Consider the following 57671-nt stretch of genomic DNA (forward strand, 5'->3'; position numbering starts at 1 on the left):
GAAAATTTGCCATTAAATAGCTAACTCTATCGCTTCTAAAATATGGCTTACGCCAAGAAGCTCTAGGTTTGAATTGGTTATATCTTTTATTGAGCTTTTAGGCAAAATAACTCTTTTTATACCAAAACGTTCTACTTCTTTAAGCCTTGATTCTACGTGATGCACAGTCCTTATCTCACCGCCTAAGCCTATTTCACCAAAGATGGCTACGTCTTTCAAAATAGGTTTTTCTTTTTTGGAAGAGGCAATGGCAATTGCTATAGCTAAATCGCAAGCTGGTTCTTTTATTTCAATACCCCCCACCACGTTTACATAAACATCAGAATCTCTGGTAAAAATCCTAGCTTCTTTTTCAAGAACACCAAGGATAATAGCAAGCCTGTTTACGTCAAAACCTTGAGTTTTTCGCTGAGGAGTGGTGTATAGAGCTTTTAAGACAAGAGCTTGGATTTCCACAAGTATTGGTTTTGTACCTTCGGTATGTGGGAATATTACAGAGCCTATAGCGTCCTCTTTTTTCTCACTTAAAAAAAACAAAGATGGCTCCAAAACCTCCACAAGCCCCCTATCTTCCATTTTAAATACGGCCATCTCACCAGTGGCTCCATATCTATTTTTTAAAATCATCAAAACTCTGTAAAGATGGAAGCGCTCCCCTTCAAACTGACATACACTATCTACCATATGCTCCAACACCTTTGGACCTGCAATCATACCTTCTTTGTTTATATGTCCTACTATAAAACAAGGTATACCAGTATTTTTGCAAAAATCCACAAGCTTAAAAGTAGATTCCCTTACTTGTGCCACAGACCCAGGCGATGATTCTATAGTATCCGTATACATAGTTTGTATGGAGTCTATTATAAGAGTTGTAGCGCCGTATTCTTTTGCACAAGATATTATATGCTCTATATTGGTGGAGTTTAATATAAAAAGATTTGAGGAACTTATATCCATTCTGCTTGCTCTTATAGATATTTGAGAAGATGATTCCTCACCAGATGCGTATATTACCACTCCGTCTTTTGACATAAAATCTGCTATCTTAAGTAAAAGCGTAGATTTACCAATCCCTGGCTCACCGCTTAAAAGTATTACCTGCCCTTTTACGATACCACCACCTAAAGCCATATCAAGGGTTTTGTAGCCTGTGGATAATCTATCTAAAATCTCTTGTTTTATCTCACTTAGTTTTACAGGCTTTTCAAAAGAGCTTATAGATATATCTTTTGATGAGATTACGAGTTTTTCTTCTACTACTGAGTTCCATTCTCCGCAAGCACTACATCTTCCTACCCATTTCACATAGGTCTGGCCGCAGTTTTGACATACATAAGTAGTTTTCTCTTTGGCCATCAAAACACCTTCAATAGAATAAAATAATATACAATACCAAGGTATTCTCTAATAGCTTTTGTGGAGTTCTCCAAATCAGACATATTTGGCAAAAAGCTTCTTAGATTGTATCTTAAATCTTCTTTATAATCTACTGGATAAGGTATCACGTTTTTAAAAAAACTATCAAAAAGCATTTTTGCCCTTGGCATGTGATAGGCGGATGTCACAAGTATTATGCTATAACATTTAGGATTTATGTAACGAGTGCATATTTTATAGCTTTGGGCTGCATTTTGAATGGTATCTTGGCTTTTAACATCTTCATAAATGTTGCCTACATCTATGGCATCAAGTATTTTCACTATAGGTGTGTTTTTTGGAAGATATTTGATATCAACTCCAGAAAGTATAAGAGGAATCTTTGTTTTATAAGATAGATAAATACCTGCCAAAAGCCTCTTTACCGTCTCACCAGATAGATTGCCGTTTTTGTAGTACCCACCACCAAGCACCACTATAGCATTGGCATTTAAAAAACCTTTTGGTTGGCTATAAACGTGTTCTAATGGAGTTATAAGTGCATCTTTTACAGGAGTTATAGAAAGAAGGTATAAAAGTATTGTCGTGCCAAAAGAAAAAATCTTTAGTCTTTTGCTTTTAACAAAAAAGCTTATAAACAAGAAAGACAGTATAAAAATACCTGGTGGTATAAGAGTAGCCGTTAAAAGCTTCTTGAGTGTAAAGAATATCATCTTTTCATACGAGTAGCTATAAGGATGTTTTTGATGCCGTTTTGCTTGGCTACATCCATAAGAGCCACTACGTACTTTTCAAGGGTGTTTTCGTCCGCCTCTATGATAAGGTCGTTTATGGGTTGGTTGTTTACTTTGGTATTTTGGATAGCGTTTTGAATGTCTGTAAGCGTCACGTATTGGCCGTTTAGAATATATTGGCCATTTGGTAATATCTCAACTCTCATAGTCTGTACAACGGTTTTTTTACCAGTTTGAGCTTGAGGAAGTTTCACCGCTAAAAATACCATAGAAGATTGAAAGGCAAGGATTGCCAAAAACAAAAACACCGCCAAAAGAGTATCCACTAAAGGGACTACGTCAACGTAAGTCCTTTCTTCTATAGACATACCTACCTTTGCTTTTTTCCTTAAATTCATATCACCCTTCCGATATTGCGTCTATTATATCTTTTACTTCTGTTTCTATCTTAGATACCAAACGGTTCTCCACAGCTTTGTAAATCCAATAAAAAAACAAAGCCGGTATAGCCACTGCAAGCCCTGTAGCCGCCGCCGTAAGAGCTTCGCTTATACCGTTTGCCAGAAGATACATGGCAGATTGAGTCTCAGAGGTAGAAAACGCCGCAAAAACTTTTATAAGACCTGTGATAGTACCAAAAAGCCCCAAAAGCGGTGAAACTGAAGCCACTGTTGATAGTATAACAAGGTTTTTATCTGCATCAGATATCACGTAAGAAAAAGCATCTTCTGCTATTCTGTTTAGTTGGTAAGAGTCTCTTCTTCCTTTTAAATAAGCTTTTAAAAGCGATAAAAAAGCTTTTGATGGGTTTGTATTTTGGGTTTCAAGCATCTTAACAGCGGCGTCTATATTTCTTCCAAGTATAAGAGCTTTTATTTGAGGATATCCTTTTGGCAAAAACCTACTCAACCTAAGAGCAAAAGCCCTTTCTAATATAATAGCCCACGATATCACAGAGAGCACCAAAAGAGGATATATTACTATACCTCCTCTTTGTATTATTATCATAATATCTTCCATTTCTAACCTCCAATATTTAGAAGATTTTTGTTTTTACAAGCCGGTAAACGGCTTTTAAGTCTTTTCACATGATAAAGCTCTTGATTTGACAAAGAACTCATGTTAAGCTTATCCAAAAGACAAGAGGCGTCTTCGTAAGCATGCATACTTATTAAGATTTTTGATGCTTTTAATATAGAATCTTTGTATATGTCTTGCTCGTTTGGAGTAAGTATAACAACGCTAACATATTCTTTTAAAGCTTTATTTTTATTGCCGTTTGAAAGATAATAATTTCCAAGCTCATAGAAAGCTTTCGCTTTTATAGAAGGGTCTTGAGATTGTGAAGCAAACTTAAGAAGGTCTGGGTCTTTGAATGTGTTAAAAGCCTCCAAAGCCAAACTTCTTACCTTGTCATCTTGGTATTTAGATATCAGTCTGTTTAGTATATCTTTTGCTTTGTTCAACATATGATTTGATATGTATATCTCATAAGCATGTATCAAATCTTTTTCGTCGCCAGTAGAGTATATAGCGGCAGCTTTGTTTACATGCCCCTCTTTTAAGTACAAATCTGCCAGCATTTCTTTAGCCTTTTCCTTTGTTTCGCCTTGAGTGTTGTCTATTACACTTAAAAGAAGCTCTTCTTTCTTGTGAGGGTCTGGTTCTAGCATAGCCATTTTAAGCATAGCTCTATATCTAGGCCCACCCACTATGGTAGATAATAAACTGTAAGCTTCTTCTTTTTTGCCTTGTTTTATATAAATGTTTGCAAGCTGATACTTCAAATCTTCAGAAAGTGGGTTGTTTTTATATCTTTCTATAAACTGCTTTATAGCCACTTCCAAATTTTTAGAAGGATTTCTAATACGAGAAGATATAATATCGTAAGAAGCCTCCATCGCCTCTTTAGAATTTGGATAATCTTCCACCACCTTCTGATAATAGAAGACGGCCTTATTGATATTACCCATGTTGTAATAAGCGTCTCCAAGCTTAAGAAGGGCTTTTGCTCCAAAGCGTCTGGAAGAAGCTATTTCTTCAAAATATTTTATAGCATCTTGATAGTCGTTTTGTATAAAGTAAGAAAGCCCATAAAGATACTTGGCTTCATCGGTAGTTGGTCTCAATACTTCTCTTACTTTAAGTGGTGCATCTATTGAAAGGTAAGCTTTGGCAAGAAGTATTTTTTCATCGTAAGTGGATGGATTTTCTAAAAGCCTAATGACATCTTTGTAATCTCCCATGTTAAAGTAAACTATAGCTCTGTAGTATCTGCTGGTAAAGTAGGTTAAGGCTTTTTGATAATCACCAAGTTTAAAATAATACCATCCTTTGTAGTAATTATAAAGCTCATGATAACGTTTAAAACCTTGACTTCTAAGTAAATCTCTAAGAGCTATTAGGTTGTTAGTGTAATAATAGCTTTCAGCAAGCCATTTGTAGTAAAACTCATCGTGGTTTGGCATCATTTGTAAAATATTTATAGCGGCTTTGTAGTCTTTGGCTTTTATGCAAGCGTAAACTGCATCCTTATAATCTTTTATCTTTAAGAATAAAAGCTTGGCATAGTTGTAATCACCGTTGTTGTAAGCTTGAACAGCAGCCAACTTTGTAAGTATGCTGTATTTGTTGCTGGAGAGTATAGAAGCCACAGCAGCACCTTTAGGATTTTCCTCTCCTACAAGAGCATAAAGATTTAAAGCTAAGTCAGAACCAGGGTAGAGGTTTTCTATCATCACAGCCTTTTCTAAGGCCCTTTCGTATTTTTTATTTTCTAAATCAATTAAAGCAAGGTAATAAAGAGCTTTATATCTTAGATTGTAAGGAAGTGAGTAGTTGGTATAAATGGTTTCAAATATTTGTTTGGCTATATCGTATTTTTTAGAAAAGTAATTTATAATACCGGACCTAAAAAATAAACTATTTTGATAATAACCGGGTATTATAATACCTTGTATAAAATCGTTTATGTAAGAGCAGTAATTCTTAAAAACAAAGTTAGCACAGTTTACAGTGGAATATCTACCACCGTTTTTTATGGCAAATACCGTTTCCCAAAGCTTTTTATGGTATGTAGGAGAATTTATAAAAGTAGGTTTTTGATTTAGCTTCAAACTAAGAGCGTAATACCCTTCGCAAGCGCTTTGTTGATATATAGATGTGTATTTGCAAGAGTTGTAAAACATATCCCTTGCAGAAAGCTCGTTGTTTTCTTTTAGTCTTGTCATACCCATCACATAGTATCCCATTGGCAAATAAGGAGAATACGTATATCTTAAAAGCCTTTGAAAATGCTTTTCTACACCTTTATAATCCCCACTTAAGTAATCAGATACCATATCAGAGTAAGCTGCCACATCATCTGGTTCACCGCAGCTTATAAAAGACGAATTTTTTAAAGGCATAACGGGTGTTAGTTCCATATAAGCAGGTGCTTGCAGCACTTCACCGCTTAAGTCAAGCTCTTTAAAAGAAGGAGCATGAAGCTTATCAGGTGGCATCAATGGGGGCTTATCTATGTTAAATTGGCTTATCACTTGTACGTTTAAGCTTATTTGATGAGGAATACCCGTTTTATTGGAAGATTTTTCAGCATCTTTTAACTCTTTTATATTTATCTTGGTAGTATCTGTAGCAAAAGATGCTATAACAAAAAATATAAATAAGCTAAATAGCCCTATGCGCTTCAGCATATAGTTCTCCTAAATGACAGCTTATATTTAGCTTCTGGATTATATCTTGCTCCCCCAAATGCATTATAGAGTAAGAAGCGTTATCGCATCCAAAAGCCCAAAAGTGAGATAAATCTATACCAAGCAAAGCACAGTAAAAAACTCTCATAGGCACAGAGTGAGAAACTGCTATTACGGTTTTATCCTTGTATCTGGCTTTTACAAAAGCTAAAAAATCAACAACTCTATCAAAAACCTCTTTTAAAGATTCACCGTTTGGGAAAACAATCTCATGAGGACGCTTCATCCAAGTTTCAAAATCATCTTTGTACTTTTTTTCTATATCATCCACAAGTTCCCCTGACCAATCCCCGTGGTTTATTTCAATAAGCCTATCATCTACAAGTATATCTTTATTTAGAGATTCTGCAATAGCCATAGCTGTTTTTTTAGTTCTTGTAAGAGGAGATGTGTATATGACTTCTGCGTTAGGAAACTCTTTTTTGATATGCCTTGCCAAAGCTTTTGCTTGAAGCTCGCCTCTTTCCGAAAGGTCTGGGTCCAATATTCCTTGATATCTTCCTATAGGATTCCACTGACTTTCCGCATGTCTTATAAGTATCAATCTACACATAAAGCTTTTACTGTGTTTATATATTCTTCTAACACATCTTTTGAAGCGTTTGTGATGATACAAGCGGCTTGTATTACAGAAAAAGTAGATATAGCATCTATTTGCCCCATATGAGACACTCTAAAGATTTTACCCTTTAGCTTATCTTGACCGCCAGCCGTTCTTATACCAAGTTTTAAAAGCTCTTTTCTAAAGTTTTCAGCGTCCATATTTGGAGTTTCTATGGCGCTTACCGATATGGAAGGGTTTTTACTAAAAGCCTTAAAACCTATCTTTTCAAAAGCTTTTATAGTAGCTCTTGATATAGCTGTAGTTTTCTTCTCTATGTTCTTGATACCTTCACCTAGTATCATCTCTAAAGATTTTTGGAGGCCAAGGATTATAGGTATAGCTGGTGTATAAGCAGTTTGACCCTCTATTTGCTTTTTTAGTTCTTTTGATATGTTAAAATAATAACCTTTTGGGTTTAGCCTTTTGTTTGCTTTTTCTGAAAACCAAAGCATAGAAAGACCTGGTGGCAACATAAAAGATTTTTGAGAACCACCCACAAGCACATCTATGCCATCTTCTTCTGGTTTTATCTCATAAGTACCAAGAGCCGTGATGGCATCCGCCACCAAAAGAATGTCTTTATCTTTTAAAAGCCCGCCTATAAATTTAGGATCGTGATAGGTAGCGGTAGAAGTTTCAGAAATTTGGATAAAAACACCTTTTACATCGTTTTTTTCAATAGCTTCCTTGAGAGCTTCTTTGTCGTAAGTCTCCCCCCATTCTACCTTAAAATCTATTACGTCAAGTCCGTAAGTTTTGCAAAGCTCTAGCCATCTTTCGGCAAACTTGCCGCCGTTTAAAACAAGGACTTTATCTCCTTCGTTAAAAAAGTTTATAACGGCAGATTCCATTGCACCGGTTCCGGAGCTAGCAAAAAATACAAAGTTTTCACTTTCACTTGAAATAAGTTTCTTAAAAAGATTCCTTGTATCTATGAGAGCTTTCTTAAACTCAGGAGTTCTATGGTGTATTATCTGAGCCCCTAGTATAGCTCTTATCTCTTCTGGTATTTCTACTGGTCCCGGTGTGAAAAGTCTTTCGGCGGATTTATAACAGCTCATTGATATATCTCTAAAGATGAAAATATGTATGGTATCTCGTAAGAAGCTGACTCCTTAGAGTCTGAAGCGTGTATTGCATTTTTGCCTTTATCTGTACCAAAAAGCGCTCTGATAGAGTTTGGAGCTACTTTTCTTGCCTCTTCGCTATCGGTAGGACCTATTAGCTCTCTTACTTTTGATATGGCGTTTTCACCCTCTAAGACCATTGCCACTACAGGGCCAGAGCACATAAACTCCACAAGCTCACCAAAAAATCCCCTTTCTCTATGCACATAGTAAAAGCCTTCAGCTTTTTCTTTGGTAAACTTAAACATCTTCAAAGCTAAAAGCCTAAGACCGTTTTTAGAAAGTATGTCAATGATGGCTCCAGTGGCCCCTTTCTCAAAAGCATCTGGTTTTACTATTACAAGCGTCCTTTCCATGCAATTTACCTCTTTCAAAGCTTTTAATAAATTGATATTATACCATAGCTTATGTCAATAAGCTGAATTAAACAAACAAACATTTATCTTTTAATATACACTCATCACAGTTTGGAGTTTTTCGGCAATACCTTTTGGCATGCTCTACAATAAGGGCGTGAAATTCTTTATAGATATCAATATCTTGTGGTATTTGAGATGTTATGAAGCTTGCATACTGGTCATACTCTTTGAAAGCTATATCAAACAGTCTATGTAAAAGCCTTTTGGTATACATATCTATTACAAAATAAGGCTCGTCGTAAGCATACAACAGTATGGAATCAGCGGTTTCTTTGCCTATACCTTTTATGTTTAAAAGGACTTCTCTAGTGGGGTTTTCTTCTAAAGTAGACACTTCTTTTAGTATTGTTGCTTTTCTTTGGAAAAAGCCTGATGGTCTTATCAGCTCTTTTAAAAGCTCAATATCTACATGTTTTATAGCTTTTAGACTTAGAAGCTTTTGAGTTTTTAGATTTTCCAAAGCTTTTTCTACATTTTTCCAGTTGGTGTTTTGAGTAAGAATTGCACCTATTATTATCTCGTCCTTGGGGTCTGTATTGTTGATTTTATGATAATCAAAATCCACTGGCCACCAATTTTGATAGCCAAAATAAGATAAAAGAATGTTGTATAAATCAAAGAGTATCATAGCCTCTTTTTTAGTTTTTCTACAAAAACAAGCACTTTTGCAACAGCTTTGTAAAGCTCTGGTGGTATCTCTTCGTATAAATCTAGGTTGTAAGCGGCAGATAAAAGCTTCTCATCTTGGACAACTGGTACTTGGCTTTCTTTGGCAAGCTCTATGATCTTTTCTGCTATATAGCCCTTTCCCTTTGCTACAAGCTTTGGAGCGCTGTCTTTCCCTCTTTCATACTTTAGGGCTATAGCTTTTTTTTCTTTTTCATCCATAGTCTATGTAAAGATATTTAAATTAGATGTTTCGTTTATGCTTTTCACTACTTCTAAGTCAAAGTCTTCAGCTTTCAGTGTAAAAACTTCCAAATTTTTTAGCCTAAGACCCTCTTCTTTTAAGATAGTGCTAAGCTCGTCTTTTGAAGAGTCTAGAGCTTTTGACAAAGATTCTATATCTGTGTAAAATTTTACTGATAAGCTATTGGTGTTGTTTTTTGGCATCTCTAAAATACTTCCCAAAAACCCATCTTCCCAGTTTAACTTTATAAACGCTCTATACGTGTTTTCTTCTTTTTTAAAAGCTCCAAAACCTTTTTTTGAGTTCTCTTCAAAGTTTACAAAAAATGCGCTGTTTTGAAGTATAAACTGCTGGGCTACATTTAGGTTGTAAATAGCGTTCGCAGTGTCTTTAAGATGATTTAGCTTAACATCAAAATTCAGATTGTTTTGAAAATTATTCAACGCTTCTCTCATGTGCCTTGAAAACTCAAGTATTTTGGTGGGGTTTTGAGATATTTGATTTAGCATATCTTGTTTTACACTAGCTATATCTTTTAAAAGGTTGTTGGCAAGAGTCTTGATAGATTCATCTTTTATTTGGCTTATTATATCTTTTGGGTCTTTGGCGCTTAATATATCAAAAAATAGCTCTTTGTTTGACTTTAAAAGTTCTTTGGCGTCTTGATTTTTCATATTTGCCAATATAGTTTGCATGCTTTTAAAAAAAATATCTTTTATATCTGTTGGCACATCTTTTAAAACGCTTGAAAGCTCTAATATTAGGTTTGGCAAAGCCTTTATGTTGAATATAAAATTTTTTTCTATATCAGATAATATACTTTGGGCTTTTGGCAGGGCGTTTAAAGCTTCTTTTGAAATTTGTGGTTTTTCTGGTGTTAGAAGTAAAGAGATTATATCGTTGATATCTTCAGGATTTTGAGATTTAAAAATAGCTTCTAAATCTGCTTTTGTAATATTGCTATTTGCTATATTCTCTATGGCGGTTTTTACATTGTCCGGTAAATTTTTGAAAGCTTCAAGATTTTTTATGTCTTTAGCGGTGTTTACTATATCCTTTAAAAGCTGATATTTGTTGTCGGTGGCAAGCGTTGATAAATCTTTAGCTTTTAGAAGAAAATCAATAAGCTTTTTTTCATAAAAAAGCCCACTATCCTCAATATCCTTTGGAGAAATGCCCTTAGACGAGACTATATTTTGATATTCTAAGGCTTGCTTAATAGAGGCAATGGGTGACGACGGGGATTTTACATCAGCTATCTTCAACACAAGGGGATTTATGGAGCTTATTATAAGCTTTAGAACATCGTTTTTCTTTATATCAAGAGTGGTGGCAGCGTTTACCTCAATCTCTATGCCATTGCCAAGCATAAGCTTATAGGCATTTGGCTTCACATCTTCTACAGTGGCTTCTATAAACCCTTGTTTTGACAACTCATCGCTCAAAGCTCCAAGAAGCGCTTGAGAAACTGTGGTCTTTATGGCTATAGCAAGGTTTTCAGACTCTTTGGAAACCTCTAAAGGCTGTGCATTTAAGATAGTTTCATTTAAAGCTGTGCCTTCAAGTCTTTTAATATCCATACTTTTTTAAAAGCTCCAAAGAATATTTAGCGCTATCTGGTCTTGCTAGTCCCTTGTAGGCAATATCGTAAGCGGTCCCGTGGTCTGGTGAAGTCCTTAAAAATGAAAGACCAATGGTAACGTTTGAACCGTTGTCAAAAGAAAGCATCTTAAAAGGTATAAGCCCTTGGTCGTGATACATGCAAAGGAATATATCGTTTTCTTTTATATCTATAAAAGCCGTGTCTGGTGGAATAGGACCTAATACGTTTTCCCCTTTTATAGCAGGTATTATAATCTTTGATTCTTCATCTCCTATGACTCCTCCTTCTCCAGCGTGAGGGTTTAAACCAAGCACTTTTATATTTGGCTCAAACTTAAAATACTTTGGTATATAGTATTTTATAAGTTTTATCTTTTCTCTTAAAAGCCCTATACTTATGGTATTTGCCACGTCTTTTAAAGGTATATGTATAGTGGCAAGCACTACTTTTATAGCATCTCCATACATCATCATGGCAAAATCTTTTTTGTTGTCAGCAAAAGCAAGATACTCCGTTTGACCGTTAAAGTTAAAACCAGAGGCTTTAGCGAAGTATTTGCTTATAGGCATCGTAAGAAGCCCATTTATTTTTTTTGATATAGCATCTGCCGTAGCCCTTGCAAGATAAGCGATGGCAAGCTTACCAGAAGAAGGTGACGGCTCCAAAGCACCTTTCAAACCAAGAGATATCAAATAAACGCCTTTATCTTTTACATCATCTATGCTTTCAACTTTTTCATAGCAAAACTCAGTTCCCAACACATTTGAAGCGTGTTTTAGTATATATTCTTCTCCGTATATTATATAAGCGTTATCATCTTGCATATAAGGTTTTAACTTTATTACAAGCTCTGGTCCTATACCAGCTGGGTCACCCATCGTAATACCAAATTTTTTCATCTGTTTAAACCTCTAAAAAGCCTCATCATAAATTTAGTCCCTTCTTTGGCATCTTGTATACTCATTTTTATACCACCTACATCTTCTAAATCGGCATTTGATATTGTTTTTAAAATCTCTAATACCCTTTTTCTTACCTTCGTAGAATATTTTGATTTTCCGATATCTCCGTCTTGAAGGTTTATATATACAAAATCTGGGCTTTTAGAAATATCTTTTTCTAAAAACATAGGCTTAAAGCCAAGGTAATCTGATACATGTATTAAAAACCATAGCACGGGAATATAAAAGTTTTTACCAAAACTATAATTCCAAAAGTGTTCTAAAAGCTCATATATATAATCATCGTATAGCTTCAAATCATCTTTTATAGCTTTTGATATATAAGAAAATCCCATATAGTTTTCATAAGAGTATAGGCTTTTATTCCTTTTGTAATCTATTATATCTACAATGTTTGCCAAGTCTTTGGCAGATTCCCACCAGACATATATTTTATCAAAAAGTTCCAGTCTTCCAAAAAGGTGAGAATCTATATATATATCTCTTACATAAAGTGTTATAAGACCGTGTTGTTTTGCATAAAACTGGACAATCTTTGTAAGAGCATCCGTTTCATCTGCTTCCACAAGATAGAATCTGTTTAAAATAAAACCTTCTGATTTTACCATCTAACATTTATTTTTACCAAGCTTTTTCATTAAAGATGATGGAAGTAGTTTTATAGCTTTTACTATAAACTCATAAAAAGAAGGCGTATATAGGACATCTTTTTTCTTAAGCATAGCCTCATATATATCTTTTGCAACACTTTCTTTCTCACCTGCCAAAAAGCTCGGAAACGATATATCCTTTGTCATCTTTGTTTTAATAAAACCTGGTTTTACAGTCATTACATGTATATTTTTTGAAGCCATGCAATATCTTAAGCCCTCTAAATAAAAGCTAAAACCAGCTTTGGTAGAACCGTATAGTCCATTTGATGGTCTAGCCCTATCCCCTGCCACCGAAGAAATACCTATAAGCATACCATGTGATTGTTTTAGAAAATGTTTTATAGCAAAATTGGCGCTCATAACACATGAGGTGTAATTTACTTCTATGGTATTTATTATCTCCTCTTTATCGTAAACATCCTTAGGAAGATATCCTTGAAATATCAGCACCACATCTATAACATTTTGAGAAAATATATTATCCATAATCTTTTCCAAAGCATCGTAATCCCTCAAATCACAAACATAAGCACTTGGCTTTTTAGAAGAAATTACATTTATATGGTTTGCTATCTCTTCAAGCCTTTCTTTGTTTCTTGCTATTAAAAAAAGCTCAAAACCATTTTTAGCAAACTCTTCCTCTGTAGCTATAGCTAAATCAGAACTAGCCCCTATAAAAAGCGCCTTCATAAGAGTATTTTAACATACAAAATCATCCGTTAAGAGTTTGATATAATGGGTATATGAAAATATGCCTTTATGTAAACCATTTAGGAAGAGCCTCTCAAAATGCTACAGCTATAACCATCATGTCAACAGATATAGCAAACGCTTTGAAAAAGTTGGGTCACGAGGTATTTTTTGTAATAAACAAAAACATAGTAGAAGAAAACATAGATTTCAAAGTATATCCGCTCCACAAAGAAAATACATTTATCAACGGAGAACTTCCATACGCCATTAGATTATCAAACATAATAAAAAATAAAAAACCAGACATTGTAATGGCGTTTATGAAAGCCCAAACTATAATACTTTCTTTAGCAAAGATAATAAACCCAAACAAAAACACCACATACGTCGGAAACATACAAAATAACGATGCTTATTACACTTATGGGAAAGATATATACATACCATACAGATATCTTATAAAGTTTTTATACGAAAAGTTAGATTTGATAGCAACACCATCAAAGGCTATAAAAGAGGATTTACAAAAAACATTCTTTATAAAAGAAGAGAAATTTAAAATAATACCAAACTGCATAAACTTTGAAAAAGTTGAAAGCTTAGCCAAAGAATACTGCGATATATCATCGGATTTTATAAACATAGGTAGGTTAATAGACCAAAAAGGCCAAATTTATCTTATTGAGGCTTTTAAGAAGGTTAAAGAACACATAAAAGATGCAAAACTTACGATAATAGGAGAAGGCGAGCTAAGAGCGGTTTTAGAAAGAAAAATCAAAGAATTGAACCTTGATAAAGATGTAATACTCACTGGTTATCAAACAAATCCTTACAAATATCTTAAAAACTCAAAAATATTTGTGCTGAGCTCTATCTTTGAGGGCTTTGGCAACGTTATACTAGAAGCAATGTACTTTGGGCTTCCAGTTATATCTTATGAATGTCCTGGTGGACCAGGAGAGATATTGAAAAATGATTTTGGGGTGCTAGTACCACCAAAAGATGTAGATGCTTTAGCAAAGGCTATGATAAATATGTTAAGCGATAAAGAAAAACAAAACCATTATGCCAACATGTCAAAGAAAAGGGTTTTAGATTATACTTGCGAAAACTATGCAAAAACATTGCTATCTTTAAAATCTTTGTGATAAAATATTAGACTTAGAATTTTAAGAAGGAGGTTTTTATGAAAAAGGATATACATCCTGAGTTGAAGGAAACAGTTTTTCATTGCGGTTGTGGCAACACATTTACACTTTTGTCAGTAAAAGGTGGCACAGTATATTTGGAAACTTGCAACCAGTGCCACCCTTTCTACGCTGGAAAACTAAAGTTAAAACCAGCTTTTCTAGAGCTTGACAAGAAAACCTAAAACGGTTAAGGGGTGATGCTTCCAAAAAATTTTTTAGAGAAAATTCAAGATATAGAACAAAAGTATGTGCAGACAGAGGAACGGTTGGCATCTATTGATATTACAAAAGATGCAGATACTTACAAAGCCCTTAGCAAAGACTTAAAAGAGTTATCCTATATACATGAGCTTTACAAAGACTACAACAAGATACTGAAAGATATAGAAGATACCAAAGAGCTCTTAAAAGACAAAGATTTAAGAGAGCTAGCAGAAAAAGAGTTAGAAAACTTAAACGCTAAGCTTTTACAAAAAGAAAAAGAACTCATCAACGTCCTTACACCAAAAGATGTTAACGATAGTAAAAACGTCATACTTGAAATAAGAGCTGGGGCAGGCGGTGAAGAAGCGGCTCTTTTTGCAGCAGACCTTCTTAGAATGTATCAAAGGTACGCTGAAAGAAAAGGTTGGAAATTCAGCATATTAGAAGCCAACAAAACAGGTTTAGGAGGTTACAAAGAAGTTATAGTATCAATAGAGGGTAAAAACGTTTACTCTCACCTAAAGTATGAAATTGGTGTACATAGAGTTCAAAGGGTACCAGTAACAGAATCCGGAGGTAGAATACATACATCTACTATAACTGTAGCAGTATTACCAGAGGCAGATGAAACAGAAGTAGTAATAAACCCCCAAGACTTGAGAATAGAAACCTTTAGAGCCTCCGGAGCTGGTGGGCAATATGTAAACACCACGGAATCAGCGGTCAGGATTACACATATTCCTACGGGCATAAGCATATCTTGTCAAGATGAAAGAAGCCAGCTTCAAAACAAATTAAAAGCTATGCGCATACTTTACGCTAGGTTAAAAGATTTTTATGAAAAACAAAAAAAAGAGGAAACAGACAAAGAAAGAAAGGAGCAAGTAGGTACCGGTGAAAGGAGTGAAAAAATAAGAACTTACAATTTCTCACAAAATAGAGTAACAGACCATAGGGTAAATCTCACTATCCATAGACTTCAAGATGTACTAGACGGAGATTTGGATGAGATAATATCTTCTTTACAAGCAAAGGAACTGGAAGAAAAGTTGGCTAGCGTATGAGATTGATATTTTTCTTAGAACCACTGATACTTATATTAGCCATAATAGGAGTGGCTATATTTATTTTTAGGGAAATAAGGAACAAGTGATAATATTCAAAAACTTACCATCAGTAGATGAACCAAGGCTTTACATGTCCTTAGAGAGGACATATCTTACATATCTAAAATTTATACTGCTTGCTTTTGGTAGTGGCATAGTTGCCAAAAGGCTTGAAATATACTTTTTCTACACTGGTTTTTACAAATTGGCTATTTTTTTCGGAGAACTTCACACTATATTGATTTGGCCTTCGCTTTTGGCTCTTTTTTTCTTGGCTGTTAAATTTTATCTAGATATAAAATATATACAAGGAGGCGAAAAAGTGAACCAAAAGGAAGTTATAGACCCTCGTATATATATGGCCGCCGAACGGACATTTTTAGCTTGGATAAGAACCGCCATTGGTCTTATAGCTTTTGGGTTTGTAGTAGAAAAGTTTGATTTTTTCTTAAAGCAGTTATCTATAATGCTTCATACAAAGATAAATATTAACGGCCACTTTGAGGGTATGGGTTTTATATTTATATTTTTTGGCATATCAACGCTTGTAATAGGTGGAATAAATTTTATAAAGACCATAGAAGATATCAACAATGGTTCTTATAAAACCCACAAGCTCCTTTATATAGTCTATGGGCTTATAATATTTGTATGCATGATAATATTGGCATCTATGCTAATAGGGGTTAATCTATGATAATAAAAAAAGTAGATAAAATAGAAAAAGAGTTAAGAGTACCATCCGATAAATCCATATCCCATAGAAGTATCATGTTCGGAGCTTTAGCGAGTGGTACATCTTACATAAAAAATTGGTTAGTGTCAGAGGATACGTTAGCCACGTTGGGCATATTTAGGAGTTTAGGCATAGATATAAAAAGAAAAGATAGCTTCTTAGAGATAAAAGGTGGGAAAGAGCATTTCAAAGAGCCTAACGATATATTGGATGCCAAAAATTCTGGAACTACAGCAAGGATAACATCTGGTATATTGGCAGGTTTTAATTTTTTTAGCGTATTAACGGGAGACGATAGCCTCAAAAAAAGGCCTATGAAAAGGATCACAAAACCACTTTCTTTGATGGGTGCCACCATAATAGGAAGAGAGGATGCATCGCTGCTTCCTATAGCTATAAAAGGCGGAGATTTAATAGGAGGGGCCTTTGAAAATAAAGAAGCATCTGCTCAGGTAAAATCGTGTCTTCTTTTGGCGGGGTTTTTAGCAAAAGAGGGCTCAATCACAGAGATTATAGAACCTTACGTATCAAGAGACCATACCGAAAGGATGCTTTCTAGTATGGGAGCCAAAACAACAATTATTTCAAACGATAAATATATTGTAAAAATAAAAGCCGGTGGAGAGCTAAGCCCTATTGATATTGATGTACCGGCTGATCCATCTTCGGCAGCTTTCATAGCAGCTCTTGCTATACTTACAAAGGATAGTCACATCATTTTAAAAGACGTACTTATAAACCCTACAAGGGATGGATTTTTTAGAAAAGCAAAAGAAATGGGGGCATACATAAACTATATAAACAAAAGGCATCAAAACGGTGAGGATATAGCAGATATAGAAGTCAAATATTCACCAAACTTAAAATCAACAACTGTGGATGAGAAAGATGTACCATCTTTGATAGATGAAATACCTATACTATCTGTGCTTATGTGCTTTGCAGATGGTATTAGTTTGGTAAAAGGGGCAAAAGAGCTAAGAAAAAAAGAAAGCGACCGCATAAGGGCTATTTACGTCAACCTAAAGAACGCAGGAGCTATAATAGAAGAGTTTGAAGATGGATTTAGTATAAAGGGGCCTTGTAAACTAAAGCTAAAAGAGATAAAATCCTTCAAAGACCACAGGATAGCTATGAGTATGAGCGTGTTAGGTATGGTGCTAGGTACAGAGCCAGAATTAGATGACCCAGATTGCGTAAATATATCTTATCCAAACTTTTTTGAGGATATATACTTATAATTTTTGTTAAAAGCATTGAAAAAACGACTACCAAGTCATATAATATAACCTATGCATATAAATACATCACATTTTAGCATCTTTTTAAAGGGCGATTGAAATGATTGACAATCTGCAAGAAAAAGAAAAAAAAGAACAAAGAGAACAAAAAATATTACAATATCTACCGCTTGTCAAAAAAATATGTGGAAAGATTATAAAAAATCTTCCACCAAACGTAGATTACAACGATTTGGTAAGCAACGGTATAATAGGGTTAATAAACGCTTTAGATCACATAGACAATTCTAAAAATCCAGAATCTTACATAAAAATAAGGGTAAAAGGTGCTATATACGATTATCTTAGAAGTTTGGATTTTGGCAGCAGAAATATAAGAGAGAAAGAACACAAAATTAAAGAAATCATAAGAACTTTTCAAAACGAACATCAAAGGGAACCTACCGACGAAGAAATAAGTAGTATCTTAGGAGAATCTTTAGAAGAATATCAAAACTGTTTATACAAAATATCTTTTTCTTATTTACAAAGCCTAGAAGATATAGTATATAAGATAACGGAAGAATACGACAAATCTTATGATAATTTTATAACAGCAAATATCGAAACCCCAGAAGAAAACGCAGTAAAAAAAGATTTGGAGTCAAAGCTAAAAGAAGCTGTAGGAAAGCTTGAAGAGAGAGAAAAGTTGGTTTTACAGCTTTTATTTTATGAAGAGCTTGGCATAAAAGAAGTGGCAGAGATTTTAAACATATCCTTGTCTAGAGTGTCTCAAATAAAATCTCAAGCGTTGGCTAGATTAAGAGAATATCTGGAGGAAAATCTATGAAATGGTTATACACTTTTATAGTCCTAAGCGGAACCTTTGTGGCAGTGCTTGGTATCACAAGCGTAAATGTCGCTATGCCAAAAATGATAGCCCCGCTTTCTACAGACATATACGGTATTCAATGGGTATCTATAAGCTATCTTGTGGCTACAGCCATCACAATACTGGTCTTTAACCACTTTACAAACCTTTATGGGCTTAAAAAGGTATACCTTGCCGGTATTGTATTTTTTGCACTTGGTAGCGCATTATCTGGAAGTGTAGACAACATAGGCACTATGATAATGGCAAGGTCTATACAAGGTATAGGGGAAGGATTTTTGATACCAGCTGCTCAAGCCATCATATTTAGAATATTTCCACCAGAACAACGGGGTATGGCGATGGGAATGTATGCTATGGGAGTAGCTTTTGCACCTGGACTTGGTCCTACGGTAGGAGGATATTTGGTAGAATATATGTCTTGGAGATGGGTTTTTTACATGAATTTACCTTTTATAATACCGATATTTTTTGCATCCTTAATATTGCTTCCTGATTTTCACAACCAGCAAAAGCATGAAAAACCTTTTAACTATATAAGTTTTGGGCTTTTAGCAACAGCATCTACAAGCCTTATAGTTTTGCTATCAAGAGGTGAAAAATGGGAGTGGTTTAGCTCAATAAAAACCATAGTGTTTTTAAGTATAGCAATTTTATGCTTTTTAGCTTTTCTAATATCTGATTTAATATCCAAACACCCGCTTATAGGCTTTGACATATTTAAATACAAAGAGTTTGATTATGCTGTTATAACCTTTGTGTTGGTCTACGGTCTTGCCTTTTTCCAGATACTTTATATAATGCCAATTTACTTTGAAAGAGTAAGAGGGCTAGGAAGCTTTGATACTGGATTATACATATTTCCTTTTGCTATAGGAATAGTGCTATTCTCTCCTATAGGCGGAAAACTAAGCGATAGATTAGACCCAAAAATTCTTCTTCTTGCTTGTCAGAGCATAATATTTATAGATATACACTTTTTCTTATCGCACGTAGACTTTTTCACTCCAAAGCTAAGCATATCTTTCTATATGTTTTTTGTGGGTGTTGGTATGGGGCTTTTCTTTGCACCGCTTACAGCTTTAGCTTTAAGACATTTAAGGCATGATTTGGTGCCTCTTGGTTCTGCACTATACAACTACGCAAGATTAATAGGAGCAGCGGCTGGGACTTCTATAGCCACAAACACATTTACCCAAAATACAGCTTATATATATGATAATATAAACAATATGAATTATACCCATATACACTACGTTTATTATAGGCTGGAGTCTTTGAAGTGGGTTTTAAACACCAGTCTTTTAAAGGCCAAAGCACTGCTTATAGGACTTCAAACTCTAATATCCCAAGCCTACGCAGTCCAAACGGTTTTAAGGTTTGGCTCTTTAACGCTTGTTATAGCTATGATTTTTACACTTATACTTATGTATATTGAAAGAACGAAGGTAAAAACGTGAACAAAGATACAATAGCAAAAGCTATAAAAGATATAACAAAAGAGTTGGAGCTTTCGGAACCCTCTGGGTTTATGTTGTCTTATGATTTTAACGACATATGGATTGATATCTCGTTAGAAAAAAACGAATACGGTGAATGGGACAACAAGATATATACAATAAGCATTAGCAAGCAAAAAGCCAAAAACTTTACAAGTTACATTTCAAAAGTTACTACAGAAATATACGAAGACAGCGAAAGAATATACGCACAACTCACAGAGGAAGAGTGGAACTCTATACAAGATATACTGTTAGATATAATATGAGCTTAAAGCCCTCCTATATTTTATACTTTATAGGTTTTCTGATAGCATGTTTTTTGGCTCTTATAAGCTTTGGGGAAAAATTACTCATAGCAAGATACATATTGGCAAAAAACGGATACTATATATATTATAAAAAGGCAAAAGAGTATTTAACAAGCATAGATTTAGAAGACGCAAAGGTGTTTCATAAAAAACAAAATGGTTATCAATATATAGCTCGCCTTTCTTATCTAAGAGCTGGCTTTTATCCACCTTTTATTTTAAATGTGTCATTTACTTGCAGCAATGGATACACCAACATAAGAGAAAATATGCTCTTAAAGCATATAAAAATAACGTCGAAAAGGTTTCCTATATCTTGTATAAAAACCGGCAACGAAAAAGGTAGTGGCCAGATGAACTCACAGTTGGAGCTCACTCCAGCTTCTATAAACGGTTTTATAAATTTTAACATGCTAAACATAAAAGGTTATCTTATCAAAAACCTAAAACTAAACTTTAGAAAAACGCACTTCCATTTTAGAGGGAAAGTAGATATACTAAACACATCTGTGGACATAAAAGGAGATGGCATTGTAAGTATAGACCAAAACACCCTTACAAACTCAAAAATATCTGGGTCTGGTCTCATAAATACACCTTTTAAAAGTATGCATATCGTATTTGGCGGAACTGTTGTAAACCCAAGCATAAATATTCAATGATAGTTTTATTAGCTTTGTTTTTTTCTTTGGGTGCTATATTTTATGGTTTGGAAGCTTTTAAAGAAGCAAAAACTTATTACAACTATACGCTTAAACTTTATCTAAAACAAAGCCTTGATATCACAAACAACTCTTTGATACCAATTTTAATCAAAAAAGCCAAAGAAATTTATCAAGAAAATCCCTACAACCCTTACTACAACAAAAGAATAAACATTGAAGGTATAAAAATAAATATCATCATAGAAGATGACAACAAACTAAATATAAACCTTATAAAAAATCCAAATTATTTTAAAGTGTTTAAAAGAATGGCTCAAGAGTTTTGCATGCCAAGAGACTTTGTTTACTATGTGTATTATTGGATAAGCGGGCAAAAAGAAGGCAATATAAACATAGAAAACCTTAACTATATGCCAACATTTAAAAATATGGAATCAAAAGAAGAACTTCTTTACGCCACACCCTACAGCAACCTTTTATACAAAAACAATTGCCATGGTAAAAAATATCAAAAAGGCATATGGTATTTTTTAGACACTAAAAACCAAAATCTTAATATAAACACTATACCAATACCTATAATAAAAGCTCTAAACAAGGATATAACAGATTCTATAGCAAAAAGCATGTTAGATTATAGAGAAAACCATACCCTAAAAAATGTCCAAGATTTAGTAAACATAATGGGATTATCCTTAGATGATGTTTATGAAATACAACATCTAACATCTACTAAATCAAGCACAATAATCATAAAGATAGTTTCAAATGAGAAAATAGGAGGTATAAGTCAAACATCTACTACAAAGCTTTACTACTTACCGCTTCAAAATAAGATAATAGGCATTTATAAATATTGATGTTATAATAATAAATAGCTAATTTTAAGTTTGTAGCTTTTAAAGGAGCAGTGTTATGGAACAAGGTGATACAAAGCATAAAGATGATGCATTTGAAACGCTAAAAAATGCAAAAGTTATAGCGGTGGTGGGTTTTTCAGACAACAAAGAAAGGCCAGCTTACTATGTGACTGAAAGAGTTCTCAAAAAGGGCCTTCATAAAATATATCCCATAAATCCAAAGCTGGCAGGCCAAGAGATTATGGGGTTAAAAGTATATAACTCTTTGGAAGAGATACCAGAGCCCATAGATATAGTAAACGTCTTTAGAAACCCAGCCCATGTAGAACCTATAGTTCAAGAGGCCATCAAGCTTGGTGCAAAAACGGTGTGGCTTCAACCTGGCGCTGAAAACTATGAGGTCATTGAAAAATATAAAGACAAAATTCATTTTATCTATGAAGCGTGTATAGGAGTAGAGGCTGGTTATTTATGATAGAATACATTTTAAAAAAAATTCTTGGTACAAAAAACGATAGGGAAATAAAAAAGATAAGAAAGTGGGTAGAAAAGATAAATGCCCTTGAAGAGTCCTTAGATAAACTTTCAAACAAAGATATTGTATTAAAAGCCCAAGAACTTTATTTTAAAGTAAATCAAAACGAACATCTAAAGCAAGCTATAATAGAAGGTGAAATAGTTGAGGAGTTGGTGGAAGCCTTAGCCTTAGTAAGAGAGGCTTCAAAGCGTACAATGGGTTTAAGGCAGTTTGACGTACAACTAATAGGTGGGATAGTGCTTTACCAAGGCAAAATTGCCGAGATGAAAACTGGTGAAGGTAAAACCCTCGTCGCAGCAGCGCCAGCTTTTTTTACAGCGCTAACAAATGTAGGTGTACACGTAGTAACCGTTAACGATTATCTAGCAAAAAGAGATGCTACATGGATAGGGCCTATATATAGATTTTTAGGGCTCGAGGTGGGTGTCATAAACTCGGATAGCATGAGTTATTTGATAGATTGGCAAGACCCAGAAAAAGCTATGGAAGCGATAGAAAAGGATATAAGGGTATGGCCAAGGGGTATGGTAGGAGATGCTATAGACTACTCTAAAATAGATGTACACGCTAAAACCTCTTACTTTACGAAAGCAATACCGGTAGAAAGGGTAAAAGCATATGAGGCTCATATAACATATGGTACTAACAACGAGTTTGGTTTTGACTACCTAAGAGACAATTTGGCAGTATCAAAAGACCAAATAGTCCAAGTAAAAGGTCATGGGTACGCAATAGTAGATGAAATAGACAGCATATTGATAGATGAAGCTAGAACACCTCTTATAATAGCAGGTCCCTCAAACTTAGACAACAAAGTAGTATTACAAGCCAACGAGTTTGTAAAAATCCTAGAAATCGAAAAAGATTTTACAATTGATGAAAAAAATAGAACAGCAATGCTTACAGAAGATGGTATAGAAAAAGCAGAAAAGTACTTTGGCATACAAAATTTATATGATATAAGGCATATTGATTTAGTTCACGCTATAAACAAAGCCCTCCTCGCCCATTACCTCTATAAAAAAGATGTACATTATATGGTAAAAGACGGTGAAATTCTAATAGTAGATGAATTCACCGGTAGGGCCCTGCCTGGTAGAAGATGGAGCGAAGGTCTTCATCAAGCTATAGAGGCAAAAGAAGGCGTAGAAATCCAAGAAGAGAACCAAACACTTGCTACTACAGCTTTTCAAAATTATTTTAAACTTTACAAAAAACTTGCAGGTATGACAGGTACCGCAGAAACAGAAGCACTAGAGTTTAAAGAGATATACAACTTAGACGTTGTGGTAATCCCTACCAACAAACCAAACATAAGAAAAGATTTACCAGATGCAATTTTTAAGACAAAAAAAGAAAAATGGGAATACATAGCAAAGATAATAGAAGAAAATCATGCCAAAGGAAGACCAATATTGGTAGGTACAGTGTCGATAGAAGACTCTGAAACACTTTCAAAGCTTTTAGAAAAAAAGGGTATAAAACACAATGTGTTAAACGCTAAACAACATGAAAAGGAAGCCTGGATAATAGCTCAAGCTGGTAGAAAAGGAGCTGTCACCATAGCTACCAACATGGCAGGAAGAGGTACCGATATACTTTTGGGTGGTAATCCAGAATTTTTAGCAAGAGAGATATTGAAAGAAAAAGGCATAGATGAAAACCAAGCCACCGAAGAGCAGTGGAAACAAGCTTACGAAGAAGCTACTAAAATAACTCAAAAAGAGAAAGAAGAGGTTATAAAAGCTGGTGGGCTTTTGGTAATAGGTACTGAAAGACACGAATCTAGAAGGGTGGACAACCAACTAAGAGGTAGGGCAGGAAGGCAAGGAGATCCTGGAGAATCAAGATTTATACTATCTTTAGAGGATGATCTTCTTAGGATATTTGGCGGAGATAGAGTTAAAAAACTTATGGAATTTATGAAGATACCAGAAGGAGAGCCTATAGAAAGCTCCTTAGTGTCAAAGTCTTTAGAAGGAGCGCAAGAAAGAGTGGAACTTCAGAATTTCCAATCTCGTAAAAGGCTTTTAGAGTACGATGAGGTGATAAACATACAACGCTCAGTGGTATACGATATAAGGCGTTCTATCCTTTTCCAAGACGATATAAAAGAAGAAATAAAAGATTTCATAAGAGATGTAGTACATTATCAAGTCTTTACGCTTTTAACAGAAGATGAACCAGAGCTATGGGAGTTAGAACCGTTAAGGACATTTTTCAAAGAATGGATAAACTTGGAGCTTCCAGAAAAGTTTGAAGCAAAAGATAGAGAAGAGCTAGAAGAGGAAATATTTAAACTAGCCTTGGACAAATACACACAGAAAGAACAAGAATTAGGCGAAGAGACTATGAGGGAGATAGAGAAAGTATTTACCTTAAACATCATCGACAACCTCTGGAGAGAGCAACTTCACACTATAGACAAGTTAAGAGAAGGTATTTATCTTAGGAGCTACGCTCAAAGAGACCCTCTTGTAGAGTTTAAAAAAGAAGCTTTTAGACTTTTTGAAGAGCTTATGTTGAATTTCAAAATATCCACTATACAATCCATTATAAGCGCACAAATATCAAAAGAAGAGTTAGAGCAAGAAGAGCAAAATATGTTTAATTTGGAGATAGACACGCTAAACAAAAGTATGGCTATGAGCGAAGCTTTAGAAAACATATCAAAAGAATTTCAAGAGAAAAAGCCAAAATTTAGGACACTGAAAGATAGATTAGAAGAGCGTAAGAAAAAACTAGGACAAAGGGGGTAATAAATGATAAAGTTTGGAACTGATGGCTGGAGAGCCATAATAGGATTTGAATTTAGCCAAGACAACATAGTAAAAGTAGCCAAAGCTCACGCAAAAGCACTCACAAAACACAATCTAAACAAAGTGATAATAGGGTATGACCATAGATTTCTAGGAGAAAAGTTTGCCCTGCTTGTAGCAAATACAATGAAAACAGAAGGTATAGAAGCTGATGTGGTGAAAGAGCCCGTTAGCACTCCAAACATATCTTTTGCAGTAAAATACATGGGGTATCACCAAGGGGTGATGATAACAGCCTCTCACAATCCATACTATTACAACGGCTACAAGATAAAAGAGTCTTTTGGAGGTGCAGCAACACCTGAGTTTATAAAAGATGTAGAAGATGAGATTGAAAACATAAAAGATGTTAACTTTCAAGAGCATGAAATAAGAAGGGTAGATATTATATCACAATATATAGAAAAAACGTTATCAAATATAAACAAAGGCGCTCTTTTAGAGAAAGAGCTAAACATAGTACACGATTCTATGTATGGTCCTTCTTTTAAATACTATTTAGAAGCTTTTAAAGATAAAAAGATAAATCTTTTCTCTATAAGACACCATAAAGATGCACTTTTTGGAGAAGGAGCCCCAGAGCCAATTGAGAAAAATTTAGGTATCTTAAAAGATAAAGTCAAAACCCTAAAAGCTGATATTGGTATAGCAAACGACGGAGACGGAGATAGGATAGCTTTGGTGGATGAAAAAGGAGAGTTTGTAAACTCACAGTTAGTTTATATCCTTTTGATGCTTCATGTAATAAAAAATAAGGGCATAAGAAACGGTGTAGTAGTAAAAACCGTATCTACTAGCTTTTTGGTGGATAGGATATGCAAAGATTTTGGGATAGAAGTAGAAGAAACGCCGGTAGGATTTAAATACATAAATGAAGTTGTACTTAAAAAAGATGTAATATTTGGTGGAGAAGAATCGGGAGGGTATGGATTTCCGTTTTTCTTACCAGAAAGAGACGGATTTTTATCTGGGCTTTTCATAATAGAAATGATGCTTTTAGAGGGCAAATCTTTGTCAGATATAATAAATAACATATTTAGCAAATACGGAGAAGCATATTACCACAGGATAGATTTAAAAGTAGAAGAACATATCAAAGAAAGGCTCAAAAATCTTATCAAAAACCCACCTGACAAGTTAGATGACATAAAAATAAAAAAGATAAATACAAAAGATGGACTCAAGCTTATATTTGAAGATGACTCGTGGGTAATGCTAAGAGCCTCAGGCACTGAACCTCTTATAAGAGTTTACGGTGAAGCTACGTCAAAAGAGTTTTTAAATACTTTATTATTAAAAGCTCAAAAGCTTTTGTCTTAAATGGAAAAAGAAAAAGTAATTGTCTTTATAGATGGCTCCAACGTATTTCATGGACTTAAAAATGAAACTTTTAAAATTGACTATCTAAAACTTGTAGAATTTCTAACAGGAGATAGATATCTGGTGAGGGCTTATTTTTACTCAGCGCTTCCAAACGACAAAGATATGGATAAGCAAGCTAAAGAAAGCTTTTCAAGGCAAAAAAAATTTCTAGAAGATATCTCTTTTATGGGTATAAAAGTAAAGCTCGCAAAGCTTAGAAAACTACCAGACGGCACATTTTTAGAAAAAGAGGTAGACATAATGTTAGCTACAGATATGCTATCTTTGGCTTACAAAAACGCTTACGATACGTGTGTGCTTGTAAGTGGAGATAGCGATTTTTCATATACAGTAGAAACCGTGCAATCCTTGGGCAAAAGAGTAGAGAATGCAACTTTTAAGAAAACATCCTCTTACTCTTTAAGAAAACTAAGCGATAAATTTTTATACCTCGATGATTATATAGATAAATTCTTATTAAAACCAAAGGAACCTACAGTATGGGATAAAATTAAAAATGTTTTTAAGATTAATATTGTAAATTAAAATCTTGAAAATTTTATAAAATTGCTTTATAATTAATTTATACTTTTTTAAAGGAGGAGTAAGATGAAAAAGTTACTCATCATAGCAGCCGCAGGCTTGGCACTTGTTGCTTGCTCAAAGCAACAGTCCGCCGAACAAAGCAGTGGTAGCGAAAATGCACCAGCAGCTACCCAAAATGCAGCACCACCAGCACCAACACCAGCAACACCAGAAGCTGGGTCTTCTTCATCCTCAAGCTCTTCAAACAATGGAGCCACCACACCATCTACTAGCTCTTCAAGCTCTTCAAACAACGGTACCACAAGCTCATCATCAAACTCAGCTGGCTCAAGCTCAAATAACTCAAGCTCATCTTCTACACCTGCGCCAGCACCAGCAGCTCCATCTGGCTCAAACGGACAATAACAAAGGTTTTAATGCCCCCAAGTTTAGATGGGGGCCTTTAGCTAACTTTATGATACAATATATTAATGCAAGATAACGTAATAATAGATACTAGCATATTTACAAACCCAAACGTATATAAAAACATCTCTTTAGGCCAACCAATAGACGCAATAGAAGCTTTCATAGGTCTTGCTCATAAAAGCAATAAAAAAATCCACATGCCAAGAACAGTTTATATAGAGCTATGCAAAGTGGTAGATTTAGAACCCTTAAAGAGTAAATTTGAATCAGCTGTTATCATAAAGTCTCCAAACAGATGCAACATAAACATAAATGCCAGCATACTATTTGATTTTGTGGAAGATGTTAGGATAAGGATAAACAAAGGTCTTAGAATAGCAGAAGAATTAATAAAGGATAAATCCCAAGATATACCAAGCGCTGTATCAAAGCTAAGGGAAAAATATAAAGAAGCGTTAAGACAAGGAACCCTTGATAGCAAAGAAGATGTAGATATAATACTGCTTGCTATGGAACTAAACGGTGCTATACTCTCGGCAGATGAAGGGATAAACACTTGGGCGGATAAACTAGGTATCCGCACTGTAAATCCACTGTTTATACAAGAGTTTTTAAGCTTTTAGTTATAATATTTTATATATATTTAAAGGAGGTTTTTTATGAAGATTAAAAAGTTAGCTATTGCTTTGGCAACCTGGACGATGTTTTACAACGTATCGCCAGCCATGGCATCTTTTGTAAGCTCAAAACCACCTATAGAGATAAACAGTAGCAAAAGTCAATACATAAAAGAGATTCAAAAAGCTTTAGAAAACAAAGTAGTAGCCGAAAAGCTAAAAGAATACGGCATGAACCCCAAAGAAGTTAAAGAAAAACTAAAATCTATGAATGAAGAACAGCTTAAACTTTTGGCAAACGCTTCCGAAAAACTAAATGCAGGCGGTGACGCACTTGGGCTTGCTATAGCAGTCCTTGTCATAGTTCTATTGGTGGTGCTTATACTAAGACTAGCTGGAAAAGAGGTGATTATAAGATAAAACGCGTACTTTTTACAATAATCTTTTGCACAGTGTTATCATATGGGAGTGATATCTGCTCCCATATTGATGTACCATTTATAAAACAACAAGAAAACCTTTGCGGTCCAGTGGCAGTGGAAGAAACACTTATATTTTACAAAGATGAAAAACCTTTTAATAGTATAGTAAAATCAGTATATACACCTTCTATAAAAGAGAGTCTTATAACGGATATTCAAGACTACTTTGAGAAAGAGGGCTTTAAAACAAAATATTTAAGAAGTGTAAGCTCTATCAAAAATCAAATTAAAAAATGTAGACCTGTTATAGTCCTTTTAGATATGGGAAATTTTTTAGTTTCAATACCTCATTATGTAGTGGTAACTGGATTTAATGGGAAAGGATTTTTTATGAACGATGGTTATAAAAAAGATAGATTTATGAGTTTTAAGGGTTTTGAAAAAAGGTTTAAAAGCATGGGAAATATAGCTTTGGTAGCTTACAAAGAAAAGCGTTAAGTTGTGTGCTAAAATAATGTTGCTATGGAAGAGTTTAGAAAGAAAAAATTGGAAGAGCTTGCTAAAAGCCAAAAACATGTTTACAAGTATGAGTTTGAAAGCCCTTACTTTATACACGATATAAGAGAAAAATATGAGAAAGAGCCAAGAAAAGACAAGATAATTGTAAAAGCTAATGTAAAAAGGGTCTCAAAGTTAGAGGATGGTTTTGTACTAAGAATAGCTTCTGAAAAAGGTCTTGAGATGTTGGCTTACACAAAAGAAAACTTTGAGCCAAACAAGGTTTACAATATAGAAGGTATACTATCAAGGGTGGATGAAAAATTAAGCTTGATAGATGCCAAAATTTCATCAGATGAGCCAAACACGACGATAGAAGACATAAAAAAAGAGTTTGATTTAGACCCTAACTTTGAAGATATATCTATAGCTGGAAGGCTTATAGCTTTAAGAAGCATGGGCAAAGCTATATTTGGACATATACAAGATTTTAGCGGAAAACTACAAATATATATTAAAAAAGACGTAGTGGGTGATGAGAAGTTTAAATTTGTAGAAGATTTTTTAGATGTAGGAGATATAATAGGCGTAAAAGGTAAGCTTTTTAGAACTCATACCGGAGAACTTACCGTAGAAGTTTTTGATATTGAGCTTTTAACAAAAGCTCTAAACAACATGCCAGAAAAATGGCATGGTGTAAAAGATATAGAGATAAAATATCGCCAAAGGTATTTAGACCTCATTGCCAACGAAAGCTCTAGAAAAGTATTTGTTTTAAGGTCAAAAATCATAAAAGCTTTAAGAGAATTTTTTGATAAAAATAAGTTTATGGAAGTAGAAACCCCTATACTTCAGCCTATAGCCTCTGGAGCTACCGCAAGGCCTTTCATCACATACCACAACTATTTGGAATCTGAGCTTTATCTTAGAATAGCACCAGAGCTTTACTTGAAAAAGTTAATAGTGGGTGGCATACCTAGGGTTTACGAGATAGGTAAAAATTTTAGAAACGAAGGCGTAGATACTACCCACAATCCAGAATTTACGATGGTAGAATTTTACGCTGCTTATTGGGATTACAAAAAACTAATAAAATTTACAGAAGAGCTTTTTGACTACATTACAGAAGCTACAGGTATTGACAAAGTACAAACAGAAAGTGGTGTTATAAACCTAAAACCTCCTTTTAAAGTGGCTAAGTTTTTTGAGCTTTTAGAAGAAAAAACATCAAAAGATAAAAAGTTTTTCCTACACCACGAAGAAGAGCTTAAAAAGTTTGCCCAAGAGCTTGGAATACCAAGAGCTTATACATTGCCAAAAGCAAAGCTTATAGAAAAAGTGTTTGAATATACTGTAGAAGACGAGCTTGTACAACCCACTTTTATAATAGATTTTCCAAAGATTTTATCACCGCTTGCTAAAACTCATAGAGAAGATGATGAATTAGTGGAACGTTTTGAGCTTTACATAAACAAAAAAGAAATAGCAAACGCTTACTCAGAGCTAAACGACCCAGAAGACCAAGCTAAGAGATTCTTAGAACAAAAGCTACAAAAAGCCACTGGTGATGAGGAGGCCATGGAAACAGATGATGATTTTGTAGAAGCTCTAAAATACGGTATGCCACCAACGGCTGGTGAAGGTATAGGTATAGATAGATTAGTGATGCTTTTTGCAAACGTGGATTCTATAAGAGATGTAATATTATTTCCAGCCGCTAGAAAAATTGAATAACCAACATCATTGAAATATTTGTATTTAATTTTATACTTTCAAAACAACTTTTAAAAGGAGTTTGCTATGGAACAGATTTTTTTTGATATATATCAAAAATCCAAAAACGACGAGATTTCAAAAGAAGAGGCTTTATTTATATTAAAAGCCGAAGATAGATACATACCCCTTATAGTATATTTGGCTTCTAAGCTAAAAGATGAGTTTTTCGACTCAAAAAAGTTTGAGTTTTGTTCCATTATAAACGCAAAAAGCGGCGCATGCTCAGAAGATTGTAAATTTTGTGCCCAATCAAAATTTTACAAAACCCCTATAAATATATATAAGCTAGTAGATAAAGAAGAATTGGTGGAAGGAGCTTTAAGAGGTGTAGAGTACGGCGCAAATAGATACTGCATGGTGTTAAGTGCAAAAGCGGCATCTTCTGAAGAAGTAGAAAAGCTTTGTGAAGCCGTAAAAGAGATAAAAGCCCAAAATATACCCATAAACGTATGTGTATCAGCTGGTACTATAGGCTTAGATAGCCTTTTAAAGCTAAAAGAAGCTGGGGTAACCCGCATAAACCACAACCTTGAGACATCAGAAAATTATTTCCCAAACATAGTATCTACCCATACATGGAAAGAAAGGTTAGAAACTATAAAAAACGTACAAAAAGCTGGTCTTTCAACGTGTAGCGGTGCTATATTTGGTCTTGGAGAAAGCGATGAAGATAGAGTGGATTTGGCTTTTGTTTACAAAGAGCTTGGAGTAGATTCTATACCATTAAATTTTCTAATGCCAATACCAAACACGCCCTTAGAGCACAACAAACCTATAAGAGCTTTAGATGCTTTGAAGATAATAGCGATGTTTAGATTTACAAACAAAAGCGCTGAGTTAAGGCTCTGCGGTGGAAGAGAACAAACTCTTGGAGATTTTCACGGCATGGCTGCTTTTATGGCAAACGCTTTGATGGCAGGTGGATATCTCACAAGAGCGGGAAGAGACATAAAAAAAGACTACAAAATGCTTGAAGATATGTCTTTAGAAAGGCTTCAATCTGAAGAAGTGTGCAAATAGCGTATATAGAGAAAAAGCTTATAGAACTTTGCCAAGAAGCCAAAAGTTTGGATAGAGTTCCAGTAAGTGCGATAGTTGCAAAAAATGAAGAAATAGTATCTTATGCTTTTAACGGCACAAAAAGCATAGAACATGCTGAGATGCTTGCCTTAGAAAAGGCTATGGAGAAGCTAAACACAAAAAGGCTTGATGGATACAATTTATACGTAAGTTTAGAGCCATGTCCTATGTGCGCTTATGCAATAGCACTGTCTAGGATAGAAAAGGTTTATTTTTTTTCTTTAGATGAAAAAAAAGGAGCTGTTGTAAGCAACGTAAACATATTGGAATATTTTGATTTTAAGGTTAAATGGGAGTATAAAAAGAATAAGATATTTGAAGATATGCTAAAAGATTTCTTTAAAAGCAAAAGACTTTAGTGTGGTAAAATAAAATTATGATAGAAAGAATCAAAGTAAAAACGGCAAAACACACTTCGGTGGTAAACATAACCCAAAGGATAAGAGACATAGTAGAAGCCTCTTCTGTTGATAATGGTCTTTGCATAGTGTATGTCCCTCATACTACAGCAGCAGTATTTATAAATGAAGGAGCAGACCCAGATGTGGTTAAAGATATATTAAACACTTTAGAAAAGTTAGTACCCTGGTCAAACGGATATGCCCATACCGAAGGCAACGCAGCTGCTCATATTAAATCTTCTATCATAGGAAATTCACGGATAATACCTATATTAGAAGGTAAGCTTATGTTGGGAAGATGGGAAGCTGTATTTTTAGCAGAGTTTGATGGACCAAGAGAAAGAGAAGTAATTGTGTCGGTGGCGAGGATTTGATGATACACACAGTGTTGGCGTTTTTGATATTAATAAGTATACTTATAGTGTTCCATGAGTTTGGCCATTTTATAGTAGCTAAGCTTTTTGGCGTAAAAGTAGAAGTATTTTCTGTAGGATTTGGGACCCCTATTTTCAAGAAGAAAATAGGAGAAACAGAGTACCAGATAGCCTATATACCAATGGGAGGTTATGTAAAGCTATACGGTGAAGAAGAGGATATTCATGACAAGAGAGCCTTCTCCTCAAAAGCCCCTTGGCAAAAGATTTTAATAGCAGCGGCAGGACCATTTTTCAACCTGCTAATAGCTTTTGTAGCTTTTACTTTGTCTTTTTATATAGGCATACATCAACCAGCTTACTTAGACGAACCAGTAAAAGTAGGCTATATAATGAAAAAATCGCCCTTTTACAAAGCCGATTTAAGACCAGGGGACACCATAATCAAAATAGATAACACACCAATAAAAACGTGGAAAGACTTGTATGTAGCCGAGATAAGAGCTATTGGAAAAAGTTCCAAGGTAGTTTTTGAAAGAGATGGTCATATATATACTACAAGCATAAAACTTGGCAAAATATTAAATCAGGATTCTATAGGCATATTACCCAATATTCCAGCTGTAGTGGGTGGTACTATAAAAAATTCTCCAGCTTATCAAGTAGGTTTAAAGCCAAAAGATAAGATTTTAGCAATAAACGGTTTACCCATAAAAAATTGGTATAATCTTTCGGAGTACATGAAAAAAGACGATGGACATCCCGTAACTATTGTAGTAGAAAGAAACAACACGCTTTTGGTAAAATACCTAGTGCCTAAATATTCAAGCAAATTAAAAGAATATTATATAGGTGTTTATCCAGAAACTAAATATATCTTAAAAAGATACCCTATAAACGAAGCAATGGTCCAAGCTTTAAAAAAGATAAAAGACTTAACTATATTGAGTATAGATTCAATTAAAGCTTTGGTCACAATGCATGCATCTTTTTTAAACTTAAGCGGTCCTATAAGTATAGCCAAAATGTCTGGCAAAGCTGCTGAAGGTGGTTTGGGTGAGTTTCTTGGATTTATGGCTTTCGTATCTTTACAGCTTGCTATCATAAACATATTGCCAATACCGATGTTGGATGGTGGTCTTATTGTACTATTCTTGATAGAGTGGATTATAAGAAAACCATTATCTGAAAAGTTCAAAGAATACTGGCAAAAAGTAGGCATAGCCTTTGTGGTTTCATTGTCCGCGATAGCTATATTAAGTGATATAATAAGAATCTTTACCGGCGTATAATTATAATTTAGGTTATAATAGATATATGAAAGGGCATTTTTTGGATATTTTTGATATATCTTATGAAGAAGCTAAACGCATTGTGGACTTATCTTTTGATTTTAAATACAACAACTTCAATCCTAAAAGCCTACAAAACTTAAACATAGCTCTTCTTTTCAGCAAACCATCCACCAGAACTAGAGTGTCATTTGAAGTAGGTATAAGAGAGCTCGGTGGCAACCCTATTTTTTTACAGGAATCAAGCCTTCAAGTATCAAGAGGAGAAGATGCATCAGATAGTGCCAGGACATTGTCTCGTTATGTAGATGGTGTAATAATAAGGACTGGCTCTCATCAATGGCTTACAGAGTTTGCAAAATATTCAAATGTTCCCGTTATAAACGCCCTTACAGATTATACACATCCATGTCAAGCTTTATCAGATATTTTTACACTATTTGAGGCTTTTAGAGAAAACACAAAAAATATAAAAGTGCTTTACATAGGCGATGGCAATAACATGGCAAACGCTTTAATATCAGCTTTTGCTCTATTTGGATTAAACCTTACAGTATGCACACCGAAAGAACTAACACCGGACGAAGGAAACTTAAAAAGAGCTTTAGAGGTGGCAAAACAAACCGGAGCTAAGATTATATTAGAAGAAGACCCTAAAAAAGCCGTAGAAGATAAGGACATAATATACACTGACGTTTGGATTTCAATGAACGACGATGGGTCAAAAGAACATAAAATAAACTTATTGAAAGACTATCAACTAAACGAACAGCTTTTATCCTATGCTAAAAAAGATGTAAAGATTATGCATTGCCTACCAGCAAAGAAAGGACAAGAGATTACAAAAGATGTATTTGAAAAGCATGCAGACTTTATCTTTAACCAGGCAGAAAACAGACTTCATACCCAAAAAGCTCTCATGTATTTGATGTTTGATGGAACAAATAAAATGGCTTCTATCTAATCTAAAACACTATTGGCCCTTAGTAGGACTTGTAATTTTCGGTTCTGTACTAGAGGGTCTTGGTACATCTTTTATGACTTATCTCGTCAAAAGGATAATGGACGATGTATTTATCCTAAAAGAGGCCAACAAACTTTACATGATACTATATCTTTTTGCAGGAGCCGCCGTTACAATACAAATCGGGTTTTTTCTAAGAAACTTTCTTATGAACATGGTATCTGAAAAACTTCTTATGCATTTTAGAGAAAAGATGTTTGAGGCTTTGCTGTATTCAAAAGTAGATTTTTTCATAAATCATCCAAGCGGTGATATAATAAGCAGATTTAACAACGATATCAACGCCGTTAAAAATATACTCATAGATTATATGCTATCTCTTATAAAAGAGCCTATAACAGTACTGTTGCTATTGGGAGTTTTAATTTATAGAGATATCTATCTTACAGTTATTATCATATTTGCTTTTCCTGTTATATCTTATTCTGTAAAATACTTCGGTGGCAAAAAAGCCAAATATGTAAAACTAAACCAAGAAAGGCTTGGCATTATAAACCAGCACGTAACACAACTAATAAGCGGCATAGAAAATATAAAAATCTTTGGAGCAGAAGAAAACTTTTTGAATCGTTTCACAGAAGCCAACAAAAACCTATTTAAAGCCGGTATGAAAACTATTTTTTATACAGTAACAAACTCTATATTTAACCAATCCACAGGTTATATAGTGTTTGGTTTGGTGCTTTTGTATGGAGGCTATAGAATAGTCCATGGTTATACAACCGCTGGAAACTTTATATCTTACATAACGGCACTTTTGCTTATACAAATGCCTATAATGGAAACTCAAAAAGGTTTTATGAATATGCGCTCTTCTATCCCACTTGTAAAAAGAGTCCAAGAGATGCTAACTCTAACAAAAGAAAAAGATGGCTTTACAGATATAGATTCTCTATTAGTACCTATAAATATGAAAAACGTGTATGTAACGATAGACTCAAAAGAAATCTTAAAAGATATAAATCTAACCATAAATCCGGGGGACAAAATAGGTATAGTAGGACCCACTGGAGCTGGCAAATCCACGCTTCTTGATATACTTCCAAAGCTTGTAAGCTACAAAGGCGATGTATACGTAAAAGACACACCTTTAGAAAACATCACCAACAAATCTGTAAGGTCTAAAATAGCCTTCGCATCTCAGCACGTTTTTATATTCAACGATACTGCAAGAAACAACCTTCTAATAGCAAATCCTAAAGCCTCTGATGAGCTTATACTAAAAGCCTTAAAACTAGCTAAAGCAGAGTTTTTATTAAAGCTAAAAAATGGGTTAAACACAATCCTTGGAGAATATGGATATACAGTGTCTGGTGGTGAAAGACAAAGAATAGCAATAGCTAGAATATTTTTAACAAATCCAGATATACTTCTTTTGGACGAGATAACATCGGCTTTAGATGTGCACACAGAACAAGAGATAATATCAAATATATTTGAAGTGTTTAAAGACAAAACAATTCTTATAGTAGCACATAGGCTTTCAAATATCACAGCCTGCAACAAAATCCTTTATGTAGAAGACGGAAGGATATTAGAAGAGGGCACCTTTGAAGAACTTATAAAAAAACAAGGAAACTTTTACGCTCTTTATAAGAAATCTAGATAAGCTTAAGATAATAATCCCTTGCCATCTTGAAAAAAGCTTTTACATCATTATACCTATAGTCTTGGTAAGTCCAGTAAAATGTTTTAAAATCTTTGAAAATATAAATATATTCCATTTCTAAAAAGATATTTTTACCTATGTGAATTCTAGCGCCCCTTTCTTTAGAAGAAGCCAAAACAAGATGCTGTTTGTTTATATAACCGGGGTCTATATTTATGGTCCTTCTTGAGTCTATACTAAAATGTTTTTCTATGTCCATGGTCTTTAGCTTTAACCATAATATATCGGTATCTTCAAAAAGGTTTTTTCCGTATAAATAGACTTTAAAAAGAGGACCCCCCATCTCTTTTGAGTAATATCTTTGAAGATTCTCAAAATAAAAATGCTCTGATATGCAAAAGCCACCAAAATAATCAAGATTTTTTATGACAAGGTTAAGATTGCTTTCATAATCTTTGTTATAAAGAATGGCAAATATCGGCAGAGCTTTCAAGGTATCACAGGAAATTCATCTATACCAATGGTTTCTTCCAAACCAAACATAATGTTCATATTTTGGACCGCTTGAGAAGAAGCACCTTTGCCTAGATTGTCTATAGCACTTATTATCTCAAGGGTTTTTAAGCTTTTATGATAATATACATATATATAGCACATGTTTGTGCCTATCGTCCACTTGGTATGAGGGGGTTTATTTACTATCTTTACGAATGGCTCATCTTTATAAAAATCCTCATAAAGAGTTTTAAAATCCATATCTTCTACATCAAAAAGTTTTATATTGGCAATCATGCCTCTTGAAGCAGGCATTACCATAGGGCTAAATTGCACATCCAATCCAAGGTACAAAGACATCTCAGGTGTATGCCTATGTTTTCCTATGGCGTAATAAAAGGCGTTTTGCTCCATATAAGGAAAGTGAAACTCTTGTTTTAGTTTAGCCCCTGCTCCAGAAACCCCAGAAACCGCACTTACAATTATAGGTTTTTTGTAAGATATCCTTTTGACAAAAGGCAAAACCCCTAATATAACAGCCGTTGGATAACAACCTGGATTTGATACAACGCTAGCTTTTTTAATCTCTTCTCTAAAAAGCTCCGGTAGACCGTAAACCACCTCTTTAAGAATAGACTCATGTTCAGGCCTGTATTCCAAATCGTAATACTCTTTAAAAATATTTTTATCTTTTAGCCTAAAAGCGCCAGATAGATCTATAACCTTTATATTTTTTGAGTAATAGTAAGGCACCTGCTCTAAAGAAGCTTCGTGAGGAAGCGCTAAAAAAACCACGTCCACGTTGTCAAGGGTTTTTGTGATTTTTATATTTTCTATGTTTGAAAATTCTAAAACATCGTATAGGTATTTATCGTAATGAGTAGTAGAAGAAAGTGATGTTATTTTTACTTTTGGATGCTTTGATAATATCCTTAAAAGCTCAAAACCAGTATAGCCAGTAAACCCGGCTATACCAACTTTTATTATCTCTTGCTCCATCTAAATTTGGCACGAGCACCCATCTTACCATATTTTTTACGTTCTTTAATGCGAGCGTCCACTTTAAGAAGCCCTGCCCGTTTTAATGTGGTTCTAAAATTTGGATTATAAGAAACCAAAGCTCTCGCTATACCATACATTATAGCCTCTGCTTGGGCAGATAAACCACCACCGTTTACTATGGCGTAGACCCCAAACTTGCCATTTGTGTTGGTGAGGTTAAGAGGTATTAAAACTTTAGCAAAAGAGCTATCCCTTTGAAGATATTCTCTCATATCGTTTTCTTTCTGAGAGTCTTTTGATTTTACTATAAATCCAGAAGAATTTTTTACAAGCCATACTCTTGCTATACTATCTTTTCTCTTACCTACACCGTGATAAGAGTTGTCTTCTAAGACTTTAAAATTTCTTACTATTGCCATATTTTACTCCTTTACTTGATAGGTTTTGGATTTTGAGCTACATGAGGATGCTTATCAGTTTCATAAACTTTCAATCTTTTCAAAATCCTATGACCAAGCCTATTTTTAGGCAACATCCTCTTCACCGCCAACATAATAACTTGGTTTGGATTTGTTTCTAACATAAATCCTAAAGACTTTTCTTTTAACCCCCCTGGATGGTTGGTGTGAAATTGATAAACCTTATCCCTTAGCTTGTTGCCAGTGGTTTTTACAAGTTTTGAGTTTATAACTATAACAAAATCCCCACAGTCCACATCTGGTTGATATATTGGCTTGTGCTTACCTCTTAAAAGGCTAGCGCATTTAGAAGCTAATCTTCCAAGCACCATATCCTTAGCGTCTATTATCCAATACTCTCTTTTAATATCTTGAGGTTTTGGCCTTATAGTCTTCACAGTATCCATATTGCCTCCATTTTATAAAACTTAATAGCCTATTATTATAGCATAACTATATAAAAAGTCAATAGGTATTATACCACCACCCTCTTTACCCTTTTACCAATCCTGCACATGAGTTCGTAAGGTATTGTTTTTACTATCTTAGAAGCCATAGAAAAGGTGTTTTGCTCGTTCACAAAATCTACGTAATCTCCTATTTTTACTTCTATACCATCTGGTACTTCAAACATCGTCATGTCCATAGTTACAGCACCTACCAACGGTAGTTTATTGCCGTTGAAATCAAAAAACCATTTATTGGCGAGGGGTTTAGGAATACCATCGGCATATCCCATAGAAACCACACCTATTATGGCATCCTTTTGCAAGGTGTAAGTCCCTCCGTAGGATATCTTTGCTCCTTTTTTAAAAGCTTTTAAAGATATTACTTTTGCTTTTAACCTGTATATTGGTCTTATAGGCACTTCAAAGCTATCATAAGGCTTTTCTCCATACAACGCAAGCCCTATTCTAACAGATGTTGTAAAATCAAGTTCATACATAAGTCCGGCTGAACTTTGAAGATGGATTTCCAAATCTTTTCTCTTTAGGCTTTTAAGAATATCTTTAAACTTATCTATTTGATAAAAGCTATAGTCTTTATCCAAGGGTGAAGCAAGATGGGTAAGTATACCCTTTAGATTAGGATGAAAAGCTATATCCTCTTTTAAATCAAAAAGACCAAGCCTTCCCATACCAGTATCAATTTTTACATGAAAGTCTATATTTTTATCTTTTATCATCTCAAATTGATGATCGCTTGAGATAACGGGTGTTATATCATAATGAGTAAGGGCTTTGACATCCTCTTTATAAAGAACACCACCTAACACAAGTATAGGTTTTTTAACACTTGCTTCTCTTAGCTCTATTGCCTCTTCTATACAAGCCACCGCAAAATATTTCACATAAGGACTATCATCAAGGACCTTCGAAACCTCAACGCTTCCCATACCGTAGGCATTTGCTTTTACCACCGCTATTATAGGTTTTTTAGCTTTTTTGTAAATATTTTCTACATTGGTTTTTATATTTTCTTTCAAAAGCTCTAAAACTATTCTCATTTTACTATCTTACACATCTTTACAAAAGCGTCTATACCAGCATCAGATAGCCCTTTACTTATAACAGCGCCTTTACAAGCAACACCACAAGCATCTATAAAAAGTTTTGCGCTTTTAGCGTTAGACTTAACAATCTTTGAAAGCTCGTTTTCAAAATCGCCACAAGAAGAAAAATTGTGTTTTTGACCAAACAAAGCGCAAGATTCCAGAAAAACACCGTAAACATCGCACCTATCAAGTGCAAAAGACAATCCAGCACTCAAAAACAAAACAATCAAAATTTTATTCATAGGCATACACGCTTATGTTAAATTTGTTTGCGGTTTTTAAAAACTTTTCTTTGTCTACTAAATACATCTTCCCTTTTTGAAGAGCTATAGCCTTGGCTTTGGCATTTTTAGCAACGTTTAGAGTATCTATGCCAACCGTTGGTACATCTACCCTAAAATCTTGATGTGTCCTAGCGGATTTTATTATTACAATATCTTTACCAGCTATTTCAAAAGCTCTAAGAATAGTTTTATCAGTCCCTTCCATAGCTTCCACTGCTACTATAGCCTTTTGTTTTACTACAACCGTTTGGCCTATATCCATATCAGCAATTTTTTTAGCTATATCGATGCCAAATTTTACGTCTTCCAAAACACCTGGGTCTATCTCTACATCGTTTAAAAGTCCCTCTTTTTCTATAATAAGCTCTTCAAGATAAGGCCTTGGGTCTATAAAACTAAAACCTTCTTCTTCCATAAAAGTCATAAAAGCTCTTATAATACTAGAGGGTTTTTTGTCTTTTAATGATGCTAGTATAGAAATAGCCTTTATATCGTACTGTCTTGGGTCTAAACTCAACTTATGCTCAAATTTTCCAAGAATTACTATGTCTTTTACGTTGTTTGATTTCAAAATTTCTACAAGCTTAGAAACTTTACCTATAGGAAGGTAAACATCAGCCTCTATGGTAGTTATATCTTTTGCCCCCACCGTGAAAATATCGTTGCCCTTTTGCTTTGCGTTTCTCCTAAAAACATTTGGAAGCTCTCCAGCACCAGCTATAAGGCCTATTTTCATTTTAAATATTATATCATTTACATATATAGAACGTTGTCCCCTCTTTTACCTCCACTTTTAAACTAAAATTATGTATTTGAGCTATAGCTTTTACTATTGAAAGCCCAAGTCCTAACCCTCTTTTGTCCTTAGAAACCCTATAAAAACGCTCAAATATGAAAGGAATATCTTCTTTTGGTATACCAGGGCCAAAATCCTTAACATAGATACAGTCGCCCGTATATCCCAGCACAATATCTTTATCAGAATATTTTATAGCGTTTTCAAGCAAGTTTTTAACAGCTATTTTAAGATAGTGTGGGTCCGCTATCCATGCATCTTGGCTTTTCACATCAAGCATTATATTTCTGTTTTGAATGGAAAACTCATCTTTAAGCTGATTAAGAAGCGATACGATATCAACATTTGTTTTAGATATAGGTATATTTGATTCTAGTCTTGCTAAAGCCAGAAGGTCCTCTGTAAACTTGCTAAGCACATCAGTTTGTTTATAAACTTTCTTTAGTACTTCAAATATCTCATCTTCCTGATAAACTCCAGTTAGGATAAACTCTATTTGAGCTTTTATATAGCTTATAGGTGTTTTAAATTCATGGGATACATCTGCTATGAAGTCCTTTTGGATTTTTATGGTGTTGTTTAATTTTTCTACCATATTCTTAAAAGCCCTAAACATAATACCAAATTCATCCTTTGAACTGCTATCTGGTATATTAACATCAATATTACCAGCATATATTTCTTCAGATATCTTTGTTATGTCGTCAAGCTGCTTCAATATCTTGTTTAAAATAGCGTATATGCTAAGCACTGAAAATATCACAACGCCTATTGTGAGAGTTGTTAATATATAAACAAATCTTTTGATTACTTTGTTTATCTCCCTCAATCTTCCTACTACTACAAAATAAACATCTTTTGTTTTTTTAACTATATAAGCGTAATCCTCACCGTTTTCTTCAAAAGTACCAAACGGTTTTTTCAAAAATTGATTCAAAATGCTTTTGTTTAGAGCGATAGGCTTTTCGGAATCCTCAAAAGAACCAACATCTATAAGATTACCATTGGAAGAAAGTACCACAGCCGTTATGTTCTCAGAAGTAATATCATCTATCATATCTTTGGCTTCTTTAGCAAGGTCGTTAGAATAGATAGAATAAAACTCTATAACTGGTTTTGCTTGATTGTTTAAATAAGTATACATATAATTTATCAGGATTTTATGGAGAAAAAAAGATGTGCTTATAGCTACAAAGCCCATGCTAATTATAACTAAAAAGCTAAAAAGCGTAATAAGCTTAAGTCTAAAGCTAGATATATCTTTAAACCATAACATTAAATAGTTTGCTTTTCTTCTTTTATCTCATAACATTCTATTTCGTCTTTTACCTTTATATCGTTGTAATTCTCAAGTTTTATACCACATTCATAACCTCTAGCCACTTCAGACACATCTTCTTTGAACCTTTTCAAAGACTCTATTTTCCCATCGTATATCACAACACCATTTCTTATAAGTCTAGCCCTTTGATTTCTTACTATTTTACCATCTAAAACATAGCACCCAGCTACGGTACCAGCCCCTTTTACTTTAAAAGTAGCTCTTACTTCTGCCAGACCAAGCACAACCTCTTTCTTAACAGGAGAAAGCATACCGCTTATGGCTTTTTTTACATCGTCTAAAAGCTCATATATAATACCGTAAACTCTTATATCAACTTTTTCCTTTTCGGAAGCTTCTTTTGCTTTGGTATCTGGTCTCACGTTAAAGCCGAGAATTATAGCTTTGGCGGCTTTGGCAAGCATAACATCCCCTTCCGTTATAGAACCGACCCCTTCATGAATCACCTTTACACTTACTTCCGAAGTTTTTATATCCGAAAGAGATTTCTTAATGGCCTCCAAGGAGCCTATAGCGTCTGCTTTTACTATAAGCTTAAGCTCTTTAACCTCGCCCTCTTTAATCTTTTTAAATACATCATCCAAAGATATACCAATATCTCTATTTTTTTCCTGTTCTCTTTTCAACTTTCTTATCTCAGCAAGTTCTTTGGCTTGCTTTTCTGAATCTACAACTTTCAGTATATCGCCAGCTTCTGGTACCTCTTCAAAGCCTATAATCTCAACCGCCATAGATGGTGTAGCTTGTTTTAGCCTATGACCAAAACTATCTACCATAGCTCTTACTCTACCATAAGTAGCACCTACTACAAATATATCTCCAACTTTTAGAGTACCTTCAGTAATAAGCACAGTGGCGACGGGACCCTTTTGTTTGTCTAATTTAGATTCTATAATAGTACCTTTTGCCTTTTTATCTGGATTGGCTTTTAAATCAAGCATATCTGCCACAAGCATAACCATCTCTAAAAGATCGTCAATGCCTTGGCCAGTCTTAGCAGATACATCTACAAAAACGGTATCTCCGCCCCACTCTTCTGGTATTATGCCAACTTCGGACAGTTCTCTTCTTACTCTTGAAGGATCTGCTCCTGGTTTATCTATTTTGTTCACTGCAACAACTATTGGCACATTAAAAGCTTTAGCGTGGTTTATGGCTTCTATAGTTTGAGGCATAACCCCATCATCAGCTGCCACCACAAGGATGGCAACATCTGTTACCTGAGCACCTCTAGCCCTTAAGCTAGTAAACGCTTCGTGTCCTGGAGTATCCAAAAACGTAATTATTCTACCGTCTTTGGTTTTTACCATCGAAGCCCCTATGTGTTGAGTTATACCACCTTTTTCTTTGGCGGCTACGTTTGTTTTCCTAATTGTATCAAGAAGAGTAGTTTTACCATGGTCTACGTGACCCATCACTACCACAACAGGGGGGCGCGGTTTTAGCTTTGATGAATCTTCCTCTATCTCTTCTTCCTCTTCTATCGTAATCTCAGGTTTTTTAACTTCGGCGAGGTATCCAAACTTTTCCGCTATTTTGACAGCTAAATTGGGGTCTATATTTTGATTTATAGTCACCAATATACCTTCTTGGAATAGTTCTTTTATGATTTGGTTTGGACTCACTCCTAAAAGCTCAGAAAAATCTCTAACCGATATAATCTCTGGTATTTCAATTATCTTTATTTCTTCTTCAGCTTTCTTTTCCTCTACAGGTTTAGGCGTTTCCTTTTTAGGCTTTTGGGAAGCGGATTTCTCCTTTTTATCAAAATTTGAAATAATAGCCTCTTTTATCTGCTTTTCTAAAGCCTCGGCTTTATTTTTTTGCTCCTCTTTAGCCTCTTCAGGTGCTTCGTTCAATGTTTTTTTCTCTTTAGCCTGTGGTTTTGAAAAAGGCTCTTCTACACTAGCAGAAATGACTTTAGGTTCTTCTTCTGGTTTATAAAGCGGTTCGGCTTTCTCCATATCTTCCATTAACGAGCTTTTTTCATTAATCGTTTCTTGTGAAACTTCTCTTGTAGGTTCAGTGATAGTGGGCTCTACTTTTTCAGACAACGATTCTTGCTTTGGTAGTTCTTGTATTAAATCTTGTTGATTTGTTTGTAAAGTCTCCTCTTTGATTACAGAAGGTTTTTCAATTTCTTCTTTTGGTTCTTCTTTTTTAGCAACAACTTCTGACTTTTTGTGAGTTTGAGGTGGTTGAGGTTTAGAAACTTTTTTAGGAGTAGTTTTTTGGCTTTTAGTAGGTTTAATAGGCTCTTTTTCTACTTTAGAAAGCTCTTCTTCTGGGATAACTATCTCTGAAAGCTCGTAATATTCCAATAAGAAATCTTTGTCTTCCTCTTCTATATATTGAGTAATCTGAGATATGTTTTTACTACGCCACTCTTTTAATACGTTTTTAACATCGTCTATCCTATCTTCTAAGCCATAGGCTTCTATGAAATCCTTTAATCTTATTCCACTTTTTTTCTTTGACATACTATTATTATACCTGAAAACCTTTAAAATAATTAGAGTTTATAAGATATGTTAAATGGAGTCGACGGGACTTGAACCCGTGACCTCCGACATGCCATATCGGCGCTCTCCCAACTGAGCTACGACCCCTAAACTAACAAATATATTTTACATCAACTTTTGTTTATTTTCAAGTTTTTGTTTTTCCTTTCTATATATATCTTCAAAATCATTTTTTACATCGCTTCTTAACTTTTCTAAAAGCGTTTTACGTCTCTTTATTTCCTCAGAGACAAGAGCTTTGCTTTCTTGTTTAAGAGTTCCTATGAGATGCTCGTAAGCCATAAACAACCTCCTTTTTAAAATTGGTATAAGTATATATATAACAAGTCTAGGATTTTGCAATGATTAGATGAGAAAAATCATTTAAAACGGTTGTCAATATGAAAAGCCCCAAAAAGGGGCTAATAAATTTATTATGGAATAAAGTTTGATTTGAACTTATCCAGCGCTGTCTTAAGCTTCGCCTTCACAGAGTCATCTATGGCTTTTTTAGTTTTTAATTCATCTAGTAAATCTTTGAAGTTGGCATCTAGAAATCCATAAAGCTCCATCTCAAATTTTCTTACAGAAGATACCGGTATATCATCGAGATAGCCATTTGTACCAGCGTATATAGCTATAACCTGCTTTTCTACAGGTATTGGACTATAGGGGCCTTGTTTTAAAAGCTCCACAAGTCTTAGACCTCTATTTATGGTATCTTGAGTAGCTTTGTCCAAATCAGAAGCAAACTGCATAAAAGCTTCCAACTCTCTAAACTGAGCCAAGTCCAACCTCAAAGTACCAGCCACTTGTTTCATAGCTTTTATCTGAGCGCTACCACCAACCCTTGATACAGAAAGACCAACGTTTATAGCAGGTCTTATACCTTTGTTAAAGAGGTCTGGCTCAAGGTAAATTTGCCCGTCTGTAATAGATATAACGTTTGTAGGTATGTAAGCAGACACGTCCCCAGCTTTTGTCTCTATAATAGGCAAGGCTGTTAAAGAACCTGCGCCTAATTCATCGCTCAACTTAGCGGCTCTTTCAAGAAGCCTTGAGTGAAGATAAAATACATCACCAGGATAAGCTTCTCTACCAGGGGGACGTCTCACTAGCAAAGATAACTGTCTATAAGCCTCTGCATGCTTTGAAAGGTCGTCGTATACTATGAGAGCGTGTTTACCGTTATCCCTAAAGTATTCCCCTATCGTACAACCTGTAAATGGCGCCAAGTATTGTAAAGGAGCTGGGTCTGTAGCAGAAGCCACTACTACTGTGGTGTATTTCATCGCTCCTTCTCTTTCAAGAAGCTCTATAATGCGAGCAGTGGTAGACTTCTTTTGACCTATAGCTACATATATACAATAAACATCCGTATCTCTTTGATTTAGTATGGTATCTATGGCAACGGTGGTTTTACCAGTGGCTCTGTCTCCTATTATAAGCTCTCTTTGTCCTCTGCCTATTGGTATCATAGCATCTATAGCTTTAATACCGGTCTGTAGCGGCTCATGAACAGATTTTCTTTTTACTATACCAGGCGCTATCTTTTCCACAGGGCTTCTGTGTTTGGCGTTTATAGGACCTTTACCGTCCAAAGGGTTACCAAGCGGGTCTATAACCCTACCCACAAGCTCTTCGCCCACTGGAGCATCCAATATTCTACCAGTACGCTTTACTATGCTTCCTTCTTTTATACCAGATTCTGAACCCAATATAATAATGCCTACGTTATCTTCTTCAAGGTTGAAAGCAAGACCAGCCTCACCGCTGTCAAACTCTAAAAGCTCGTTAGCCATAACGTTGTCCAGACCATATGCTCTTGCAACACCATCACCCACTGCGTAGACTACTCCAACTTCTTCCATCTTTATATCTGTTTCAAAACTTTGAAGCTGAGATTTCAAAATCTCCAAAGCGTCATCGTAAGCAAGTACCATAATCTCACACCCTTTTACCAAGGATACCCTTGATGCTGGTATTTATACCCCGCCTTCTTTCTAGCGTGAAGGTCATCCCAGCTGGCGGCTTTTACCCTCACACCAATTTTACAAGCTTTTAACCTTATTGGACAAATTTTGCAAAACAGTTCTTACAGAGGTATCAAGCACCAACCCCGAAAGCCTCAGTTCAAACCCACCTATTAATGTATCATCAACAGCTACATCAGCTTCTATCTTTCTATTCAAAACCTTCTCAACTCTTTTTATTACCTCATCTATTAGCTCTTTTGTAGGCTCTTTGGCAAAAATAAGCTTGCCCTTATACACTGAGAGTATCTTCTCCGCTTCGTAATCAAAAAGTCTTTTTATCTCAGCAACTATTCTAAGAAGGTTTAAGTCTATTAGCTCATCCACAAAAAACTCTATCTCTTTTGGTATTTGACCTTTTTGTATAAGGCTTTTAATAAACGCTTTTTTACCTTGATTTGGTACAAAAGGAGATAAAACGAAGTCTCTAAATCTTGGCTCTTTCCTATATAGTAATGCTAAAAGCCCTAAAAAATCTGATACCGCACCAAGAGACTCTTTGTCTTTTGGTACTGAAGATATTATCTTTTTAGCAAGTTTTCTAGCCAAATCTTTATTCACATTCATTGGCCTAACCTCTCAAGCCTTGACTTTATATAAGATATTTCAACCTTTTCATCTTTAAAAACATCTTTTAGCTTATCTTCAGCTTTTGATATCAACGAAGAGCTAAGTCCAGATATGAGTTGAGACTTTAGCCTATTTGCCTCTACTTCTACCATCTCTTTACCCATCTTTTCTATATTTTGAGCCACTAACTTTGCGTGAGCTATAATTTCATCATATTGCTCTTTGGCAAGCATTCTCTGATTTTCAAGAGCTTTTTCATATTTTGCTTTAGCTTGTGCAACTTCTTGTTTTGCCAAAGAAACCGCTTCCCTATTTGAAAGGAGTTTGGCAAGTGGTTCTTCCACTTGAGCTATTAAAGACTTATAAGCTTTCTCAAACATATCTTTTAGCTGTTTACCTGCAAACTTATAGACTATAACAAAAAACAATATTACATTTACAGCCTTCCATAGATTTTCAAATACGTAATTAGACATAGACTACCCCTTTATCACCTTTTCTACTAAAGATTCCACCAGTGAATCCAGCGAAGCTTCCAAAACCTTTTTTTGCTCTTCCAACTCTTCTTTTATCTTTTCTATTTGGGTTTTATATTCGAGCTCTGCTTTTTCTTCAGCCTCTTTTAGTATCCTTTGCTTTTCTTCGTTGGCCTTCTTAATCGCCTCTTCCAAGATTTGCTCTGCTTCTTTTTTAGCTTTTTCCAATATCTCCTGAGCCTCTTTTAAAAGCAGCTCGCGTTCTTTTGCCAAAGCCTTTGCCTCTTCTAAAGTCTTGTTGGCTTGATCTTCCCGTTCTTTAGCTATACCAAGATAGGGTTTTAACACAACGTAGTTTACTATAAACACAAAAATCAAAAAAAGGACTATCTCCACAAATAGAGTATCGTTAGGTATTACACCTATGCTCATAGCATGCCTCCATTGAAGTATTATTATATCATAAGCCAAATTTATTTTGCCAAAAGATTTTCGCTATACATGTAGTCTTTTTTATAAAAGCCCCATACCGTAGGATAAAAGTTTCTCATATAGTCTTTCGAAGATATTAGGCTTTTAGGAGTTACTATAAATATCATGGGTTGATAATACTGTATAAGAGAAAAAGCAGCCCTGTAAATATCTATACGCTTTTTTACGTCTGTAGTTTTTGCTCCCTCATCAAATAAAATATCAAGCTCACGCTCCCAAACAGTTGTTGGCTTTTTCTCCAAAGGATGCCATATATGTAAAGAACCGCTTGAATACCATACATTCTTACCATTGTTTGGATCTATAGAGCCAGTTAGCCCTATTAAAACACTTTCCCACTTGTAAGGCGGTGTGGTTAGTTTAGATACCAAAGAGTTGAAGTCTATTGGTTGAAATATAATTTTTATACCTATTTTTTCCAAATCCTCTTTTATTATGGCACCTATGTATTTTCTATCTTGGGCATCTGAGTTTGTTATAAGACTAAATTCCACTCTATGCCCATATTTATCGTAAAGTTTGTGGTTTTTATAGTAAAAACCGGCTTTTATAAGTAGTTTTCTGGCTTTTAACAAATTAAAAGGATAATGCTTAAATAAGCCCTTTTTATAGTAAGGTCTGTTGGCAGGGGTTATAGGACCATAAAGAGGAGTCGCCATATTGTTGTAAACCATAGAAGCTATGGCTTTCCTATCTATAGCATAAGAGATAGCCACCCTAAAAAGCCTATTTTGAAACCATCTTAGTTTGTATTTTGGTATATCGGCATGAGGATTTTGATTGAAGGTCAAGAAGGTAGTAGTAGGGGTATCTCCTAAATCATAAACTATAACCGGAGTTTTTGGTCTATTAAGAGCAAAGTATGACAAATCTTCCGGGGATATTCCCACATAAGATACATTCCCCTCCAAAAACTGCATGAGGGCTATATTTTTATCTTGAATTATAAAAGCCTTGATACGTTTTATATAAGGTAGGTTTTTTTGACTTTTATAATAATAAGGGTTTCTTTCGTATTCTACATATTGGCCTTTTACATATTTAACAAGCTTGTAAGGACCAGAACCTACTATCAAAGAAGGGTTTTGAGATACGCTCCAAAACATGCTAAAGGTGTTTTGTTTTACAGCTTTTTCTAAGATATGTTTTGGTAGTATAGGTGCACTTATAGCCTCTAAAAAAGGCGCAAACTTATGCGGTAGGTCAAACTCTAGCTTGTATTTGTTTAGAGCTTTTACCTTAAAGGGCTTACCGTCAACAGACAATGTATCTTTTACAGAGTTTGGGATACTGGGATTGTAATATATGTCGTTGTAAGTGAAAACCACATCGTAAGCGGTCAAAGGTTTGCCATCGGACCACCTTAGATGTTTCCTAAGATAAACTATATAGGTTTTACCACCTCTCAACACCTTCCATGAAGAAGCTAGCTCTGGTTTCACTTTCATATTTTTTAAATCAAGCTTTGTAAGACCGTTAAAAAGAGGAGCTATTACATCCGTAGAGGAAGTCTCTTGAGCAAGCACAGGATTTAGGGTCTTTGGATCTGATGAGAGCACGGTATATATTATATTTGTCTCTTTACCCTTTTCTATTCTTGCGTTTTTTATATCCACTCTCTTTATTTTTATATTTTCATAAGTTTTTGGGCTTTTAGAAAAGTAGAAGGGTAAAAAGCACAAAATTATAAACAAAGCACCGTTCAAATAAGGATTTTTAAATATCTTAAAAGCAAAATACATAAGATCATTATACTAAACATCAATCTTAAACAATAAATATTTATAATCATGTGAAGATTGAAAGAAATGTTATATACTTATATAAGCATATGTTGATATTGTTATAGGAATGTTATGATAAAGTTTGAGATTTGCCCTCACGACACTGAATTCCAGAAAGGCTTAGAAAAATGGCAGAAAATAGCCAACAATCTTTCGTCTATTTTAGATGAAGCCGTAATCCTAGAAGGTTTTAAAACCTACAAAGAAGACATGGAAAGCATAAGCAAAGAAGACAATGATTTAGTATACACTTATGCGGAAAAAGCTTTTGAGTTATATGAAAATGGCTATAAACCTATTGGCAAAATAAAAAAAGAAACAGACAACTTTTTAGTAATAGGTTTTAAAGATAAAATAAAAGAAAACGATACAATAGCAACTGCTTTAAGACCTTCTTTTTACATAATACCAATGCTAACTTTAGATGATATAAAATTTGAGAATGTAAAATTTAAACTAGAAAAATCTCAAAACGACATATACAAAGCCGTTATAAATAAAGAAGTAGATTTTGGAATAATCTATGAAGATAGCTACCAATATTTAAAAGAACTATACAACAAAGATGTACCGATAATAAAGGAAATAAAAACCAATTTAACTCACTCTTTTATGGTAAAGCCTCATCTGTACGATAGGTTAAAAAGCGCACTTTTAAAATTTGAAGATTTTGAGCTTACAACAGAAGAAGATTTTCTAAAGAGTTTAAGATTTGAAATAGATATAAAAGCTATAAGCAAAATAAGAAGTTTATTCGATATAGCAAGTACAATAATCAATTCTCAAGATATAGGACTTGCCATCTATACTGACAAGATACTCTATAAAAATCCACTAATGAGAGAGCTTTTAGAAGATCAAAATATAAATATTGAAAAAATATTTAAAGAAAAATCAAGTGAAGTTAAAAAAGATTTAGAAAAAAGAGAGAAAGGAAGCTATTTTAAAAAAGCTTATAAGGAACTAAAAATAAACGATAGATATTTTGACGCAACAGAACAAACTGTATATTACGACAAAGGTTTTAAAGGATTATCACTTTTTGTAGATGTGACAGAACAAGCTAAAATAAAGAAGCTTTACATAATTTTATCAAAAATAATACACATAGCAACAAATATAGATACCGAAGAAGAATTGTACAACAGTATATGCAATTTGCTAGTAGAAAGCGATTATGCAAAACTAGTTTACATAAGCAAGGTAAACGAAGATAATAAAATTTCAACAACATTTAGTTGTGGTATTAAAGACAACCAAACAAAAGATATCCTATTAAATTCAGAGATTACGTTAGAAGCCTATAACAAAGGAGAGATATTAATAAAACAATCAAAAGAGTACTCAAAGTCGCTGGTAGCTATTCCTATAAAAAAGAATGGTAAAATAGCAGCTATTATAACAATATGCACACCAGTACCAGAGTATTTCCAAGGTGAAACAAAGTACATAATTGAGGAAATACAAAAAGAAATAAACTATGCTATTGAAAAATTAGAAGATATTAAAGAGAACAAAATATTAAAGTTATCTATAGAAAACTCCAAAGAATGGGTTGTTATGACAAACGATAAAGGAGAAATTGAATATATAAACAAATATGCTTTAGAGTTGGCGGGTTATGATAAAGAAGAGGTTTTAGGTAAAAAACCCTCAATGTTTAAATCAGGATATCAAGACAAAGAGTTTTATAAAAAACTATGGAGTACTATATTAAGAGGAGAAAGATTTGAGGGCATATTTATCAACAGAAAGAAAAATGGAGAGATTTTCTATTTAGATCAAGCCATAATTCCTGTAAAGTTAAAAGACGGTACAAAGAAATTCGTATCGATAGGTAAAGATATAACTACAGAAAAAAACCTATCTCAAGAATTAGAAAGAATAAAATATTACGACATTGTAACAGGGCTTTATAACTTAAACAGCTTTATATTTAAAGCATCAGAATATCTTTCAACCACAAAAAATCCGGCAGCTTTATTGCTTATAGATATTGATAACTTTTCTTATTACAACAAGGCTTACGGGATAGACATCGGAGACAAGATATTAAAAGAGCTTACCAATAGAATAAGAAACTATATTAAAGAAGAGGATATTTTAGCTAGAACTGGAGCGGATGAGTTTTCTATACTGTTTACAAACATAGAAGGAAATACGCTTATAAGCACCATAAAAAGTATAGAATCTATTATCGCAGAGGATATTTTCATAGACGGCAAAATGTTTAAAATCCATTTTCACAGCGTATTAGCCATGTATCCAAACGATGGAAAAGATATAGAGACCTTATTAGAAAATGCAAGCCTAGCCCTTAAGCTCGCTAAGAAAGAAAATGAAGATGAAACAAAATTCTTCAACAAAGATTTTGAAAAACAGCTAACATCTATATCAAAAGCTATTTTTCTTGTAGAAAAAGCTATAAAAAATGACCTTTTCATATTTCACTATCAACCTTATTTTGACTTGCAGACTGGCAAGATAGTGGGCTTGGAAGCTCTTGTTAGAATTAAAGACAAGGATGGCACAATATATTATCCTAAAGATTTTATAGATTTTCTAGAAAGCTCTCCATATTTAGACTTGTTTGAAAAGTTTGCCTTAAAAGAGGTTTCCAAGAAAATTCAAACATGGCAAATACCTATAAGTGTAAATATATCTGCAAAAACCTTTAACAAAGCTAATTTCATAGACGATATATATTATTATACAAAAAATCTAGCAACACCTTTGGTAATCGAAGTTACAGAAAGAATTTATATGAACAATATAGAAAAAGCTAAAATTACAATAAAAAAGCTCAAAGAGTTAAATGTAAATATATCCATAGACGATTTTGGAACAGGTTATTCATCTTTGGCTTATTTAAAAGAGTTAAATGCAGATATTCTAAAAATAGATATGACTTTTGTAAAAAATATGCTTCAAGATAGCAAATCAAAAGCTTTAGTCAAAGCCATAGTAGATATATCAAAAGAATTTGGGATAAAAAGCATAGCTGAAGGCGTGGAAACAAAAGAGCAATACAATATGCTAAAAGAGATGGAAGTAGACTACGTCCAAGGTTTTTTACTATCAAAACCCTTACCAGAAGAAGACATAGAGTCACTTTTAAAAGCTTCAAATGCCAATAATTGACAAAGCCTTATAAATGTATTATTATATTATCACACTATGCAGCAGGAAAAAAAATACGGTGAGATTGAGATAGAAAAAGCGTTGTTAGAACCATGGGATAACCCAGCTAAAGAAAACGACTACATAATAGAGATGTCTTTTCCAGAGTTTAGCTGCCTTTGCCCTAGGTCTGGTTATCCAGATTATGCTACTATAAAAATCAGGTATATACCAAATGAATATATAGTAGAACTAAAATCCTTAAAACTATGGTTAAATTCATTTAGAAATCAATATATATCACATGAAGCCGCCACCAACACTATATACAATAAGCTTTTTGAGCTTTTAAAACCAAAATTCTTAGAGGTGATAGGTGATTTTCACCCAAGAGGTAATCTTCATACCGTAATAAAAGTAAGGTCTGATAAGAAATATGATTAAATGCTCGTAAAAGGTATATATTTAGACAAATCTGTAATACTGCAAAAAACAAAAGGGTCATTTGAAATAAAAGAGAAACAAGAAAATTCAGACTATGTAATAAAAGTTTTACCACCAAAAGATGCTTTGATAATATTAAACCAAGACGCTGCAAATATAGAAAGCTCGATGGAGATATTAGGATATAAAATCCTCACCAAAGATAAAGTTGATTTTGAGACAGAAGATATATGGGTGTTTGCGCTTTTGAGAGCTTTAGATACGATGCAATACGACAATCTTTATGTGGTGTTTAAAGATGACACATCTTATATACTTTGTCAAATAAGTGATAAAAAGCTTACATATTACGAAGTATTTTTTAACAAAGAGGAGCTAATTACCAAGTTAAACACGATAGAAGGGGATATACTTTTTGATACAGAAGATATAAACACAAAAAATCTAAAAATACTACCTATGTTGTATATCAAAAAAGGAGAGCTCTTGGCTTTTGGCGGGGCTCTGAAAAAAATCCAGGACAAATTTTATAATAACGACATTGTATCTACAAAAAAAATAAAAAAAGAACTAATAAATATAGGGGTTTTGAGCTTTAGCATATTTTTAAGCTATATGATCTTTGATTTTTCAATAAACCACCAAATAAACATGGTAAAACAAAAAGAGGAAGAGGTATTTGAAAAAGCTTTTCCAAATACACCCATAGTAGACATAAAAGAACAAACTAAAGCTCTGATAGTTCCAAAAGATAACTTTAAAGTTTCAAAACTTCTACTAAAAGCTTACGAAAACCTACCACCGGATGCAAAAGTGTATGAACTCTTTTATAAGTCTAATGTAAACCAAAACAATATCCTCGTTGTAAAATCAGAAGTAAACACACCAGAGGTAAACTCTTTAAAAAATATAACCTTCTCAAGAGCTTTACCGTCAAATTTAGAAGAGATAACGCAAACATGGGCTTTGGAAAGATAGACTACAAAAAATATATAATTTTCTTTTACAAAATAAGGTACGTTATTTATATGTTATGTCTCATAAGTATATGTTTCATAGCTTTTAAAAGTATCACCCATAAAAAAGAGAAATTATACAACAATATAGCAGAGTATGAACATATAAACTTTCTTATAAAAAACGGCAAGCCAAAAACAAAAACATTAAATGAAGGATACGTTAGGTCTATTTTTTCAAACACAAAGTTAGATTACATAAAATACGAAAATGGCACTTACAACGTAAAAGCTTCAAACGTAAACATAATAACTCTTGCAAACATAGTCTATCAAATAGAAAACGATGGGTTTAGAATAAGCTTTCTAAAAGCTGAAGACTACACAGGAAAACAAGACTTTACCGTGCATATGGAGATAAGTCCATGAAAAAAATTTCCATAAATCCTTTAATATTAATGTTTAGCTTTACTATAGTATTTATAAGTATATCGGCTTTTTATTACAATCTTAAAAGCTTAAAATACGTATTAAACCAAGAAACTCCAACATTAACAAACTCTTTTAACAAAAACGCGCTGATAGAAGCAGTAGAAAAGTTTAAACCAAGTCAAAATAAAACTCAATCAACAAGCTCAAATTCAAACATGTTTGTATTAGCTATAGCTTATAGTCAAAACCCAGCATATTCAATGGTACTGGTTAACTCCAGTTGCGGTAAAAAAGTACTTATGGTAGGGAATAGTTTCTGTGGGTTTACCATAGAACAGATAAAACCTTTTTATATAATAGCAAGTCAAAACGGTAAAACACTCACCCTAAAGCTTTCCAAAGGAGAGCAAACAAACCACAACTCTATCAAAACACCATCCGGGCTTCCTTCCTTACAACAGCTACTGTCTGGTGGCTCTTCTCAAAATACTTATACGATAAGTAGAAACGAGCTTCTTGAAATAACATCAAATCCATATAAGATGTTTAGCGATATAGACCTTGTACCGACTTCAAAAGGTTTTATGTTTAAAAGCGTAAAACAAGGGTCTTTGTTTGCACAGATGGGTATAAGACCAGGAGATATACTATTATCAATAAACAATGAAACACTTAATTCTCCGGAAGATGCCTTTAGAATACTTGGCACTCTACGAAACAGCGACAGCTTCAATGTAAAAATACTAAGAGACAATGTGCCTATAACCCTTTATTACAAGGTAGATTAAAGGAAAAATCTTATAGAAGCTATACCGTAAACCCCGGTTTCTAATACATCCTTTAAATTCTCCTTCGTAATACCACCAAGTGCAAAAATAGGCTTTTTAGAAGATTTCACTACATCTTTCAAATAGTTTAAACCAAGAGGTTTTGCGTCTTCGTGGCTTTTTGTAGGAAAAATAGGACTAAGCGTCACATAATTGGCTCCTTTGCTAAAAGCCTCAAACACATCTTCTTTTGAATGAGCAGAATATCCTACTATCATATCTTTGCATATTTGCTTTACAACAGCTACATCCAAAGCGTTTGAAGGAAGGTGCACACCATCAGCCTTTACCGCCATAGCAATATCAAAACGTTCATTTATTATAAATAAAACTCCGTTAGAAGACGCTATATCTCTTAACGCTAGGGCATACTCATAAAAATATTTCCCCTTAAGATGCTTAGCCCTAAGCATAATATCAGCTTTATAATTTTTTACTATGTTTTGAGCTTTTAATAAAATATCATCTTTAAAAACATCGACATCCACTATGGCAAGATATTTTGATAAACCCATAGCTACACTAAAGACATTACGATACCTGCGGCAAAAACTCCGAAAAATATAAGCATGAGCGCATTGAAAAGCCCCACATCTTTGATATCCTTATCGTAAGCTTTTGGAAACTCTTTGTCTCCTTTTGCCCCTAAAATCACGAAAACTTGGAAAAGAAGCAGCATAAACATAAAAAGACTCCCAAATATAAAATTCCTATCCGCCAAAAAACCCATAGCCATTACAGACAACCCAAAAGAGGTTACAAAAATAACAAGCTCAATGATGTAACGCTTTAAAATATCCATATATACCTCCTAAAACTGTAATCTTTTACTCGTATACAACCCTATTCTTGCCAAGCTCTTTTGCCTTATAAAGCCTCATGTCTGCCACTTTTAAAAGCTCTTCCAAATCTTTGGCATCGTCATCAAAGGTAGCTACACCAAAAGACGCGGTTATAAAGTATTTAGAAGATGCCTCATGGGGCGTGTATGAATCGCTATCAAAAGAAGGTAAGCCTACTACGGCATCTATATAAAACACCCTACTAGATAACGCCTCTTTTATTCTATTTGCTATTTCAACAGCATTGTCCTTTGAGGTCTCTGGAAGCACTATTACAAACTCTTCGCCACCGTATCTAGCAAAAATATCTGAAGCCCTTATATTTTCCTGAACCACATTTGAAATGTGTTGCAATGCTATATCACCAGCCCGATGACCATATGTATCGTTGAATTTTTTGAAATTATCAACATCTAACATTATAATAGACAACTTTGTTTGACGTCTAGCAGCCTTTTTAAATTCTTTGTCTAAAATCTCGTCTAAAAATCTTCTATTGTATGCATTTGTAAGAGGATCTCTTATAGAAAGCTCTCTATTTATCTCTATAAGTCTTAAATTGCTTACTACTGGAACAAGAGCCTCTACAAATTTATTTATCTTTCTTTTCGTCTCATCGTCAAAAAAATTCTCTTTAGAGGACATTAAAGTAAATATAGCGGTGGCGTTTGTTATATAAACACCTCCTAAGAAGATAGGTACACACATGTAAGATTTTACAGAAGACCCAACTTTAGCCATGGGGCAACCGTAATCTGTTTTTACATTTTTAACAGATAAATCAACACCAGATTTAATTACTTTGCATAAAGATGGGTTGTCTTCAAGACAATCTTCCCATATATCGCTATCGTTATGAGGTTGGTATATGTTTTTGGCTTTTAACAGATAAGAAGATACTATTTTATTTAAAGAAGGATTTAGTTTGTACATATGCACATACTCTACTCCCAACCTTTTAAGATAGTGTATA

The 57671-nt window shown here is 34.2% G+C and carries 62 protein-coding genes and 1 tRNA gene (1 of these 63 running past the window's edge); 30 read left to right on the plus strand and 33 right to left on the minus strand.

What is annotated here, in order from left to right:
- Positions 1 to 12: 12 nt before the first annotated feature.
- From radA to ACYQZV_RS03905, 14 genes are all read right to left on the minus strand, one after another.
- Positions 13 to 1359: a DNA repair protein RadA gene (gene radA / locus ACYQZV_RS03840; RefSeq protein WP_459893382.1), complete on the minus strand. Its 1347-nt coding sequence runs from the start codon at positions 1357 to 1359 to the stop codon at positions 13 to 15.
- Complete coding sequence (locus ACYQZV_RS03845) at positions 1359 to 2093, minus strand: YdcF family protein (RefSeq protein ID WP_459893384.1); 735 nt, start codon at positions 2091 to 2093, stop codon at positions 1359 to 1361. The genes radA and ACYQZV_RS03845 overlap by 1 nt, the downstream gene beginning before the upstream one ends.
- Complete coding sequence (locus ACYQZV_RS03850) at positions 2090 to 2512, minus strand: ExbD/TolR family protein (RefSeq protein ID WP_459893386.1); 423 nt, start codon at positions 2510 to 2512, stop codon at positions 2090 to 2092. Before ACYQZV_RS03850 ends, ACYQZV_RS03845 begins: the two co-directional genes overlap by 4 nt.
- A gap of 1 nt (position 2513) precedes the next feature.
- Positions 2514 to 3134 carry a MotA/TolQ/ExbB proton channel family protein gene (locus ACYQZV_RS03855; RefSeq protein ID WP_459893388.1) on the minus strand — a complete coding sequence of 207 codons (621 nt, stop codon included), beginning with the start codon at positions 3132 to 3134 and terminating at the stop codon, positions 2514 to 2516.
- 2 nt (positions 3135 to 3136) lie between these two features.
- Positions 3137 to 5809, minus strand: coding sequence for a tetratricopeptide repeat protein (locus ACYQZV_RS03860; RefSeq protein ID WP_459893390.1), 2673 nt, complete (start codon positions 5807 to 5809; stop codon positions 3137 to 3139).
- Positions 5784 to 6422, minus strand: coding sequence for a histidine phosphatase family protein (locus ACYQZV_RS03865; protein ID WP_459893392.1), 639 nt, complete (start codon positions 6420 to 6422; stop codon positions 5784 to 5786). The genes ACYQZV_RS03860 and ACYQZV_RS03865 overlap by 26 nt, the downstream gene beginning before the upstream one ends.
- On the minus strand, positions 6410 to 7534 hold the full coding sequence (locus tag ACYQZV_RS03870; protein ID WP_459893394.1) for a pyridoxal-phosphate-dependent aminotransferase family protein: 1125 nt from the start codon (positions 7532 to 7534) through the stop codon (positions 6410 to 6412). Before ACYQZV_RS03870 ends, ACYQZV_RS03865 begins: the two co-directional genes overlap by 13 nt.
- Positions 7531 to 7956 (minus strand): nucleoside-diphosphate kinase, encoded by a 426-nt coding sequence (ndk, locus tag ACYQZV_RS03875; protein WP_459893396.1) that lies wholly within the window; start codon positions 7954 to 7956, stop codon positions 7531 to 7533. Before ndk ends, ACYQZV_RS03870 begins: the two co-directional genes overlap by 4 nt.
- Positions 7957 to 8023: 67 nt before the next feature.
- On the minus strand, positions 8024 to 8647 hold the full coding sequence (locus ACYQZV_RS03880) for an endonuclease III domain-containing protein (RefSeq protein ID WP_459893398.1): 624 nt from the start codon (positions 8645 to 8647) through the stop codon (positions 8024 to 8026).
- Positions 8644 to 8907, minus strand: a complete 264-nt coding sequence (locus tag ACYQZV_RS03885; RefSeq protein ID WP_459893400.1) for an EscU/YscU/HrcU family type III secretion system export apparatus switch protein — start codon at positions 8905 to 8907, stop codon at positions 8644 to 8646. Before ACYQZV_RS03885 ends, ACYQZV_RS03880 begins: the two co-directional genes overlap by 4 nt.
- 3 nt (positions 8908 to 8910) lie before the next feature.
- Positions 8911 to 10509 (minus strand): hypothetical protein, encoded by a 1599-nt coding sequence (locus ACYQZV_RS03890; protein WP_459893402.1) that lies wholly within the window; start codon positions 10507 to 10509, stop codon positions 8911 to 8913.
- Positions 10499 to 11431 carry a 4-hydroxythreonine-4-phosphate dehydrogenase PdxA gene (gene pdxA, locus ACYQZV_RS03895; protein WP_459893404.1) on the minus strand — a complete coding sequence of 311 codons (933 nt, stop codon included), beginning with the start codon at positions 11429 to 11431 and terminating at the stop codon, positions 10499 to 10501. The genes ACYQZV_RS03890 and pdxA overlap by 11 nt, the downstream gene beginning before the upstream one ends.
- On the minus strand, positions 11428 to 12102 hold the full coding sequence (recO, locus tag ACYQZV_RS03900; RefSeq protein ID WP_459893406.1) for a DNA repair protein RecO: 675 nt from the start codon (positions 12100 to 12102) through the stop codon (positions 11428 to 11430). Before recO ends, pdxA begins: the two co-directional genes overlap by 4 nt.
- Positions 12103 to 12837, minus strand: a complete 735-nt coding sequence (locus tag ACYQZV_RS03905; protein WP_459893408.1) for an SDR family NAD(P)-dependent oxidoreductase — start codon at positions 12835 to 12837, stop codon at positions 12103 to 12105.
- 53 nt (positions 12838 to 12890) lie between these two features.
- Between ACYQZV_RS03905 and ACYQZV_RS03910 the strand changes: the two genes are divergently transcribed.
- From ACYQZV_RS03910 to ACYQZV_RS04030, 25 genes are all read left to right on the plus strand, one after another.
- Positions 12891 to 13988: a glycosyltransferase gene (locus tag ACYQZV_RS03910; protein ID WP_459893410.1), complete on the plus strand. Its 1098-nt coding sequence runs from the start codon at positions 12891 to 12893 to the stop codon at positions 13986 to 13988.
- Between the two features lie 38 nt (positions 13989 to 14026).
- Positions 14027 to 14212 carry a 50S ribosomal protein L31 gene (gene rpmE / locus ACYQZV_RS03915; RefSeq protein ID WP_459893412.1) on the plus strand — a complete coding sequence of 62 codons (186 nt, stop codon included), beginning with the start codon at positions 14027 to 14029 and terminating at the stop codon, positions 14210 to 14212.
- 15 nt (positions 14213 to 14227) lie between these two features.
- Positions 14228 to 15298 (plus strand): peptide chain release factor 1, encoded by a 1071-nt coding sequence (prfA, locus tag ACYQZV_RS03920; protein ID WP_459893414.1) that lies wholly within the window; start codon positions 14228 to 14230, stop codon positions 15296 to 15298.
- Positions 15299 to 15383: 85 nt separating this feature from the next.
- Positions 15384 to 16037, plus strand: coding sequence for a YidH family protein (locus ACYQZV_RS03925; protein WP_459893416.1), 654 nt, complete (start codon positions 15384 to 15386; stop codon positions 16035 to 16037).
- On the plus strand, positions 16034 to 17317 hold the full coding sequence (aroA, locus tag ACYQZV_RS03930; protein WP_459893418.1) for a 3-phosphoshikimate 1-carboxyvinyltransferase: 1284 nt from the start codon (positions 16034 to 16036) through the stop codon (positions 17315 to 17317). Before ACYQZV_RS03925 ends, aroA begins: the two co-directional genes overlap by 4 nt.
- Positions 17318 to 17417: 100 nt before the next feature.
- Positions 17418 to 18146, plus strand: coding sequence for a sigma-70 family RNA polymerase sigma factor (locus ACYQZV_RS03935; protein WP_459893420.1), 729 nt, complete (start codon positions 17418 to 17420; stop codon positions 18144 to 18146).
- Complete coding sequence (locus tag ACYQZV_RS03940) at positions 18143 to 19648, plus strand: DHA2 family efflux MFS transporter permease subunit (RefSeq protein ID WP_459893422.1); 1506 nt, start codon at positions 18143 to 18145, stop codon at positions 19646 to 19648. Before ACYQZV_RS03935 ends, ACYQZV_RS03940 begins: the two co-directional genes overlap by 4 nt.
- Positions 19645 to 19956, plus strand: a complete 312-nt coding sequence (locus ACYQZV_RS03945; RefSeq protein ID WP_459893424.1) for a hypothetical protein — start codon at positions 19645 to 19647, stop codon at positions 19954 to 19956. Before ACYQZV_RS03940 ends, ACYQZV_RS03945 begins: the two co-directional genes overlap by 4 nt.
- Entirely contained in the window at positions 19953 to 20660 is a 708-nt protein-coding gene (locus tag ACYQZV_RS03950; RefSeq protein WP_459893426.1) for a hypothetical protein, read from the plus strand. The genes ACYQZV_RS03945 and ACYQZV_RS03950 overlap by 4 nt, the downstream gene beginning before the upstream one ends.
- Positions 20657 to 21523 (plus strand): type II secretion system protein GspK, encoded by an 867-nt coding sequence (locus tag ACYQZV_RS03955; protein WP_459893428.1) that lies wholly within the window; start codon positions 20657 to 20659, stop codon positions 21521 to 21523. The genes ACYQZV_RS03950 and ACYQZV_RS03955 overlap by 4 nt, the downstream gene beginning before the upstream one ends.
- A gap of 55 nt (positions 21524 to 21578) precedes the next feature.
- Positions 21579 to 21998, plus strand: a complete 420-nt coding sequence (locus tag ACYQZV_RS03960; protein ID WP_459893430.1) for a CoA-binding protein — start codon at positions 21579 to 21581, stop codon at positions 21996 to 21998.
- Positions 21995 to 24820, plus strand: coding sequence for a preprotein translocase subunit SecA (secA, locus tag ACYQZV_RS03965; RefSeq protein ID WP_459893432.1), 2826 nt, complete (start codon positions 21995 to 21997; stop codon positions 24818 to 24820). The genes ACYQZV_RS03960 and secA overlap by 4 nt, the downstream gene beginning before the upstream one ends.
- A 3-nt stretch (positions 24821 to 24823) precedes the next feature.
- The gene (locus ACYQZV_RS03970; RefSeq protein ID WP_459893434.1) at positions 24824 to 26200 is read left to right on the plus strand and encodes a phosphoglucomutase/phosphomannomutase family protein; all 1377 of its coding nucleotides are present in this window, start codon (positions 24824 to 24826) and stop codon (positions 26198 to 26200) included.
- Positions 26201 to 26788 carry a LabA-like NYN domain-containing protein gene (locus ACYQZV_RS03975; RefSeq protein ID WP_459893436.1) on the plus strand — a complete coding sequence of 196 codons (588 nt, stop codon included), beginning with the start codon at positions 26201 to 26203 and terminating at the stop codon, positions 26786 to 26788.
- A gap of 63 nt (positions 26789 to 26851) precedes the next feature.
- Entirely contained in the window at positions 26852 to 27193 is a 342-nt protein-coding gene (locus tag ACYQZV_RS03980) for a TPRXL-like protein (protein WP_459893438.1), read from the plus strand.
- Positions 27194 to 27258: 65 nt separating this feature from the next.
- On the plus strand, positions 27259 to 27819 hold the full coding sequence (locus ACYQZV_RS03985; protein ID WP_459893440.1) for an RNA ligase partner protein: 561 nt from the start codon (positions 27259 to 27261) through the stop codon (positions 27817 to 27819).
- 36 nt (positions 27820 to 27855) lie between these two features.
- The gene (locus ACYQZV_RS03990; RefSeq protein WP_459893442.1) at positions 27856 to 28233 is read left to right on the plus strand and encodes a PA2779 family protein; all 378 of its coding nucleotides are present in this window, start codon (positions 27856 to 27858) and stop codon (positions 28231 to 28233) included.
- A 32-nt stretch (positions 28234 to 28265) separates the two neighbouring features.
- Positions 28266 to 28733: a C39 family peptidase gene (locus tag ACYQZV_RS03995; RefSeq protein ID WP_459893444.1), complete on the plus strand. Its 468-nt coding sequence runs from the start codon at positions 28266 to 28268 to the stop codon at positions 28731 to 28733.
- A 24-nt stretch (positions 28734 to 28757) separates the two neighbouring features.
- The gene (lysS, locus tag ACYQZV_RS04000; protein ID WP_459893446.1) at positions 28758 to 30467 is read left to right on the plus strand and encodes a lysine--tRNA ligase; all 1710 of its coding nucleotides are present in this window, start codon (positions 28758 to 28760) and stop codon (positions 30465 to 30467) included.
- A 66-nt stretch (positions 30468 to 30533) separates the two neighbouring features.
- On the plus strand, positions 30534 to 31529 hold the full coding sequence (gene bioB / locus ACYQZV_RS04005; RefSeq protein WP_459893448.1) for a biotin synthase BioB: 996 nt from the start codon (positions 30534 to 30536) through the stop codon (positions 31527 to 31529).
- Complete coding sequence (locus ACYQZV_RS04010) at positions 31520 to 31948, plus strand: nucleoside deaminase (RefSeq protein WP_459893450.1); 429 nt, start codon at positions 31520 to 31522, stop codon at positions 31946 to 31948. Before bioB ends, ACYQZV_RS04010 begins: the two co-directional genes overlap by 10 nt.
- 17 nt (positions 31949 to 31965) lie before the next feature.
- Positions 31966 to 32364, plus strand: coding sequence for a secondary thiamine-phosphate synthase enzyme YjbQ (locus ACYQZV_RS04015; RefSeq protein WP_459893452.1), 399 nt, complete (start codon positions 31966 to 31968; stop codon positions 32362 to 32364).
- A complete protein-coding gene (gene rseP, locus ACYQZV_RS04020) occupies positions 32364 to 33656 on the plus strand; it encodes an RIP metalloprotease RseP (protein ID WP_459893454.1) in 1293 nt (430 codons plus the stop codon). The genes ACYQZV_RS04015 and rseP overlap by 1 nt, the downstream gene beginning before the upstream one ends.
- Before the next feature lie 25 nt (positions 33657 to 33681).
- Positions 33682 to 34620 carry an ornithine carbamoyltransferase gene (gene argF / locus ACYQZV_RS04025; protein ID WP_459893456.1) on the plus strand — a complete coding sequence of 313 codons (939 nt, stop codon included), beginning with the start codon at positions 33682 to 33684 and terminating at the stop codon, positions 34618 to 34620.
- On the plus strand, positions 34592 to 36289 hold the full coding sequence (locus ACYQZV_RS04030) for an ABC transporter ATP-binding protein (RefSeq protein WP_459893458.1): 1698 nt from the start codon (positions 34592 to 34594) through the stop codon (positions 36287 to 36289). The genes argF and ACYQZV_RS04030 overlap by 29 nt, the downstream gene beginning before the upstream one ends.
- Here the strand turns inward: ACYQZV_RS04030 and ACYQZV_RS04035 are convergent.
- From ACYQZV_RS04035 to ACYQZV_RS04110, 16 genes are all read right to left on the minus strand, one after another.
- Positions 36282 to 36782 carry a DUF4416 family protein gene (locus ACYQZV_RS04035; protein ID WP_459893460.1) on the minus strand — a complete coding sequence of 167 codons (501 nt, stop codon included), beginning with the start codon at positions 36780 to 36782 and terminating at the stop codon, positions 36282 to 36284. The genes ACYQZV_RS04030 and ACYQZV_RS04035 overlap by 8 nt on opposite strands.
- Positions 36779 to 37783 (minus strand): N-acetyl-gamma-glutamyl-phosphate reductase, encoded by a 1005-nt coding sequence (argC, locus tag ACYQZV_RS04040; protein ID WP_459893462.1) that lies wholly within the window; start codon positions 37781 to 37783, stop codon positions 36779 to 36781. The genes ACYQZV_RS04035 and argC overlap by 4 nt, the downstream gene beginning before the upstream one ends.
- Entirely contained in the window at positions 37768 to 38205 is a 438-nt protein-coding gene (rpsI, locus tag ACYQZV_RS04045) for a 30S ribosomal protein S9 (RefSeq protein WP_459893464.1), read from the minus strand. Before rpsI ends, argC begins: the two co-directional genes overlap by 16 nt.
- 11 nt (positions 38206 to 38216) lie before the next feature.
- Complete coding sequence (gene rplM / locus ACYQZV_RS04050) at positions 38217 to 38651, minus strand: 50S ribosomal protein L13 (RefSeq protein ID WP_459893466.1); 435 nt, start codon at positions 38649 to 38651, stop codon at positions 38217 to 38219.
- A gap of 68 nt (positions 38652 to 38719) precedes the next feature.
- Entirely contained in the window at positions 38720 to 39751 is a 1032-nt protein-coding gene (gene alr / locus ACYQZV_RS04055; RefSeq protein ID WP_459893468.1) for an alanine racemase, read from the minus strand.
- A complete protein-coding gene (locus ACYQZV_RS04060) occupies positions 39748 to 40041 on the minus strand; it encodes a hypothetical protein (RefSeq protein WP_459893470.1) in 294 nt (97 codons plus the stop codon). Before ACYQZV_RS04060 ends, alr begins: the two co-directional genes overlap by 4 nt.
- The gene (locus ACYQZV_RS04065) at positions 40034 to 40819 is read right to left on the minus strand and encodes an LpxI family protein (RefSeq protein WP_459893472.1); all 786 of its coding nucleotides are present in this window, start codon (positions 40817 to 40819) and stop codon (positions 40034 to 40036) included. The genes ACYQZV_RS04060 and ACYQZV_RS04065 overlap by 8 nt, the downstream gene beginning before the upstream one ends.
- Positions 40820 to 40832: 13 nt before the next feature.
- The gene (locus ACYQZV_RS04070; RefSeq protein ID WP_459893474.1) at positions 40833 to 42023 is read right to left on the minus strand and encodes a sensor histidine kinase; all 1191 of its coding nucleotides are present in this window, start codon (positions 42021 to 42023) and stop codon (positions 40833 to 40835) included.
- A 131-nt stretch (positions 42024 to 42154) separates the two neighbouring features.
- The gene (gene infB, locus ACYQZV_RS04075; protein ID WP_459893476.1) at positions 42155 to 44701 is read right to left on the minus strand and encodes a translation initiation factor IF-2; all 2547 of its coding nucleotides are present in this window, start codon (positions 44699 to 44701) and stop codon (positions 42155 to 42157) included.
- A gap of 56 nt (positions 44702 to 44757) precedes the next feature.
- A tRNA-Ala gene (locus ACYQZV_RS04080) sits at positions 44758 to 44830 on the minus strand.
- Between the two features lie 18 nt (positions 44831 to 44848).
- Positions 44849 to 45025 carry a hypothetical protein gene (locus ACYQZV_RS04085; RefSeq protein WP_459893478.1) on the minus strand — a complete coding sequence of 59 codons (177 nt, stop codon included), beginning with the start codon at positions 45023 to 45025 and terminating at the stop codon, positions 44849 to 44851.
- A gap of 131 nt (positions 45026 to 45156) precedes the next feature.
- Positions 45157 to 46668 carry a F0F1 ATP synthase subunit alpha gene (gene atpA, locus ACYQZV_RS04090; protein ID WP_459893617.1) on the minus strand — a complete coding sequence of 504 codons (1512 nt, stop codon included), beginning with the start codon at positions 46666 to 46668 and terminating at the stop codon, positions 45157 to 45159.
- A 105-nt stretch (positions 46669 to 46773) separates the two neighbouring features.
- Positions 46774 to 47322, minus strand: a complete 549-nt coding sequence (atpH, locus tag ACYQZV_RS04095; RefSeq protein WP_459893480.1) for an ATP synthase F1 subunit delta — start codon at positions 47320 to 47322, stop codon at positions 46774 to 46776.
- Entirely contained in the window at positions 47319 to 47801 is a 483-nt protein-coding gene (locus ACYQZV_RS04100; protein WP_459893482.1) for an ATP synthase subunit B family protein, read from the minus strand. Before ACYQZV_RS04100 ends, atpH begins: the two co-directional genes overlap by 4 nt.
- Before the next feature lie 3 nt (positions 47802 to 47804).
- Positions 47805 to 48233, minus strand: coding sequence for a F0F1 ATP synthase subunit B (locus ACYQZV_RS04105; RefSeq protein ID WP_459893484.1), 429 nt, complete (start codon positions 48231 to 48233; stop codon positions 47805 to 47807).
- 41 nt (positions 48234 to 48274) lie between these two features.
- Positions 48275 to 50035 (minus strand): ABC transporter substrate-binding protein, encoded by a 1761-nt coding sequence (locus ACYQZV_RS04110; protein WP_459893486.1) that lies wholly within the window; start codon positions 50033 to 50035, stop codon positions 48275 to 48277.
- A gap of 114 nt (positions 50036 to 50149) precedes the next feature.
- Between ACYQZV_RS04110 and ACYQZV_RS04115 the strand changes: the two genes are divergently transcribed.
- Genes ACYQZV_RS04115 through ACYQZV_RS04135 form a run of 5 tightly spaced genes read left to right on the plus strand, consistent with a single transcriptional unit; the run spans position 50150 to position 55817 of the window.
- Positions 50150 to 53218, plus strand: a complete 3069-nt coding sequence (locus ACYQZV_RS04115; RefSeq protein ID WP_459893488.1) for an EAL domain-containing protein — start codon at positions 50150 to 50152, stop codon at positions 53216 to 53218.
- 36 nt (positions 53219 to 53254) lie between these two features.
- A complete protein-coding gene (queF, locus tag ACYQZV_RS04120; protein WP_459893490.1) occupies positions 53255 to 53641 on the plus strand; it encodes a preQ(1) synthase in 387 nt (128 codons plus the stop codon).
- Positions 53642 to 54619, plus strand: a complete 978-nt coding sequence (locus tag ACYQZV_RS04125) for a hypothetical protein (protein ID WP_459893492.1) — start codon at positions 53642 to 53644, stop codon at positions 54617 to 54619.
- A 50-nt stretch (positions 54620 to 54669) separates the two neighbouring features.
- Positions 54670 to 55026, plus strand: coding sequence for a hypothetical protein (locus ACYQZV_RS04130; RefSeq protein ID WP_459893494.1), 357 nt, complete (start codon positions 54670 to 54672; stop codon positions 55024 to 55026).
- Positions 55023 to 55817 carry a PDZ domain-containing protein gene (locus ACYQZV_RS04135; RefSeq protein WP_459893497.1) on the plus strand — a complete coding sequence of 265 codons (795 nt, stop codon included), beginning with the start codon at positions 55023 to 55025 and terminating at the stop codon, positions 55815 to 55817. Before ACYQZV_RS04130 ends, ACYQZV_RS04135 begins: the two co-directional genes overlap by 4 nt.
- On the opposite strand, the gene ACYQZV_RS04140 is transcribed toward ACYQZV_RS04135, so the two are convergent.
- The 3 genes in view from ACYQZV_RS04140 to ACYQZV_RS04150 are tightly spaced (at most 25 nt apart) and all read right to left on the minus strand, a layout consistent with a single transcriptional unit that may run on beyond the window.
- The gene (locus tag ACYQZV_RS04140; protein ID WP_459893499.1) at positions 55814 to 56371 is read right to left on the minus strand and encodes a thiamine phosphate synthase; all 558 of its coding nucleotides are present in this window, start codon (positions 56369 to 56371) and stop codon (positions 55814 to 55816) included. The two genes, ACYQZV_RS04135 and ACYQZV_RS04140, sit on opposite strands and share 4 nt — an antisense overlap.
- A 2-nt stretch (positions 56372 to 56373) precedes the next feature.
- A complete protein-coding gene (locus tag ACYQZV_RS04145) occupies positions 56374 to 56658 on the minus strand; it encodes a hypothetical protein (protein ID WP_459893501.1) in 285 nt (94 codons plus the stop codon).
- 25 nt (positions 56659 to 56683) lie between these two features.
- Positions 56684 to 57671: the end of a diguanylate cyclase gene (locus tag ACYQZV_RS04150; RefSeq protein WP_459893503.1), read on the minus strand. The gene runs 1610 nt beyond the window's last position; the window shows 988 of its 2598 coding nt (coding positions 1611-2598); the start codon falls outside the window, past its right edge; its stop codon occupies positions 56684 to 56686.

It is taken from the genome of Hydrogenobaculum acidophilum (genome assembly GCF_054656715.1).

Coding starts and splice junctions, on each gene's coding strand:
- radA (WP_459893382.1), bottom strand. CDS start 1,359: ATGGCCAAAGAGAAAACTACTTATGTATGTCAAAACTGCGGCCAGACC.
- bioB (WP_459893448.1), top strand. CDS start 30,534: ATGGAACAGATTTTTTTTGATATATATCAAAAATCCAAAAACGACGAG.
- pdxA (WP_459893404.1), bottom strand. CDS start 11,431: ATGAAAAAATTTGGTATTACGATGGGTGACCCAGCTGGTATAGGACCA.
- ACYQZV_RS03855 (WP_459893388.1), bottom strand. CDS start 3,134: ATGGAAGATATTATGATAATAATACAAAGAGGAGGTATAGTAATATAT.
- atpH (WP_459893480.1), bottom strand. CDS start 47,322: ATGAATGTGAATAAAGATTTGGCTAGAAAACTTGCTAAAAAGATAATA.
- ACYQZV_RS04030 (WP_459893458.1), top strand. CDS start 34,592: ATGGAACAAATAAAATGGCTTCTATCTAATCTAAAACACTATTGGCCC.
- ACYQZV_RS03850 (WP_459893386.1), bottom strand. CDS start 2,512: ATGAATTTAAGGAAAAAAGCAAAGGTAGGTATGTCTATAGAAGAAAGG.
- ACYQZV_RS04105 (WP_459893484.1), bottom strand. CDS start 48,233: ATGAGCATAGGTGTAATACCTAACGATACTCTATTTGTGGAGATAGTC.
- lysS (WP_459893446.1), top strand. CDS start 28,758: ATGGAAGAGTTTAGAAAGAAAAAATTGGAAGAGCTTGCTAAAAGCCAA.
- infB (WP_459893476.1), bottom strand. CDS start 44,701: ATGTCAAAGAAAAAAAGTGGAATAAGATTAAAGGATTTCATAGAAGCC.
- ACYQZV_RS04135 (WP_459893497.1), top strand. CDS start 55,023: ATGAAAAAAATTTCCATAAATCCTTTAATATTAATGTTTAGCTTTACT.
- alr (WP_459893468.1), bottom strand. CDS start 39,751: ATGAGAATAGTTTTAGAGCTTTTGAAAGAAAATATAAAAACCAATGTA.
- ACYQZV_RS03890 (WP_459893402.1), bottom strand. CDS start 10,509: ATGGATATTAAAAGACTTGAAGGCACAGCTTTAAATGAAACTATCTTA.
- queF (WP_459893490.1), top strand. CDS start 53,255: ATGCAGCAGGAAAAAAAATACGGTGAGATTGAGATAGAAAAAGCGTTG.
- secA (WP_459893432.1), top strand. CDS start 21,995: ATGATAGAATACATTTTAAAAAAAATTCTTGGTACAAAAAACGATAGG.
- rplM (WP_459893466.1), bottom strand. CDS start 38,651: ATGGATACTGTGAAGACTATAAGGCCAAAACCTCAAGATATTAAAAGA.
- ACYQZV_RS03940 (WP_459893422.1), top strand. CDS start 18,143: ATGAAATGGTTATACACTTTTATAGTCCTAAGCGGAACCTTTGTGGCA.
- ACYQZV_RS03960 (WP_459893430.1), top strand. CDS start 21,579: ATGGAACAAGGTGATACAAAGCATAAAGATGATGCATTTGAAACGCTA.
- prfA (WP_459893414.1), top strand. CDS start 14,228: ATGCTTCCAAAAAATTTTTTAGAGAAAATTCAAGATATAGAACAAAAG.
- ACYQZV_RS03950 (WP_459893426.1), top strand. CDS start 19,953: ATGAGCTTAAAGCCCTCCTATATTTTATACTTTATAGGTTTTCTGATA.
- ACYQZV_RS04065 (WP_459893472.1), bottom strand. CDS start 40,819: ATGAAAATAGGCCTTATAGCTGGTGCTGGAGAGCTTCCAAATGTTTTT.
- ACYQZV_RS04140 (WP_459893499.1), bottom strand. CDS start 56,371: ATGGGTTTATCAAAATATCTTGCCATAGTGGATGTCGATGTTTTTAAA.
- ACYQZV_RS03885 (WP_459893400.1), bottom strand. CDS start 8,907: ATGGATGAAAAAGAAAAAAAAGCTATAGCCCTAAAGTATGAAAGAGGG.
- ACYQZV_RS03980 (WP_459893438.1), top strand. CDS start 26,852: ATGAAAAAGTTACTCATCATAGCAGCCGCAGGCTTGGCACTTGTTGCT.
- ACYQZV_RS03860 (WP_459893390.1), bottom strand. CDS start 5,809: ATGCTGAAGCGCATAGGGCTATTTAGCTTATTTATATTTTTTGTTATA.
- ACYQZV_RS04110 (WP_459893486.1), bottom strand. CDS start 50,035: ATGTATTTTGCTTTTAAGATATTTAAAAATCCTTATTTGAACGGTGCT.
- ACYQZV_RS04115 (WP_459893488.1), top strand. CDS start 50,150: ATGATAAAGTTTGAGATTTGCCCTCACGACACTGAATTCCAGAAAGGC.
- ACYQZV_RS03905 (WP_459893408.1), bottom strand. CDS start 12,837: ATGAAGGCGCTTTTTATAGGGGCTAGTTCTGATTTAGCTATAGCTACA.
- rpmE (WP_459893412.1), top strand. CDS start 14,027: ATGAAAAAGGATATACATCCTGAGTTGAAGGAAACAGTTTTTCATTGC.
- rpsI (WP_459893464.1), bottom strand. CDS start 38,205: ATGGCAATAGTAAGAAATTTTAAAGTCTTAGAAGACAACTCTTATCAC.
- ACYQZV_RS03845 (WP_459893384.1), bottom strand. CDS start 2,093: ATGATATTCTTTACACTCAAGAAGCTTTTAACGGCTACTCTTATACCA.
- ACYQZV_RS03865 (WP_459893392.1), bottom strand. CDS start 6,422: ATGTGTAGATTGATACTTATAAGACATGCGGAAAGTCAGTGGAATCCT.
- ACYQZV_RS04070 (WP_459893474.1), bottom strand. CDS start 42,023: ATGTATACTTATTTAAACAATCAAGCAAAACCAGTTATAGAGTTTTAT.
- ACYQZV_RS03985 (WP_459893440.1), top strand. CDS start 27,259: ATGCAAGATAACGTAATAATAGATACTAGCATATTTACAAACCCAAAC.
- argF (WP_459893456.1), top strand. CDS start 33,682: ATGAAAGGGCATTTTTTGGATATTTTTGATATATCTTATGAAGAAGCT.
- ndk (WP_459893396.1), bottom strand. CDS start 7,956: ATGGAAAGGACGCTTGTAATAGTAAAACCAGATGCTTTTGAGAAAGGG.
- ACYQZV_RS04085 (WP_459893478.1), bottom strand. CDS start 45,025: ATGGCTTACGAGCATCTCATAGGAACTCTTAAACAAGAAAGCAAAGCT.
- argC (WP_459893462.1), bottom strand. CDS start 37,783: ATGGAGCAAGAGATAATAAAAGTTGGTATAGCCGGGTTTACTGGCTAT.
- ACYQZV_RS04130 (WP_459893494.1), top strand. CDS start 54,670: ATGTTATGTCTCATAAGTATATGTTTCATAGCTTTTAAAAGTATCACC.
- rseP (WP_459893454.1), top strand. CDS start 32,364: ATGATACACACAGTGTTGGCGTTTTTGATATTAATAAGTATACTTATA.
- ACYQZV_RS03975 (WP_459893436.1), top strand. CDS start 26,201: ATGGAAAAAGAAAAAGTAATTGTCTTTATAGATGGCTCCAACGTATTT.
- ACYQZV_RS03870 (WP_459893394.1), bottom strand. CDS start 7,534: ATGAGCTGTTATAAATCCGCCGAAAGACTTTTCACACCGGGACCAGTA.
- ACYQZV_RS04015 (WP_459893452.1), top strand. CDS start 31,966: ATGATAGAAAGAATCAAAGTAAAAACGGCAAAACACACTTCGGTGGTA.
- ACYQZV_RS03880 (WP_459893398.1), bottom strand. CDS start 8,647: ATGATACTCTTTGATTTATACAACATTCTTTTATCTTATTTTGGCTAT.
- ACYQZV_RS03955 (WP_459893428.1), top strand. CDS start 20,657: ATGATAGTTTTATTAGCTTTGTTTTTTTCTTTGGGTGCTATATTTTAT.
- ACYQZV_RS03910 (WP_459893410.1), top strand. CDS start 12,891: ATGAAAATATGCCTTTATGTAAACCATTTAGGAAGAGCCTCTCAAAAT.
- ACYQZV_RS04100 (WP_459893482.1), bottom strand. CDS start 47,801: ATGTCTAATTACGTATTTGAAAATCTATGGAAGGCTGTAAATGTAATA.
- ACYQZV_RS03935 (WP_459893420.1), top strand. CDS start 17,418: ATGATTGACAATCTGCAAGAAAAAGAAAAAAAAGAACAAAGAGAACAA.
- ACYQZV_RS03990 (WP_459893442.1), top strand. CDS start 27,856: ATGAAGATTAAAAAGTTAGCTATTGCTTTGGCAACCTGGACGATGTTT.
- recO (WP_459893406.1), bottom strand. CDS start 12,102: ATGGTAAAATCAGAAGGTTTTATTTTAAACAGATTCTATCTTGTGGAA.
- ACYQZV_RS04125 (WP_459893492.1), top strand. CDS start 53,642: ATGCTCGTAAAAGGTATATATTTAGACAAATCTGTAATACTGCAAAAA.
- ACYQZV_RS04145 (WP_459893501.1), bottom strand. CDS start 56,658: ATGGATATTTTAAAGCGTTACATCATTGAGCTTGTTATTTTTGTAACC.
- aroA (WP_459893418.1), top strand. CDS start 16,034: ATGATAATAAAAAAAGTAGATAAAATAGAAAAAGAGTTAAGAGTACCA.
- ACYQZV_RS03970 (WP_459893434.1), top strand. CDS start 24,824: ATGATAAAGTTTGGAACTGATGGCTGGAGAGCCATAATAGGATTTGAA.
- ACYQZV_RS04060 (WP_459893470.1), bottom strand. CDS start 40,041: ATGAATAAAATTTTGATTGTTTTGTTTTTGAGTGCTGGATTGTCTTTT.